The organism is Paenibacillus sp. JNU01 (genome assembly GCF_059130585.1).
Window position 1 is genome coordinate 57,672 of record NZ_CP169723.1, and the last position, 57,671, is coordinate 115,342.

Consider the following 57,671-nt stretch of genomic DNA (forward strand, 5'->3'; position numbering starts at 1 on the left):
TGTGCGTTGACATCGCCCAGAACCACGATGACCGCAGAAGCTGTTTTTACTTTATATTGCTGGGAAGCTTCATAGACTTTCTCTTTCTGTTCCTCGTCTTTGATCACAAGATAGTGGGTGTGTTGCAGGTTAAAGGCAGATGGTGCAAATTTGTTCAGGGCAAACATCTCTTGCAGTTCAGACTCCGAAATCTCAATTCCTTCTTCAAAAATAACAGCCGACCTGCGGTTTTTAACCAGATTCTCGAACTCACTCATGATGGTTTCCCTCGCTTATGTATGATTTATAAAATTACTATAACACACTTAGTTACTTTATGTAAGTATTATTTTTGAATAAGACAAGTATTGCCTGCCATACGCTAAAATAAAACACTAGAGGTGATTCATGAAAGCTCTCATCACAAGATTTAAGGGAGGGCATAACCCGCATGAATTTCGGGTATATGTGATCCAATCTTCGACGTTAAAACGTTTTGTCGTTATGGAGATTATTTTGGGTTCAATCGTGTACAATGTCGCACTGTATTTGTGTCATAATGCGCTACTTGCTGGCGCAGGCTCTTGGGCTGGAACTGAAAGTCTGAAGAGATTGCCACTGGTCTTTAGGAGAATCGTTGGGACGTGATGATGTGTTCAAAATGAAAAAGATTGAAGCAGAAGAGGGGCGTTTGCGGCCCCATCTTCAATTTCAGCCTTGATATCTATATTCATCCTTCTTTTATCTAATCAAATAGCTGACTAGAGATAAGGTAGATATCTACCTTATTTGGCTCGTTCCAAATATTGCTCCAGTGTAAGTTTCTGATTGGTAATTTCACCAGCAATATAGACTCCGACATAACGTACATGCCATGGCTCATAGGAATAACCCGTTAATTTCTCTTGATCTTTGCCATAACGAATGATGAATCCGTATTTGTGGGCATTGGCTTTTAGCCATTTGCCTTCTTTGGTGTTGCCGAAGCTTTGCTGAAGATCATAACCGGCGGATGCGCTGGAGATATCCATTGCAAGACCCGTTTGATGTTCGCTTTGTCCTGGACGAGCACTTGTTTTATTGGCAACAGCTTCACCTTTGATGCTGGCATTCCGGTCAAAGATTGATTTCTGAGTCGCATAAGAGCGATAACCAGACACGGCTTTGATATCAATGCCGTCTTTTTTGGCAGCAGCAAATAATTTTTCAATAGCGGTTGCAGCCACTTTACGCATCTGTTTCTTCGGACTTGAGCCTGAGAAGCTAAAAGGAATATTAGGTACAACCAAATCTTGTGGTGCGTAAGTCGAAGGCAGATTTCTCTTTTTATTGACAAGCACAACTGTACTGGACACATTGGTCACGGTTGCCACATTTTTGATGGTTTTGATCGTACGACCAGGTGCATTATCATGCAGAAATTGAGTGAAGCTGGAGCTAGCAGCAGACGCGACGGGATTCAGGTTTGAAGTGAGGGGAAACGTAGTAAAAGCAGAACCTGCGACAACAGAGCCTATGAGAATTGTAGATATGATGGATTTACGAGTAAAAGGTTTCATGATGTGTGTTCCTCCTCGGAATATATGAATCTATATACCGAGTATACTAGAGGATTATATCCATAGGTTCTCCAATTGTTTCCGAGTTGTAAACAAAGTTTGCTATAAAATCTAACTAGAGGGTATTTACCCTGCCACTTTGATGACAGAACAACCTTCCGATCGCTGTTATCCCCTGATTGTTTGACCAATTTATAATGGTGAAAATCCGGGGATAAAGGCGAGCGCTACGCTTCTTCAGGTTTTTTCTGTCCTCTCCGTTTCGTGTAAATGTTTAGTTTATCTATCTTTTATAGAGTCTTTTTTGCAACTCTGATAAGAGGTATATAAAGAAAAGAACATTAAAAGCCGTTGCATTAGTAGATGCAACGGCTTTTGTTGTGAAGAGATAATCTAGATTACTGCAATTATGCTGGCGAGTGGGTTACAACATGCAAGCGTCAGATCCACCGGAGCTTCCCACAGTTACGGCACGGGTATCGCGCACACGAACATTACCGCTGAGCACGCCGGAGTCACTGCTTAATTTGAAGGAAGGATAATTTTCTTCTGTATCCAGCTTCATGTGTTGTTCCAGGTTCAGTTGCTGTTTCGGATCAACATAGAACGGAACCAGATTGGTTTCAATCTGAGCATCAAGAGCCGCGAGTTCATCGACAATGATAATCGCGATAACTCCGTTACATCCGCAACCTTCCAGATCATAGATTACTTTGAAGTATCCAGGTTGATCATTCAAGCTTTCTGTCAATCGTTTTGCAGCCAGGTCTGTAATTTCAATATACATATGGGTACACTCCTTTATATGTGGTCGTGGTTATAAGTGGTAAAAGAGCTCATTCAGCTTCTATTCTCATTATACCACTTTGTGAAAAATCAAAGCATTTATTTTCTTGACTGATCAGTCTGGAAAAGGTATTCTTTATTTAATGAACAGGGAGGTGAGGTCTGAAATTGGGAAGAGCCAAGGAATTTGACACGGAAACTGTTCTAAGAAAAGCAACGTCCGTATTTGGAGCGTATGGTTATGAAGGTACATCTTTGAGCTTACTGCTGAGTGAACTTGGCATTGCGCGGCAAAGCCTGTATGACACATATGGAACGAAACATGATTTATTTGTCTCTGCGCTTAAATTCTATATTCAGCAGAAGACAGAAGCGGGCATCAGACTATTAAACGAGTGCACAAGTGTGAGGCAAGGCATGGCAGAGTTGTTCAACGAAGTGATTAACGTGCTCACAGACGATGAACGTCGTAATGAATGTTTTATCATTAATAGCGCGGTGGAACAGGCACCACAAAATCACGAAATCGCAGCCTTTATTCAAACCACTAATCAACAAATGGAAGATGTTTTTCATACTGCGCTGTTACGAGGCCAGAGGAATGGTGAATTTAAGCACGCAGAGGAAGAATTGCCTGGGCTTGCCCGTTATCTGAATTATTCCCGACTCTCATTGACCTTTACGGCGAAGAGCGGTGCAAGTGTAGAAGCGCTGCGAGATTTTGTACAAATGACTCTAAGGGCTATGGATTAACGATTCACATGATTTGAGCATGAACCTTCATAAATTTTTTTTTTGAAAATGAACGCGTAAGGCGTTTATTTTTTAACTTTTATAGACTGATTGGTCTGGAAAAAGTTCGCCAAACAAAACTGAAGGAGGAAGTAAGGATGACACAATTTCAGCAGTTGGAAGCAGATAGTATACCGCATCAGATCATGCACGGATTTACTCAATTGTTACTGGAAGGAAAACTGGAACAGTGGTTGAACCTATATACATCTGAGGCTATCTTCGAATTCCCATATGCACCAGCAGGATATCCTCAGAAACTGGAAGGCAAAGCCGAACTTGCGAATCATGTTCATAATCTGTTGGGGATGATCGAAATCCAGCAGTTTTCTGAACCGGTAATCTTGGCCGATTCCACGAAACAACAGTTTGTGGCTGAATTTACTTGTACAGGGCGCTCATTAGTTACAGGCAAGCCATACAACCAAACCTACATTTCTGTGGTGAGCCACAAGAATGGAAAAATTACACATTATAAAGACTATTGGAATCCGATGATCGTAATTGAATCGGACTTAGGAGGAAGTAAACATGAATAATGATAAACCGGTGACACTGATTACAGGGGCTAATGGAAAAACAGGAAGCCGTGTTGCGGCTATACTTCAAAAGCAACAATATCCGGTGCGCTTGGCAGGAAGAACTAAAGCATCTCTTTCTGGTTCTGGTGATAACTATGTCTATTTCGATTGGTACGATTCCGATACGTATGCTCAGGCATTGAAAAATGTGAACCAGGTGTACCTTGTCGTGCCAGTCATGGACATGAATCCAGAAGACGTCATGATTACGTTCATCAAGGAAGCATTGTGGAGCGGCGTTAAGCGATTTGTCTTGCTCGGCAGTGCTTCGATCGACGAGAATGGTCCCATATTTGGCAAAGTACATCAGTATTTAAAAGCGCATGCTCCCGAGTGGGCTGTTCTCCAACCATCTTATTTTATGGAGAATTTTACGGAGGGACCGCATCGGGAGACGATGAAGCAACTCGGTAAAATCTACAGTGCTACGGGTGACGGGAAAATCGGTTTTGTCAGCGCAGATGATATTGCAACTGTTGCCTTCCGAGCACTTACAGATGTTATTCCTCATAATACAGAGCATATGATTACAGGGCCGGAGACGTTGTTCTATGGGCAGGTTTCCAACATCATTAGTCGTTTACTGGGTCAGTCCATCCAGCATGAATCTTTGTCCGACGATGAACTGAGGAACAGCATGATTCAAGCCGGGATGCCTGAAGACTATGCAACAGCTCTGGCAGGGTTGGATATTGCCATCCGTGAAGAAGGCCGCGAAGATCAAGTAACGGATACCGTGCTGAGATTGACGGGGAATGGCCCAATCTCAATGGAGCAATTTGTTCAAAATCATATGGCAGTATGGAATTAATGGAAGAAACATATTGTAATTAAAGAGAAGACGGTGCCTAGTGCCCGTCTTTTTGCCTGTCTACCAGCATGTTGACATCGTTGATTGAAATATGGATCTATGCATAACCACAGGCACGACGGACAGCAGTGATTATACGAACACACTTTTGGGGAAATAGATGAGAATGAATGTTTGATAAAGGTTTGATAAAGGGGCGAAGAGAGCGGATGATTCAGTTCGAAAATGTATCAAAACAATATCCTGATGGAACTACGGCTTTGCGTCAGGTTAACCTCAACATTAACAAGGGAGAATTGTTTGTCATGATTGGTCCGAGTGGATGTGGCAAAACCACCATGCTCAAAATGATCAATCGCCTGATTGAGCGAACAGATGGAGCAGTGCTCATTAATGAACGCTCAATTGATGAATACAACATTCACGAATTGCGCTGGAATATCGGATATGTGCTGCAACAGATTGCACTATTCCCGCATATGACGATTGCCGAAAATATTGCGGTTGTTCCTGAGCTGCGAAAATGGAAGTCAGATCAGATCAAGCAGCGCGTACATACGCTACTGGACATGGTTGGATTGCATGGAGATACGTACAGTGAGCGCAAACCTGCCGAACTATCTGGTGGACAGCAGCAGCGAATTGGAGTGTTGCGTGCACTCGCTGCCGATCCCGAGATTGTATTGATGGATGAACCATTCAGTGCACTCGATCCGATGAGCCGTGAGAAATTGCAGGACGATATTCTGGATATCCAGCGCCAGATGAAAAAAACAATTGTGTTTGTCACCCATGATATTCAGGAAGCGATGAAGCTGGGTGATCGCATCTGCATTATGAAGGATGGACAGGTTCTGCAGGTAGGCACCCCGGAAGAACTGATCCGACAGCCAGCTAATGATTTCGTACGTGAATTTGTTGGAGGTCCTAACACCGATACGAGTTCACAATCTGTTTTTGATCTTGGATCCATCATGTCACCACTCTCACCGGGTCATGTGCCAAAGTCAGCTAAAACTGCCGTTCCCGTATCAACTACCTTACCGGAGTTGGTTGAGATTATGAGTTCTCACGACCATTTGTTAGTGGAACGCAACCGACAGATTATTGGTGAGATCAATCGGGCAGATCTGATGAAATACTGGTCTGAACAGTTACAGGAACGAGGTGAGGGACATGAGTAGATTCACGGAGGTGTTCAGCGAGCGTAAAGGCCAATTATTGTCTGCTCTCCTGGAACATATTCAGATCTCATTTATCGCATTGTTCTTCGCTGTCCTTATCGCTATTCCGCTTGGTATATACCTTACACGCAAACCAAGAGTCGCTGAACCCATTATTGGGGTTACGGCTGTGTTGCAGACTATACCATCCCTGGCGCTTCTCGGATTACTCATCCCATTGTTTGGTATAGGAACACTTCCTGCAATTATCGCATTGGTGGTGTATGCGCTGCTTCCTGTACTCCGCAATACGTACACAGGCATATCCGAAGTTGATCCTTCCATGGTCGAAGCGGCGAATGCAATGGGCATGAATAGTCGGCAACGTCTAATCAAAGTGGAACTGCCACTGGCGATGCCTGTCATTATGGCCGGAATTCGGACGGCTATGGTCCTGATTGTAGGAACGGCGACACTTGCAGCCTTGATCGGCGCAGGAGGCTTGGGTGCATTAATCTTGCTGGGTATTGATCGGAATGATACCGCACTGATCATCCTTGGAGCCATCCCGGCAGCCTTGTTGGCTATTTTGTTTGATGTACTATTGCGTCAGTTCCAGCGGTTATCCTTCAAGAAAACATTGGTTACCTTGGGTTCGCTAGCTCTGATCGCGATACTTGTGATTACCATTCCCTTCGTGGCACGTGGTGGACAGAAGGATCTCGTCATTTCCGGGAAATTGGGGGCGGAACCGGAGATTCTGATTAACATGTACAAATTGTTGATTGAAAAAGACACAGACCTGACCGTTGAACTAAAACCCGGATTAGGAAAAACGCCATTCCTTTTCAATGCACTCAAGTCGGGTGATATTGACATCTATCCCGAATTTACCGGGACAGCGATCTCCGAATTCATGAAGGAAACAGCAGTCAGCACCGATCGGACCGAGGTGTACGAACAGGCAAGAGATGGAATGCTGAGCCAGTTCAACATGGTGCTGCTGAACCCTATGGATTACAACAATACGTATACGTTGGCTGTTCCACAGAGCATTGCAGATCAATACAATCTCAAGACCATTTCGGATCTCAAACCGGTAGAACAGCAAATGAAGGCAGGTTTCACGCTGGAATTCTCGGATCGGGAAGACGGTTACCTTGGTATTCAGAAGAAATATGGAATTGAATTCCCGAACGTTGCAACCATGGAACCGAAGCTTCGCTATGGAGCTGTTCAACGAGGCGATATCAATCTCGTAGATGCTTACTCCACCGATAGTGAGTTGAGACAATATGAACTCGTCGTGCTGGAAGATGATCAGGAATTGTTCCCGCCGTATCAAGGTGCGCCGATGCTTCGTCAAGAAACGGCAGATCAATATCCACAACTGGTTGAGGTGCTGAATCAGCTTGCTGGCAAAATTACGGACGATGAGATGCGTCAGATGAACTATGACGTGAACGTAGAGGGAGCGAATCCTGAACAGGTTGCAGCAGAGTACCTTAAACAGGCTGGATTGCTGTAACTTCAGGCATCCCTGCAATAGATGTATCAAAAGCATGAGGAGGAACCATGATGACACAAGAAACTTATGACTTGATTGCAATTGGAACAGGAAGCGCGGCAAGTTCTGTTATTACCCGTTGCGCTGAAGCTGGCTGGAAAATCGCTGTAATTGATGAACGTGAGTTCGGCGGAACCTGTGCACTGCGCGGCTGTGATCCCAAGAAAGTGCTGGCCGGAGCCGCGGAGCTGATTGACTGGAATGAGCGGATGCAAGGGAAAGGAATTCAGGGACGGGCGACTATCAACTGGTCTGAGCTTATGGCCTTTAAACGTACCTTTACCGAGAGCATACCTAGAGCAAGTGAGGATAAATTCAAACAAGAAGGAATGGATACGTTCCATGGTAAAGCTTCATTCGTCGATGAAGACCATATTCAAGTTGGAGAAGAAGTGCTTCATGGCAAACACATTCTGATTGCTACTGGTGCACGGCCTGCGCCAATTCAAATGGAGGGTTCAGAGCATCTCGTATATAGTGATGACTTTCTGGATCTGGAACAGCTGCCTGATCGATTAGTGCTGATAGGCGGTGGATACATTGCATTTGAATTTGCGCATATTGCGGCCAGAGCCGGGACGGAAGTCCATATCCTGCATCGGAGTGAACAGCCGCTGAAATCATTTGATGCGGAACTGGTTGAATCTTTAATGCAAAAATCGAAAGAGATCGGCATTCATGTTCATTTGAACGCAGAGGTGAAGTATGTACGGCAAGAGGGGAACGCCTATATCGTTCATGGCACACGCAATGGTGCAGATCACCAGTGGCAGTGCGGACTTGTCGTTCATGGAGCCGGGCGTATTCCCAATGTGGATGGGCTGGAATTGGAGAAAGGCAACGTCAGCTACAGCAAAAAGGGTATTACGGTGAACGAGTATTTGCAAAGCGAAAGTAATCCGAGAGTGTATGCTGCTGGCGATGTAACCGATACAAAAGGGTTGCCTTTGACCCCGTTAGCAGGTCAGGAATCCCGGGCAGTATCGTTCAATTTGTTGGAGGGAAATCAACACAAACCCAATTATAAAGTGATGCCTTCCATTGTGTTTACTGTCCCAGCACTTGGTTCTGTAGGGATGAGCACGGAACAAGCCAAAAAAGAGGGCTATGAGGTGCAGGTAAATGATATGTCGAAATGGTATACTTACAAGAGAACTCATGAAAAATTTGCCATGGCCAAAGTGGTGATCGACAAATCAACCGGTCGCATTCTGGGTGCGCATGTGCTCGGGGGCAAGACAGAAGAATTGATCAACCTTTTTGCAATGGCTATTCAGTTCGATCTGACTATCGATCAGTTAAACACCATGAATTTTGCATATCCTACTGCTGCATCGGACCTGGGTTCTCTAGTGTAGAAATGATGATAAAAGCCCCTTGGGACGGAAGGATGAAAATAACGATGTCATCGGATTTTGTAGGACTTCTTGAAGGCAAGTGGACGAAGGAACCCGTTGCCGCAAGGATGGATGGGGATCGTTTCGTTGTGGAAGCTCGGGAAGGCAGTGACTTCTGGGAGGAAACATTCTATGGGTTCTGTCATCGGGATGGACACGCCATACTTGCTCCATGGGACGGAACGGAAGCGATTGAGGTATCTTTTGATCTAAGTTCATTCACCGAATTATATGATCAGGCGGGGTTGATGTTATGGCACGGAGAAGATCAATGGATCAAGGCCGGAGTTGAGGTTAATGACGGTGTTGCTCATGTTGGAGCTGTCGTGACGGATACATATTCGGATTGGTCCCTATCTCCTGTACCTGAGTGGGGTGGACGAATTGTGACGATCAGAGCCTCGTACAGTAATGAGGCTGTTGTCATTCGGGCTCGTACAGATGAGCATCCTTGGCGTACGATTCGCGTTGCACGGTTCGCCTATCCGACGAATAAACACGCAGGCCCATTTCTGTGTTCACCGAAGCGTGCAGGGTTCGAGGTAGCCTTTACCAAATGGAGATCCACGCCACCCGATGCTGATCTGCACACAGATCCTCCAATAACGGATTAAAACAAGTTAAGATGCACGCTAAACAATGATATTTGAGCAAGTATATCTCGCTTACCAAGAAATACAACACAAATAAGCAAGTCTTCCGTTCACGGAGAGCTTGCTTATTTTCGTGCTTAAACTTTGCACCCTGAAGAGTATTCCAGGTGTTCATTTTACAATTCACCGGGGGCGCAAGTTTTTTCGCATTTACAACGACAGAACTTTTGAGTTTAACGTTTATTTACTCGTATCCGTATCCTGGGATTGGGGGTTGGTCTCTTTTTCACCCTCATCATCATTGGACTTATTGAACTCCAGCATACGCTCCTCGTAATCGTCCAGGAACCATAACGGGTCCATACTGTCTTCCTCACCGTTGTAATTGATGACGATTTCTTCGCCAGCCTTGATGTCTGTATACGCGTAGAAGTCAAAGGTGTGGTTATCAAAATTGATATCATAGGTAGCGTTAGGTTCATAAGAGTGGTTGATCAGACTGCCGTAGCCGAGCAGAATGGCGGTATGATTCGCCCCATATTCGAATACGTAATCTTCCAAAATCGTTTTTTCGACATGCTCATGATCTTCATTCGGGTAAGGCACGACGGGTGCCTGATGGATCAGTGTTCCTTTCGCAATATCAACGGTAGCAAAGACCCCGCGGTTAAACTCACCACCATCACCCAACTTGGATTGTTTCACTTCAATCATATTTTTCACCTGATGCTCTTTGAAGAGCTCCGTTCTATATAGTAATAATTCGTTAAGGCAAAATTTTAACCCATACTTTCATATAAGGCAAATTTCAGACAAAAAGGTGCAATATTTTTGAATAGGGCGTTGAGTTGTGCAGGATATAACGCTTATAATATACAAAGAATTAAGTCTATATAGAAAAGGTGTCATGAATGAGCATATTAAATGTAGAAAAATTAAGTCACGGTTTTGGTGACCGTGCTATCTTTAACGACGTTTCATTCCGCCTGTTGAAGGGCGAACATATTGGTCTGATCGGGGCTAATGGTGAAGGTAAATCCACCTTCATGAACATTATTACAGGAAAACTTCAGCCGGATGAAGGCAAAGTGGAGTGGTCCAAACGGATGCGTGTTGGTTATTTGGACCAGCATGCTGTATTGAACAAAGGCCAATCCATCCGTGACGTGCTTCGCGGCGCGTTCCAGTATTTGTTCGACATGGAACAGGAAATGAATGATATGTATGGCAAAATGGGCGATGTAACTCCCGAGGAGCTTGAACAACTTCTTGAAGACGTGGGCACGATCCAGGATACACTGACTAACCAGGATTTCTACATGATCGATGCCAAGGTGGATGAAACCGCACGTGGTCTGGGTCTGACGGATATCGGTCTGGATAAAGACGTCAATGACCTTAGTGGTGGACAGCGTACCAAAGTACTGCTTGCCAAGCTGCTGCTGGAAAAACCGGATATTCTGCTCCTTGATGAGCCTACGAACTATCTGGATGAATTGCATATCGAATGGCTGAAACGCTATTTGCAGGAATATGAGAATGCTTTTATTCTGATCTCACACGATATTCCGTTCCTGAACAGTGTTATCAACTTGATCTACCACATGGAGAATCAGGATCTGACCCGTTATGTGGGCGATTATGATCACTTCCAGGAAGTGCATGAGATGAGAAAACAGCAGCTGGAGTCGGCTTACAAGCGCCAACAACAAGAAATTGCTGACCTCAAGGACTTTGTAGCCCGGAACAAAGCAAGTGTGGCAACCCGTAACATGGCAATGTCCAGACAGAAGAAACTCGACAAGATGGAAGTTATCGAGATTGCCAAGGAAAAACCGAAACCACAGTTCAACTTCCGTGATGCAAGAACGTCTGGCAAGCTCATTTTCGAAACCAAAGGTCTTGTGATTGGTTATAACGAACCGTTGTCCAGACCACTGGATCTGCGTATGGAACGGGGACAGAAGATCGCCCTCGTTGGTGCAAACGGAATCGGTAAAACAACCTTGATGCGCAGTATTCTGGGTGAAATTCAGGCGCTGGAAGGAACCGTTCAACGCGGTGAACATCTGGAGATTGGTTACTTCCAACAAGAGATGAAGGATGCCAACTACAATACGTGTATTGAAGAGATCTGGCAGGAGTTCCCTTCATATACCCAATTCGAAGTGCGTGCTGCACTTGCAAAATGTGGTTTGACAACAAAACACATTGAGAGCAAGGTAGCTGTACTCAGTGGTGGCGAGAAAGCCAAAGTGCGTCTCTGTAAGTTGATCAATAACGAAACCAACCTGCTTGTACTCGATGAGCCGACGAACCATCTGGACGTTGATGCCAAGGAAGAGTTGAAACGTGCGCTCAAGGCTTACAAAGGCAGTATTCTTCTGATTTCCCACGAACCGGAATTCTACCGTGATGTAGTTACAGAGACGTGGAACTGTGAGTCATGGACAACCAAAGTATTCTAAATAAAGGTTGTTCAAAAGTCACGCACTGATAATACGAGAGAGCTTGCGAACAAGCTCGAACGGTGAGAAAAGGCGCGAATTTTGCTTGCAAAACAGGCAGAACTCGCGCCCTTTTTGCTTGGTTTTAACGAAAAATGTTGGTGCCCAATTCACAGTTGACAGCTTGAATAAGGCAATAATATAATTCAAGAAAGCGATTACATTTATATGTTAGTAACCTGTTTCACTGCATAGGGGCGAAGAAGACACGGTATTCCGTATGGGTACCATTTTGCACTTAGAAGGGAAGACGGGTCTTTTTTTACTCTTCAATGAAACCGGTTTCATTAAAATAAGGAGGTGGACCCTGCTTTTGTACTGACCGCCGGTTCCAGAGGATAGGCTGAGCAACAACATCGCGTCTTTAAGAACCATGCTTTCATCTTTCACGCCAAAGGAGAGAATGAACATTGGATAAACTCAGGAAACCCATGATATTCATGTTATCTGCAACACTTGCGCTGTCTTCCGGACCGTTGATGCTACCAAGTAAAGCGTATGCCGATCTGGGGAGTATACCCGCCACGTTGCTGCAGGACGATTTTTCGGATGGGGATTACACGGAATCACCTGCTTGGAACGTAAGTTCAGGCAACTGGGAAGTGATCACGGACCCGACAGATGCGTCGAACTTCACACTTTTCCAGAGCGATACCAATGAAGGCATCATCTCTACTGGAGAATCCATGTCGGACATGACCGTGTCCATGCGCTTTTACACGGGGAACGGTCAAGGATATCCGGGAATATTGCCGCGGTTTCAGGATAAGAGCAACTTTTACTATTTTCAAATGCAGGTTCCCAATAATAAGCTCGTTTTCTCAAAAAGGGTGAATGGATCAGATACCACTTTGAAAACGGTGGACTATGCATTTGCCAAGAATACATGGTATACCCTCAAAGTTGTGTTATCAGGTACAACCATTCGAGGGTATATCGCCGAAAACGGCTCCGATCGGTTGATATTCGATCTGGTCGATCCTACATACGGTTCAGGTACCGTGGGCATTCGGAATAAGTGGCAATCGGTACATGCAGATGACGTGATCATTGCCGATCGACCGCCGGAGAACGATATTCAGCTCTCTATTGCCGAGCAGACGGCGTCTTCGGTTTCCCTGCAATGGTCTGAACTCGTGGGTGCATCAGGCTATCGCCTGTATCGTTCCAACACGCCTGAAGGGGGCTATTCCCTGGTAACCAACACCGGAACTTTGGGACACACAGATGAAGGATTAAGCGGGGATACGGTCTACTATTACAAACTCGCCTATGAATACGGAGGTCTGACTGAGTCCTTGTGGTCCTCGCCGTTGGAAGTACGAACTTCAGCGACCGCCCCTCAGGCTCCGAGCGAATTGAAGGCTGAAGCACTCAACGCAACGAGCGTGAGGTTATCATGGTCGGCCGTGGACAAGTCAACGGGTTACCGCGTGGTTCGGGCCGAAGCTGGCAGTGAGCAATACGAGCAGATCTATGAAGGGAAGGGGCTCACTTATACAGATCAGGAACTCGAGCCTGGCACCAGCTACAACTATCGTGTAACAGCCTTCAATGCAGCTGGGGAGTCAGCATTCACTGTTGCAGAAGCCATGACGTACTCCATTGCCTCTCCTACAGATTTTGCTGCAACAGCTGTTACGGATACATCCATCTCTCTGGGGTGGAATGCTCTTACTGGATCTGATGTAACGTATACGCTCTCCAGGTCTACCAGTGCTGCGGGTACGTATCAGCAGGTCTATAGTGGGAATGAAAGTACGTTTAACGATAGTGGTCTGACGATGGGCACAGGATATTTTTACATCATCCAGGCGACCGTGGACGGCGTAACTTCTCCAGCATCCGCACCGTTGGGTGTTGCCACAGTTCGCACAAGCATTACACCAGGGCAATTGTGGCCAGGTCTGGACGGTCAACCGATTGATGCGCATGGGGCTGGCTTTTTCTACGATGAACAGACGGAGACCTATTACTGGTATGGTGAATATCATAAGGGCGGCTGGCCAGCTGTTGGGGTGCGTGTGTATTCCTCCAAGGATCTGATGAACTGGACAGATGAGGGCATGGCTCTATCGACACTTCAATCCATGGATGATTTTGACCATGACCCGTTAATTTCCAAATTGTATGCGGGACGTGAGGACCGCGTGGATATCTGGGCAGATATTCGCAAAGGACGGATCATTGAACGACCGAAGGTCATCTACAACGACAAAACAAAGAAATACGTGATGTGGGCTCACATGGACGGTGACAAGGACCCGTATAACGATAATGCGAACTACGGTAAGGCGCGGGCCGGTTATGCGATCAGTGACTCTCCAACAGGGCCTTTTGTGTATCAGAAGAGTTACCGGATGGACAGAGCTCCGGAAGGGGAGAAAGATTACTTCCCAAGCGATAAGGGCATGGCACGTGACATGACGTTGTTCAAGGATGATGATGGTACCGGTTATCTGATCTACTCGAGCGAAGAAAACCTGACACTCTATATCTCCAAACTGAATGAAGACTACAGTGACGTAACTGGGTGGCATAAGGAAGGACGAACGGATGACAAAGGTAATCCGGTTCGTGACTCGACCTATCAGGCTGAATATGGCGTAGATTACGTGCGTGTATTCCCTGGAGGGCAACGCGAAGCACCAGCGATGTTTAAGTATCAGGGGAAATATTATATTTTGACTTCCGGAGCTTCCGGATGGGCCCCTAACGAAAACAAAGTGACGGTGGCGGATAACATTTTTGGCCCGTGGTCAACGCAGACCAATCCGTTCGTGCGCACGTTGCCGAGTGATCCTGATCCAGGTAAGGCTTTCGGCACACAGACCACATCCGTCATTCCGGTAGATCCGGAAAAAGGCAAATTCATTTACGTTGGGGATACGTGGAACGGTGGCAATTTCTCGAATGATGCTGCAAAATACGTGTTCTTGCCCATTGAGTTTGGAATAGGCTCCGACATTGCGATCAAGTGGTATAACAGTTGGACACCGGATCTGCTGAATTCGATGGGCAAGGTGGATATCGCTGATCCGTTGCCGGAAGCCGTGGCGCTTGGCAAAGTACCATCTCTTCCAACGACATTGAACGTTCGCGACGGTGGTGAACTGGTGTCAACGCCAGCAGTGTGGACGATTGATAACCGGGCCATGACGGCAGAAGATTTTGCTAAGCCAGGACCACTCACATTACAGGTAACGACACCAGAATATAACAACAAAAAGCAGGCGGTTCGTGTAAACGTCATTCCAGAGAATGCCCTATATTTTGTGAACAGCGGAGGGTACGAAACGACTGATTACAATCTTATGGGTGCGTATATGAAAGGAACACTGGCCAACCCGGGAACGGCAGACCAGATGTACGCTCCGGCAGAGGGTCGCAATTGGGGATACACCAGCGCAGACGCACTGTCATCCGGCTCGAATGGCGGAGATATTTTCTCGACCGTACGTTATCTAAACGGGGGCAATGTCAGCAATTCTCCAAAAGGCACAGACTTAACCTACAGATTTGATGTACCGAATGGAACATATGATGTGTACGCGGGATTCAACGATCCGTGGACGAATGCATCGCGCAGAGCCAATTTCATCATCAATGGCACGAATACCGGGGCTGTTGCGTTTACGCCTGCCAGTGTTAGAGCACACAAAGGCATCATTGTGTCGGACAACAAACTGGAGTTAACCGTGCGCAATACGGCATCACAGGACCCGATGATTAGTTGGATAATGATCGTTCAGCCAGATGCTATGCCACCTGTTAATGACAGTGCTGGTCTCAATGCGGATGCGGTGAATTCAACGAGTGCAACGCTTCATTGGGATGCTCATCTTGGAGCAGCAAGCTACAAGCTCTACCGCTCAGATCGTGAGCAAGGTGAGTACAAGGTGGTCTATAGCGGCAATGGACGGGAGTACACGGACAGTGAACTGAACCCTGGCACGGAATATTATTACAAAGTGGAAGCTTTGGATGCGACAGGGCAATCGGTGAGAGGTGTATCTTCCGCATACCAGGTGCATACGGCTCAGCAGACTGCTGCCGATGTAGCTACAGGCATTACAGCACTGGAACAACCTTCAGTAGGTGCGAAAAAAATGAAGTTGCCATCCGTGCCGCAAGGTTTCACAGTGAAGATCGCTTCAAGTTCGTTACCGTCCGTCATTCAGACGGATGGAACGATTGTCCCACCTTCTAAGGAAACAACAGTAATACTGGAGTTGGAAATCACTCGAATTTCTGACGACACAAGAGCCCTGACTGTACCTTTGACGGTGAAGGTGCCTGCATCTGTTTCTTCCCCAGGAGGATCGGACCCTGGTTCGGGTAGCAACCCGGGCGGCAATTCCGGTGGAAATTCAGGAAGTAGTTCAGGTTCAAGCAACAATGGCGGACAATCAGAAGGTGTTAGCCCAGGTGCAGGAAATGCTGCACCACAACCTAAACCGGAGAAAGACCGTTCTGTTCTGGAGTTGCAGGCACAGCCTGACCAGAAAGGTGTAGTGCAGTCCAACGTGGATGCTTCAACGATCAAAGATGCTTTCGAAGTTGCCCCTGTAACAGATGTGGGTAAGCGCTTGGTCGAACTTCGGTTGAAGCCGGTTTCGGGAGCAACAGCATATGAAGTATCTCTGCCTGCCTCTGCGTTGATAGATCAGGGTGAGTCCCACGTGTTCAACATGGTTACAGAGCTGGGCATGTTGGAACTTCCCGCGTCACTGTTAACGAAGGACATCGTTGGTGATGGAATGGCATCCATCCGATTGGTCAGAACAGAGTTACCAAAAACAGTGGCAGATCAGCTTGGCACGCAATATGGAGTCCAGCTTGAGCTTCAACTGGATGGTCAACCATGGCCATTGCAAAGCGGATTCAAACTTCATCTGCCTTTCCCATCTTCTCAAAATGTTCAGCAGGATCGGATTGTTGCATTTGTCATTGGCGAGAACGGTGTGGCAAGTCCATTGCCGCAAAGTTACTACGATCCAAACAGCGGGCAGCTTGTATTTTCCGTAACGTCACTCACAGGAAATTATGCTGTTGTGTCTGTGGAGCAGGCATTCGCAGATCTTGCAGAAGTGCAGTGGTCCAAGAAAGCGATGGAGGCATTGGCAGTCCGAGGTGTGATTGATGCCGAAGCAAGTGGGGATTCCACCCGGTTGCATCCAAAACAGGAGATGACTCGCGGTCAATACATGCAATGGTTGATGACTGCGCTCGGCTTGAATGCTTCTTCCGGGAATGCGTTTACGGATGTAAACGAAAAGGCTCCATACTACGAAGCAGTTACAGCTGCGCGTTCACTAGGTATCACCAGTGGTACTGGTGACGGGCGCTTCCTGCCAGAGTCCACGATCACTCGTCAGGAGATGATGACGTTGACAGTTAGAGCACTTGCAGCCGCTGGTCTGGTTGACGCCGAGACAGCTGCAACGGATAAACTGACTCGTTTCCGCGATGCTTCCGAGATTCGCTCTTATGCCCAGGATAGTGTGGCCTTACTTGTGGATCTGGGCATCGCTCATGGGTACAACGGTGAGGTGAAACCACTTGATGAAGCGACACGAGCTGAATCGGCTGCGCTGCTATATGCGATGATGAGCAAATTGGTATGGAATAAGTAAGGTTACACCAGAATCGTAGTGTATGAAAAAGAAGGCTTACTTTGACCTGGGACCAGGTTGGAGTAAGCCTTCTTGATTATGCGCCTGCCATGGGGAGAGTTGGTTACTCAACGAACGAGTTACTTCCTATCCTTTTGCAGTTGTTAGTTGTACTATCAGTGAAGAACTATTAATTGTAGTGTTTACCAATTTGATAGGCTTGTTCCAGCAAACCTTCGATATGTTCTTTGGATTCTGAAATCGTTTCATAGAGAAATTCGACTCGGGATTCCTGCATTCTTGCATAACCCGCGATCCCGTTATTCAGATAATTGGAAATCATGTTGTAATAGTCGTATTTATGGAATGAAGCCTCCGTTCCCCCGGCTAGTGCAATCCACAGCGCTTTTTTGGAGTTTGCCTTGTTGAACAGCCCCATATTCCATACCTTGTCCAGATAAGCTTTGAGCATGGAGGGAACGTTATACCACCAGATCGGGAAAACAAATACAATGGCATCAGCCGCAAGCACACGATCCAGCTCTTTGCGAATTACAGGGGCATGCTGTTTATCGGGATTTTGCCAGTCTCGCTCATCTTCTACACCATATAATGGATCGAATCCGTCATGATAGAGATCGAGGATATCAATTTCATGGGAATTCTCCTGCATACCTTCTATAAAACGATTCATTACGGCAAATGTTAGGGAATCCTGTCTTGGGTGAGTAACGACCAGTTTAACTTTCATGTAGGAGTAACCATCCTTTTTTCTTTTTTTTGGTTAAACATTCTGACCAATGTTATTATAAGTTTCATGACATCTTATTGAGAAGTACGCACCTTCGAGTGCTGTAGAAACCTTGAGGTTCTTCGGTTACTTTTAATAATGGATATACATATATGTGAATTATGGGGGAGTACAAGTGGAACAAGAAATGAAAAAATATGAGAGTGGTGTGCAGGCGATGCTGGAACTGGTCGGTGGAAAATGGAGGATTCTTATCCTGCATCAACTGATATCAGGTAAAAAACGAACCAGTGAACTTCGCAGGGCCATTCCTGGCATTACCCAGAAGGTCCTTACCCAGCAGCTTCGTGATTTGGAAAAGAATGAAATCATCCATCGAATTATTCATCCTGAGATTCCGCCCAAGGTAGAGTATGAGCTGACCGAATATGGCCTGACACTACAGGACATCATTGATCGCATATGTATGTGGGGAGAAAATCATTTGGACAGAGTATACGGAGATAAAAGCAGCGTGCTGGGAGATCATTTTAGGGACTATATTCCACTTTCAACTTCAACTTGAGCTGACCGTCCAATGAAAAATAAATCAAAACCTTCCTTGATCTCAAAAGGAGGGTATTTGTTGTTTTTTGTCCTTTATCAGTGAAACTGATAAATGCTATAAAATCATTGAAATTGACCCTCAACACCCGGTGTGTTAGGTTTTAAAGAGAAGAAATTAAATTAATATGATAATTTTAGTCGGAATTAAAATCGAAGCAATGCGCGAGGTGGCAAACAGTGGAACTTCAAGTGACAAATAGCCCTTTTAATCAAGAACAAGTTGAACTGCTTAATCGTCTTATTCCTACATTGACCGATGGACAACGGACTTGGTTGAGCGGATATATTGCAGCAATTCAGGCAAGCGCAACAATAGCGGTTCCAGCGAACCTGGTACAGGCTGCACCAACTACAGGTGTCGCACCTGAAAGTGCTACGCCAGTATCCCGCGAAGTTACCGTGCTCTTCGGTTCACAAACCGGGAATTCCAGCGGCCTATCGAAGAAGCTGGCCAAGAAACTTGAAGAGCAAGGTCTTCAGGTAACGTTGTCATCGATGGGAGATTTCAAACCGAACGGACTCAAGAAAATTGAAAATCTCCTCATCATCGTCAGTACGCATGGCGAGGGAGAACCGCCGGATAATGCGATTCCCCTGCATGAATTCCTGAACAGCAAACGGGCTCCGAAGCTCGAAGGGCTTCGCTACTCGGTGTTGGCTCTTGGAGATACCTCTTATGAGTTCTTTTGTCAGACAGGTAAGGACTTCGATACACGATTGCAGGAGTTGGGTGGTACAGCACTTGTACCGCGTGTAGACTGTGATGTTGATTTTGATGAACCGGCTGCGGAGTGGATGAATGAAGTGCTGGCTTCCTTAAGTAGCACATCTGCTGCTGCGAGCACGGTAACTACTGAGGCTGTTACAGCTGCGTTGAGCGGCGGGCAATCCGAATATGATCGCACGAATCCGTTCAAGGCTGAAGTATTGGAGAATCTCAATCTGAATGGCAGAGGATCGGACCGTGAAACACGCCATATTGAATTGTCCTTGGAAGGCTCCAGCCTAGATTACGAGCCTGGTGACAGCCTTGGGGTATTCCCTGAGAATCACCCGCGTCTTGTCGATGAATTGATTGCAGCCATGGGATGGAATGCAGATGAGCGCGTGACCGTGAATAAAAACGGGGATCAGGCATCTGTGTACGAAGCGTTGCTGCGTTATTTTGAGATTACAGCGGTAACGAAACCGGTCGTGGAACAACTTGCGAAACTGAATCCGGGGAGTGGCTTGACTGCGTTACTCGCAGATGATTCCGAATTCCGCACAGTCATGAATAGCTGTGATCTGCTGGATCTGGTTCATGATTATGATCTGAAAGGTATTCCTGCTGCAGAATTTGTAGCTGTACTTCGCAAAATTCCGGCACGTCTGTATTCGATAGCGAGTAGTTCGAAATCTTTCCCGGATGAAGTTCATCTTACCGTTCGTACGGTACGTTATGAAGCGCGTGGCAGAGAACGTTACGGTGTATGCTCGGTACATCTGGCTGAACGAATCGAAGCTGGCGACACCCTGCCTGTATATATACAGCATAACCCGAATTTCAAGCTTCCTGAGAACCCGGATACGCCGATCATTATGGTTGGCCCAGGTACAGGCGTAGCACCGTTCAGATCCTTCCTTGGTGAGCGTGAAGAAACAGGCGCAGAAGGCAAGACATGGCTGTTCTACGGAGATCAACATTTCTCCACCGACTTCTTGTACCAGACGGAATGGCAGCGTTGGCTCAAAGATGGTGTGCTCACGAAGATGGATGTAGCCTTCTCACGTGATACGGAACAGAAGGTGTATGTACAACATCGTATGTTGGAACACAGCAAAGAATTGTACCAGTGGCTTCAGGAAGGTGCGAGTGTATATATCTGTGGTGATGAGAAAAAAATGGCACATGATGTGCATGCTGCGCTCACCACGATTCTTGAACAAGAAGGTGGATTATCACCTGAGCAGGCATCGGAATATCTGACACGGTTGCAGCAGGAGAAACGTTATCAGCGGGACGTCTATTAATTATTACCGGCTTAGCCGGATTGCACCATCCCGCAGAGACGAGAGGAGAAAGCAGCATGGTTTATAATAACTTACTTAACCCACAGCGCACGAATAGCGATGTGGAAGATATAAAGATCAAAAGTGATTACTTGCGTGGAAGCCTGACCGAAACGTTGGCTGATCGCATCACGGGTGCAATTCCAGAGGACGACAATCGTCTGATGAAACACCACGGCAGTTATATGCAGGATGATCGTGACCTGCGTAATGAGCGTCACAAATCCAAGCTGGAGCCAGCATATCAATTTATGCTGCGTGTACGTGCTTCCGGTGGAATTGTAACCCCGGAGCAGTGGTTGATGATGGACAGAGTGGCACATAAATATGCGAATCAGACCATTCGTCTGACCACACGTCAGTCTTTCCAACTGCATGGTGTACTGAAGTGGGATCTTAAGAACACCATTCGTGAAGTGAACGATTCGTTGCTAAGCACACTGGCTGCGTGCGGTGACGTAAACCGTAACGTGATGTGTAACCCGAATCCGAATCAATCCGATGTGCATGCTGAAGTGTATGAGTGGGCATGTCAAGTAAGTAATCATTTGGACCCTCGCACGCGGGCTTATCATGAGCTGTGGCTGGACGGCGAGAAAGTGATTGATTCGCAGGACTCTGACGAAGAAGTTGAACCAATCTATGGCAAAGTGTATTTGCCTCGTAAGTTCAAGATCGGTATTGCTGTACCACCATCCAATGATGTGGATGTTTATTCACAGGATCTTGGCTTTATTGCTATTGTGGAGAACGGGAAGCTGCAAGGATTCAACGTTTCCGTTGGCGGCGGGATGGGCATGTCTCATGGTGATGCCAAAACCTATCCTCAGGTGTCCAAAGTCATTGGTTTCTGTACTCCGGAGCAAATGATTGATGTTGCAGAGAAAACAGTTATGATTCAGCGTGATTATGGAGATCGTGCAGTTCGTAAACATGCTCGTTTCAAATATACGCTGGATGATCGCGGTGTGGAATGGTTTGTCGAAGAGCTGACCAGCCGTCTGGGATGGAAACTGGATGCGGCACGTCCATATCATTTTGAGTCAAACGGAGATCGATATGGTTGGGTAAAAGGCAATAATGGTAGATGGCACTACACGCTGTTCATTCAGAATGGTCGTGTCAAGGATGTGGATGGATATCCTCTCATGACGGGTTTACGTGAGATTGCCAAAGTGCATACGGGTGATTTCCGTCTGACTGCCAATCAAAATCTGATCATCGGTAACATTAGCAGCCAGAAGAAGAAAAAGATTGAAGCGCTGATTCAGCAATACAATCTGACGGATGGGGCACATTACTCTGCGCTGCGCAGAAGTTCGATGGCTTGTGTTGCGCTTCCAACCTGCGGCCTTGCGATGGCTGAGTCAGAACGTTATTTGCCGTCTCTGATCGACAAACTGGAGCCAGTACTGGACGAAGCCGGGCTGAGAGACGAAGAGATTGTCATTCGCATGACGGGCTGCCCGAACGGATGTGCAAGACCGATGCTGGCGGAGATTTCATTTATCGGTAAAGCACCTGGGAAATACAACATGTATCTCGGTGGCAGCTTCACTGGACATCGCCTGAATAAACTTTACAAAGAAAACATTGGCGAAACCGAGATTCTGGACACGTTGGCACCAATGGTGAACCAATATGCCAGAGAGCGCAATGAAGGTGAACATTTCGGTGACTTTGTCATTCGTGCAGGCTATGTTCCTGAAGTCTTGGATGGTCGACAATTTCACGCTTAATGGACCGGGTAAGATGAACTGAAATTAGGACTGACTTAGGGCGGAAGCATTCCTTTATGGGGTGCTTCTTGTCTGTTATATATGGAGATAATAGAGGTAACGTTAGTTACTGCTGAGAGATTTATGAGAGAAAAAACTGTGGCCAAACTTCAAGCGGAGATGGATAATCACCGCAGTTATTCCCATTATTTCGTGTGTATTAACTTGTTGAAGTACGCTCAACAAGATATAATGGCATAGTAGAAAGCAGATTACATGTTGAAAGTGAGCGGAAACGATATGGGTCGTAAGTGGAATAATATCAAGGAAAAAAAAGCTTCAAAAGATGCAAATACGAGCCGGGTCTACGCTAAATTCGGCGTTGAGATCTATGTAGCTGCTAAGAAGGGCGAACCGGACCCGGAAGCGAACCGTGCACTGAAAGTCGTGCTGGAACGTGCCAAAACGTATAATGTACCCAAAGCCATTATTGATCGTGCGATGGAAAAAGCAAAAGGCAGCGGGGATGAGAACTATGAAGAGTTGCGTTATGAAGGCTTCGGACCGAATGGTGCGATGGTCATCGTGGATGCACTTACCAACAACGTAAATCGTACAGCGCCGGAAGTACGCTCTGCGTTTAACAAAAACGCCGGAAACATGGGTGTCAGCGGTTCTGTTGCTTACATGTTTGATCCTACAGCGGTTATCGGTATAGAAGGCAAAAACTCCGAGGAAGTACTTGAACTTCTGCTTGAAGCAGACGTAGATGTACGTGATATCGTGGACGAAGATGATGCTGTCATCGTATATGCAGAACCGGATCAATTCCACGCTGTACAAGAAGCGTTCAAAGCAGCCGGTATTACGGAGTTCACCGTAGCCGAGCTGACGATGCTTGCACAGAACCATATTGAACTTCCAGAGGATGCACAAGCTCAGTTCGAGAAACTGATCGATGCGCTCGAAGACCTTGAAGATGTTCAACAGGTGTACCACAACGTAGAGTTCGCAGAGTAAGCAAGCTGCACGATACGTGGTTTGATTGCATAAAAAGAGTGTCTGACCAATCTCCGGATTGGACGGACACTCTTTTTAGTTATTTTAAGAGTTGGATTGCAGGGAGCCGGGCGACTTGTCAGATGTATCTGACGGATCTGATTTTTCCGAGTTCCCCCCACCGAATTTAAATAACACAATTCCGCCGACAATGACAAGCACACCGAGCAGTTGATTCCATGAGAAAGGAATTTGCTCCAGACCGAGCCACCCCATGGAGTCAAACAAAAGGGCGAAGCTAAGTTGGGACGTCAGCACGATCGAGATGGCATACGTGGGGCCAAGCAGCTTCATACCTTGTACGAGACAGAAGACGACACCAACGCCGATGGCTCCACTGAGCCAATACCACGGTTGCATATTCTGAAAGCTGAATGTATTCTTGCCCTCCACGAGCAGAGAGATGAGGAACGAGGCAATGAATCCGGTGAAAAGCACCAACGTTGTTGTGGACCATGAACCGGTGCGTTCATTGACTTTGCTATTAAATATGGTTTGCAGACTGACAAGTGCTCCTGCCAAGAGCGCAAGCGAAATCCCTGTAATTAACATGGTTGTCGAACTCCTTACTCATAAATATTGTGACCTGCTATTTCGCGCAGACCCGCACGGTTTTTAATCATAATCAATCCCTGATGTCGTTCAATCAATCCGTCTGCACAGAGCTTTTGGATGACCCTGTTCAGGTGTCGGTAACTGGTGCCGATCAGATTCGCAATGTCGGTCAGATTGAACGCGTCCAGATCTTCATGAACGACGCTACCAGCTTCTTCCGTCGAGATGGAGAGAAGGTAGCTGGCTAGCCGAACCTCAACGGGATACATCAGGTTGAAGTTGGAGAAGTTCGAATCAATATAGAACTTGTGTGAGATGATTTTGAGCAAAAATTTAAGTAAAGGTGCATAATCGCCGGCAAGCTCAGCGAGCCATTGATAATGAATCCGAAGCATCACCACAGGTGACACGGCCTGAACTGTGTTGACAATATCACTTTCACGGACATATTCAATGTCACCGACGACTTCAAGCGGTGTCTTGAAGCAAAGCACGAGTGTTTTGTCCTGAGCGGAGGTGGTGAAGATCTTGATTTTACCCTCGACCAACACGTATAAATATTCGGAGGCTTCCCCTTCACGACAGATCAATTCACACTTCTCGAAGTGACATAATGTCATATGGGGACGCAGGGGCTCGTGAAATACCTTTTCGAGTTGATATTGCTTCAGATAATGTATTAATTGTTGCTCATCATGAATCTCTTCCACGCTCTTGTTCACCCCTGACTATATTCTAGAAAAACTACAGTTTCATAATGATGACACCTGTGATCATCAAGGCAATGCCAAGAAATTGCGGCAGTTTCATCTTTTGTTTCACTACACCAAACCATCCGTTACTATCCACGAGAAAAGTCAGGAACAGCTGAGCAATGAGCAGGGCCGAGATCGTGAATGTCACCCCAATTTGCTGAATGGCCGTTACTTCGCTGAAAATAATGACAGCGCCAAACGCTCCCCCCGCCAGGTACATGGGTTTAACTTGTTTGAGTCCTTGAAGGTTAATGTCTCTAACGAACATTAGGATCAGCGCCGCTAAGATGAATCCTGTCAGTTGTGTAATCGTAGCGGCCTGCCATGTGCCCATGTCGGTACTAATCCGAGCATTGGCAACACCTTGGAGCGTGATACACGCGCCACCCAGTAATGCAAAAATAATTCCTTTCATATGTACGCTCCTTATTCAATTACTTCGACTTCTATTTAATGACAAACTCACCCCAAACGCCAAGGACAAATGTCCTGAGCTTTGAAGTCACAGCATCTAGAGTACAATAAAGAACCAGGGAAATCCAGTTGGAGCATGAAGAGATGCGCGGTATATGTGCGGGAATACTCATTTTTAATGAGCATGATCTCTAACGAACCAGCGACACCTTATTGTATTGATTCGATTGAATTAAGAAATCTAAGGAACCTCAGCCATCTTAATCGGGCTAAGGCAGGTAGGAAAGGATGGATAATGAGTTGAAACGGAGGAATAACGTGTCTACAATTCGTTAGTTTTGAAAATCGGCAAATATTCACTAAATAGAGTGTGTCAGGTTCGTTACTAACTATCTAAGAATTTGTCCTAAGAGCCAGCCAAGATGAAAGAGAGTTTGCCGACTCGACCCTAGAACACACAACAGATGTACAGCTCCAGGCTAGCGGGCAATGAGATTTGAACAATTCAGCTAAACACCTCTCCAAAAAAATCCATACCAAACTAATCCAATCAATCGCATGATCAGATCACAGTGTACACAGGCCGTTCACCTACATAATGAACGGACAGTTCTGTGAATTGTTCTGCCAACCTGTCTGCCAATAGATTCATTCCCGGAGCCTCGCTCTCGGCATGCCCCAACATGATGAGTGCTTTGGACTTGCCTTGTTGCACAGCATCACGGATATATTCCGGTGTCTCCCATTCGAATCCTTCTCCAGCGATGATCAGATCCAATTGTTTGTTCTGAATCAAGGGAATCGTCACAGGGCCGTTGCCACGAAAACCAACCAATACCGCTGCGTGTCTACAGACTATGTCGGGATTGCCTGCAACGCGGACATAATCGATCCCAAGGCAACGTTTCACATGGTGAGCAATAGCTTGGGCAGTGCTTGCTTCCGGAAAAGTAAGGATGTCTGCTTCCGGTACTCGTTGCTCCACATAAGAGGACCATCCCAAGGCCTGAATCAGTCCTTCGGTAATGCCATCCGGTTGGAAGCGGTGGATGATATCATGACATCGATAGATGGAGATGCCTGCTTCGTCAATTAACTTTCTTTTGTCCGTATACACCGAATCAGTTGCAAGCCAATCCGTCTGACTGTGATGGTTATAGAACGGAGATTCATGCGCAATGATTAAGTTAGCGCCTTGCTGTATGGCTTGTTCAATCACATATTGTGTGGGCATAAAAGCGATGACAATACCTGTGACCTTACAGTCAAGTGAACCGGTAATAAGCTGATCCACCGTGTTTTCCGGCAGTTCAATGTTATCTAAAAGATGAAGGACAACGTCTTGAACAGTGAGATCCATAGATTGCATTCCTCCAATGACAGGATATAAAAATAGTGTAACATGTTTACATTTGAAATCTACTGCTTTCCAGATTGTGGGGGTCAATTTTATTATTTTCGGTTAATACTAAATCATGCAGATTACAGTGGGTTAAGATAACAACGAAGAAGAGTGTTCACTGTGTACGGATGTTGGATTCGTGTAGTTTTCTCAAACAAGAATAAGTATACTTACATAGAGTCTTTATTGCATTAAATGAGCTGTTTGCAACAGCAGAGCAGATTGTGAAAGGGGATAACTACGATGACAGCAACAACTATTATGGAACGTCTGAAGAGCGAGACAGCTCATTACCACAGACAAGTAGAACAGAACCCTTATGCAAAAGCCATTATGAATCAAACTGTGACTATAGAAGAATATAGAACATATCTAGAAAAGTTTTATGGATTCCTCAAACCGCTGGAAGATCAAGCTGTACAGCAGCCTTTCTGGGGAAGTACGGGATTGGATATCGAGATTAGAGGCAAGGCTGGACTACTGGAGAAAGATCTGCACAATCTTGGTGCAAGTGAAGAGGAAATTAGCCAACTTCCGCTCTGCAAAGAACTTCCGGATATTTCGACACCAGCCCGTTTGTTTGGATACATGTATGTCATTGAGGGGTCCACGAACGGTGGACAGATCATGACCAAACGTTTGTCGCAGTTCCTGCCCATTGAAGCTGATCGTGGATTGGAATATTTCAACGCCTATGGCTCAGAGACAAGAACAAGATGGAGCGAGTTTATGATTTTGCTGCAGCAGTCCATCACCAGTCCAGAAGATCATGACAACATGGTGCACAGTGCATCAGAGACATTCCGACTGCTGGATCAATGGATTAATACGTAGGGCAGACTTTATTTCATATTTTAAAGGTATCTATATAAGTTGAATTAATCATTTACACCTAACGAAGAGGACAGAAAAAACCTGGAAAAGCGAAGCATTCGCTAAAAGCTTTCTGAAAGAAAGCTACATCGTAAGCATACGCTTATAACCGGATTTTTCCCTTAGAAAAGGGAATCGATAAAATCTGGGGATAACAGCGATTAGAAGGTTATTCTGTCATCGTAGTGCAATGTAAATAATCATTATTTCAACTTATATAACATCATGAGAGGGGATTTTCCTGGCCATGGCCGAACCGAAGTCCAAGAAAGAACAAAATTTGTTGAACCGCACATTGCTTCATCAGGGAACATACACAACTGATCCGATAGATCTGAATAACTGTGATAAAGAACCAATTCATATCCCCGGCTTTATTCAACCTCATGGTGTTCTTTTGGCCATCAATACCAGTCTTACGCCAACTATTGTTCAGTGTAGCCAAAATACGGAGGAACATCTGGGTATTGCCTATGAGGCTGTTCTGGGCATGCCTTTGGAGAACCTGATTGGCGAGCAAGAAGTAAGCAAATTGTTGGGCAGCAGCTTCAATGCGAATGTTACCTCTGACCTGCATTACATGGATCTTACCATTAAGGTATCCGGTGAGGAACGGGTCTTCTCTTCTGTGCTTCATGAAAGTGAAGGTTTGCTCATTCTGGAGATCGAGCCTTATGACGAAAAAGAGGACGTGGGGACTACTGACTTCGAGTGGATATCCCGATTCTTCGGTCGGATGAAAAGCACAGATAGCCGCGTGGAGGCAAGTCAGATTGCAGCTGAACAGGTCAAGGAAATGCTCGGTTACGATCGGGTGATGATCTATGAATTTGACGAGCAATGGAATGGTAAAGTTATTGCTGAAGCGCGTGAACAAGAACTCGAACCATTCCTGGGACATCACTATCCAGCATCGGATATACCAAAACAAGCTCGGGAGTTGTATCTTCGCAATTGGCTGCGGACTATCGTGAATGTAAATTATAAACCGGTCGAAATTGTACCTATGCTACAACCACTGACTGGCAAACCACTGAATTTGAGTCTTTCGGTCCTGCGTAGCGTATCGCCACTTCACATCGAATATCTGCATAATATGGGTGTAGGTGCGACCGTAACGATCTCGCTCATTCATAACAATGAGCTATGGGGACTCATCACATGCCATCATTATTCGGCCAGATATGTCCCCCATCGTGTGCGGAATCTGTGCAATTTCCTGGGGGCGTTCTTCTCCAATGAATTGTTCCAGCGTCAGCAGTTAGATGATTACCAATCCGAGATTCAATCTCGTGAAGCTGCTTCACGAATTGCCAACATTTTTATTGGAAACACAAGTCCTGCCCGAGTACTTGAGGAATTACAGGGAGAAGAAGAGACGGTATTGAACCTGATGGATGCTGCCGGAGCAGCGATCTGTTACCAGGACAAGTTATTGTTATATGGTAAAACGCCTAACAGCGGCCAGATTCGTGAACTGGCAGGTTGGCTTGCAGGAAAGTCTGAGGATTACAGTTACTACACTTCGAAACTGAGTTCAGAGTATGAAACAGCCAAAGCTTATCCGGATAAGGCTTCCGGGGTTATTTATGTTGCCATTTCGCCTGGACAGCATAACTACATGATCTGGTTCCGACCTGAGGTTGAGCAGGTTGTCGAGTGGGCGGGTGACCCGGCCAAAGCGGTACTCAAGACGGATGACGGCATGCGATTGTCACCTCGTAAATCATTCGAGAAATGGCGTGAGGTTGTAAAGTCAACTTCGTATCCGTGGACTACGAAAGAACTAAGTGTGTTACCTTTACTCAAATCCATTGTACGTCGGCAGACGGAGAATCAGTTGGTTCAGGCTGAGGAACAGGCACTTCAGAACGCTCGTATTTTGCGACAAAATGAACAGCGTTATTTGCAGTTAATGGATTATTCGCCCGTGGCATTCTTTACTCTGACGGACGGTAAGATTATCTATTGTAATACAAAGGCAGCTGAACTGCTCGGGTTCGAGAGTTCCCAAAACCTGATGGGTAAGGATTTTAGAGAATTTGTACCTGACAATACGAGAGTTACCTTGCAACAGAATTTTGAGGAATTAAAGCACAAAAACACAAGTTTGATTACAAGTCAGTCCTATTTCACTACAGCAGTTGGTACCTCACTGTTGCTTGAAGTTACACTCGCTGCTGTTACGCATGCAGGAAAACCTTCTGTGATGGTGCTTCTGCACAGCGGGGCGTCTCACCATGAACATGACCATTACACCGAAACGACAAGCCAGTTGCAAAATTATCTGAACACAGATCCGTTAACAGATATGCCAATTCAAACGGTGTTCAAGTCTCAGCTTCAGGATGACTGGGATGATTGTTTGGAGGAGAAATGTAGTCTGGGGTTGCTCATTATAGATATCGATGATTTCCGTTCATATAACGCGGCATACGGACTTCAGGGAGGCGATCTGTGTCTGCAATGGATCGGTGAGGTACTCACCGTGGTCAGTGAGCAGCACAACGCACTAATATCCCGTCTTCGCGGAGGTACCTTCATGTTGAAAATGAAGAGCACAACTTCTGAACATTCAGCACAGCTTGCGGAAGAGATTAGACAACATGTTCTGGCTCTGCAGATCCAGCGAGAATTATCGGGTCCGAGTGGGATCGTCACGGTTAGTGTCGGGGGTGCAGTGCTGGTACCTGATGAGCAGTCAAGTGCATCCGATCTGATTGAAAAAGCTACTCAAGCGCTGGCCCAAGCGAAGAGTGAAGGGAAGAATCGAGCAATTGTAGTCTGATTTAGGGCATGTAACCTTACTTTTTAACGAATACACCTGGATCAATATCATATCCATATGAACTAAATGAGAGAGCAGAAATGCTCTCTTTTTTTGGTTTTAATAATGTGTTAATTTCATCACCGCAGACACAGCACTAGTGTTATAATGATCCCTATGGATACACTTGTTCGTATTCTGTCTCGGAGGAGGGTGAGCTAACGTTCTATGAAAGACAACTCTAGACAATTGGAATTTATGGAGATAGATCTGAGCGAAGAACCCGTAACAGCAGCGGTTCCGGTTCCTGATCGTTCAACCATTGTGCAGCAACCTGCACATCATGCGATGCAGCATCGTGGAGGCATATTGTCTTCGGAGAAACGTTTTGTAGAGGAAGCAAAGCAGTGGTCAGAGATGGAGGGAGATGTGTCCCCCTGGGTTCCCTTTATGAGCTACTGGCCCACATATGGCGTAATGAACGAAGCCCAACGCAAGTGGTATTTGTATTGGAGGAAGGAAGTTCGTCAGGGGAGATATCCAGATACCGATCTGTCCTATCTATTTGTTCATATATATGAGTTGATTAACGGCATTGGCTGGCAGAATGCTCAGGATGGTTATGATCAATTAAAGCAGCTATGGTTGAACTACCGTGAAAGGCTCCCTCAATTAAATATATATATGCAAGAGTGGGTGGTCGATTACGTACTGGTCCATCAGATGGAGACGTCTTTATCCGAAGTCATGGACCTTTCGGGCGGGTATCTGCCAGCAGAGATGCTGGACAAGGAACTGCAACGTGTTTTACAGAACAAGATGTCGGATATTTCGCTGAGTATGCTGCAAAGGTACTACGATTACGATATTACGCTCAGTAAGTTCTATAGAGATGGCGGCAAAGAAGTGATGGAGCAGTACATCCCACGGGTCATGGCATTGGTTCATTCATATCTGGAGCGTACGCGAGAAGTCGGACTGTTACCGGTGTTTCAACCCAACGAAGAACGCATGGTGGAGCGCATACTGTTTCGCAAAGCGGTCTATGACGACTCGATCTATGGAAGATCGGTATCATTCAGATATATGCCCATTGGTGAACAGGCTGAATTTGTACAGATGGTTACGCGGATCTATCGATGTACTGAAAATAAACTTCGTGAACTGCTCGGATTCAGAGGCCGATTGCGTGGACAAACATTAGAGCCCGAACTTGCGAATCTGATTGAACGTTACCTGGACAAAGCATATGCGATTGATCAGGCCGAGACGGTGGAACAACCGGTGATTCGTATTGATACGGAAAAATTGGCATCGTTACAGCAAGAAAGTGAATACGTACGAATGGCACTTACAATTGAGGATGATCACCCTTCTGAAGTGAAGGATGATGAGGTTCATAACGCAAATGTTACAAGTAATCCAGTCGATGCACTGGAAGCAAGGCATGAGATCACACCAACAGAAGATTCCATGCAGCAGGACCCATCGGTAAGAGAGACTGCAATAGAAGGGTCAACAGCATCAATTGGGTTGCAATGGGACGTGAGTGCAGAGGTTGATTTGGATGAACAATGGCTGCTATTTGCCAAGGGACTATCCCCTCAGCAGGTGCAAGTGATTCATGCTCTTCTTGGCGCTAACCCTGATAAGGAGCTGATACGTCTGGCTGAGCAATATGGAACGATGCCTACGCTTCTGTTGGATGAAATTAATGATGTGGCTATGGATACGATCGGTGATCTTCTGATTGATGGTGACCGGATTGTTCCGGATTATATAGATGTGTTCGAACATGTGAAGAGGTGATACGTAAGTGACAGAACTTAAAATACCAAAGCGGCTGACCACCGCACTTGTCAATTCGTTAACGGCGGGTGTTGTCCCGCGCATAGGACTGGAGCAGATTGCTGTTGGCCGAAAACCGGAAGTGGAAGCCATCTTGAGAGATATGGACAATATCGCCGAGGGTGGCGCCGCGTTCAAACTCATTACCGGGCGTTATGGTAGTGGTAAAAGCTTTCTTTTGCAAATGATTCGTAATTATGCCATGGATCGCGACTTTGTTGTAGCAGATGCCGATCTGTCACCAGAGCGACGATTGGTGGGCACCAAAGGGCAGGGACTTGCGACATATCGCGAACTAATGACTCGTCTGTCTACACGTACACGTCCGGATGGGGGAGCGTTGGAGCCGATTTTGCAAAAATGGATCGCAGGCCTGCAACAATCCACGATGCAAAGTCAGAACCTGCGCCCGGATGATCCCGCTCTGCCGCTGGAAGTAGAGAAGCAGATCTATGCGGTGACAGGGGAGATGCAGAATCTGGTTCACGGCTTTGATTTTGCCAAGGTACTGGCTTCCTACTGGAATGGGTACAAGCTCGCTGATGATGATCGCAAACAGGCGGCACTGCGCTGGCTTCGAGGAGAATTTGCAACCAAAACGGAGGCAAAAAAAGAACTCTCTGTCGGTGTTATCATTGACGATGACAACTGGTATGACTACTTCAAATTGTGGTCTGAATTCACAGCGCGCATTGGTTACAAAGGATTGCTGTTGTTCATTGATGAAGCGGTGAATCTGTACAAAATTACAAACAGCGTCTCTCGTCAAAGCAATTATGAGAAATTGCTGACCATGTTCAATGATACAATGCAGGGCAAGGCGGAGCACCTGGGCATATTTGTAGGCGGTACGCCGCAATTTGTGGAGGATGAACGGCGCGGACTATATAGCTATGAAGCGCTTCGCTCCAGGCTTATTGATGGTCGTTATGCAGCCAAAGCGTATGCAAATTATACAGGCCCGATTCTGAAGCTTGCAATGTTATCACATGAAGAGATTCTGATTTTGCTCCAGAAGCTGCGGCAGATTCATGCGTTGCATTTTGGATACAGTGCAAGTCTGACGGATGAACAATTGGTTGATTTTATGCAAACGGCGGTGAATCGACTGGGGGCGGATGAATTGCTGACCACGCGTGAAGTGGTACGGGACTTTATGGATGTACTGCATACGCTCCATCAGAATCCCGAAGTGACTTATACGCAATTACTTGGTGAACGGGCTGCCAAACCCCAGGAACCGGGTAAAGGAGCGGATGCTTCCGCAAATTCGGATGATCTGGACGACTTTCTGGCGGAGTTTGAATTATGAGTGATAATCCATTCTATCGGCTGGCGCCATTCGTGCAGGAATTTATATATAAAAAAAGATGGGAATCGCTTCGGCCTGCTCAGATAGAGGCTTGCAATATCTGTTTTCATACCCCGCATCATATGCTGATTGCGGCAGGCACGGCCTCCGGCAAAACGGAGGCGGCTTTTTTTCCTGCATTGACCGAGCTGCATGAACGGCCTTCCAAATCAGTGGGCATTCTGTACATTGGACCTCTGAAAGCCCTGATTAACGACCAATTCGAACGTCTTAAGGATCTGTTAACCGAAGGAAATATTCCGGTTTGGCATTGGCATGGGGATGTGCCTCAGGCGGAGAAAACAAAACTGATGAAAAATCCGTCCGGTGTGCTTCAGATTACACCAGAATCGCTGGAAGGTCTGCTCATGAATCGACCGAATGCGATCCCGGCGCTGTTTCATGATCTGCGCTATGTCATCATTGATGAGGTACATGCTTTCATGGGAGCGGATCGGGGGATTCAAGTACTCAGCGAGCTTGCCAGAATCGAGCGTATGGCTGGCTGTGCACCTCGAAGAGTTGGCTTATCCGCTACACTGAGTGACTATGATGCAGCTACATCCTGGCTTGCTGCCGGAACACAGCAGGGAGTGGATGTGGTCTCTTCTCCGGGTGGTCGCAAGCTGCGACTGCGGGTGGAACATTTCTCTTTTCCAGATGCGCAGGATGAGGAGCAGGCGGAGCAGCTTCATAACGCACGCAAAGCGTACTACGACTTCATTTATGAGAGCACACATCGTAAAAAAGCGTTAATCTTCACCAACAGCCGTACCGACGCCGAGGTTACTATACTTGAGATGCGGCGGGTCGCGGCTCGCAGGCAAGAGCGTGATGTGTTCCATGTGCATCATGGAAGTATCTCCGCCATGCTGAGGGAGGAAACGGAAGCTGCCCTGCGCACCGGATCAGGTCCCGCGGTTGCTGCGGCAACGGTCACGCTCGAACTGGGTATCGATCTGGGCGAACTGGAACGTGTGGTTCAGCTTGGTGCACCGTATAGTGCGTCCAGCTTTGTACAGCGTCTGGGACGTTCGGGGAGACGAGAGGACATGGCATCAGAGATGCTTTTTGTATGTCCGGAGGAAGAGGATGAGGAAGCGCAATTGCCAGCACGTATGCCGTGGACGTTAATGCGTGCAATTGCTGTTATCGAACTATATGTAAAAACAAAGTGGGTCGAGCCGCTTGAAGCCCGCAAAATGCCCATAGGGGTGCTCTACCATCAGACGATGAGCATGCTGAAAAGTATGGGGGAGGCGGAGCCGAGAGATCTTGCAGAAGCCATCCTTTCGCTGGCCCCCTTTGCGTTGATTAGACCCGATCAATATCAGGCTTTCCTGAATTACCTCATTGAGACGGATCATCTGCAATGGACCGAGGACCGGACATTGATTATCGGACTGACAGGTGAGAAAATCGTAAATAATTATCGCTTCTATGCGGTGTTTAAGGACGATGAGGAACATAAAGTACTGAACGGCTCGGAAGAGATTGGTTCCATTACAACCGTGCCCCCGCCAGGCTATTGCTTCTCGCTCGCAGGCAAACTGTGGAAAGTGGAAGAAGTTGATCACAAGCACAAGGCTGTGTATGTGAAGTCTGCCAAAGGTAAAGTGGATACGTTATGGCTTGGAGCGGGCGGAGACATCCACACAACGGTGGTACAGAAAATGCGTGAAGTGTTGTCCGACTCAGTGATCTATCCCTACCTGTCACCGCAAGCCGTCAATCGACTTGAACGGGCACGCCGTCTAGCTCGTGAAAGCGGACTGTTGAAGCAGGTTGTTATTCCGGCTGGGGGAGATTCGATGTATGTACTTCCTTGGGTAGGGAGTAAATCGTTCCGTACATTGGAGCGCCTGATGAAGCATAATCTGTCGGGCAAACTGGCTTTGCGTTCGGTAGTGCCCATGGAACCATATTATTTTGTAGTATCCGGCAAGGTCGATGAACGGACATTGTTAGCCGAGATTATGAGCGAATGTCGGATGGCTGAAGATGCATCTGCGCTACTGGCTGAAGATGAAGCACCCTATCTGGGCAAGTATGATGAATTTGTCGCGCCACCTTTGATCCGTGAGGCTTTTGCTGTGGATGGGCTGGATCTGGATGGGTTGAAGGCAGGTTTACAGCAAACATTGGAGTGGGATTCCTCAGCCTCTAATCGAACCTGACGTTTTTTTATACGGAATAGGGTTGACACCACCTCACCTCCCATGTAATATATGAAAAGTCGTCACACACGAATTACATCAAATTGCATATATAATTTCGTATAACCTCGCAGGCCGAAAGTGTACACAGGGCGAGGGTCTCTACGGGAAGCCTATACTTCCTAACTACGATGCCAAGGAATCAATATATTCCTTGCTCGTAGTTAGGATTTTTTGCATTTGTATGTGTCTGTGACCTTGGCATGAACCAATCATGCAGGCGTATTTTCTTATCATCAGGAGGTTTATTCACAAATGAAATATTATCTGTCCGTTCTCGCGGGAGCGATGAGCTATGGCATATTATCCACGATTGTGGTTCTGGCGTATGGCGAAGGATATAAACTTGGTGAAGTTGTGGGAACACAGCTGATTACGGGTTTTCTTCTTTCATGGATGCTGGCGCTATACACAAAATTTAGAACAAAACGCAAATCACAGGCAGATGGCCAATCATCAGGAGCTGTGGCACAGGTATTCAAGCGGTTGACGTGGAAACAACGTCTGCTATTGATGGCTGCCGGAACACCAACGGTAATTACGGGTCTTGTGTATTATCAGTCTTTGCGTTACATCCCGGCTTCACTTGCCATTATCCTGCTGTTCCAGTTCACCTGGATTAGTGTATTGATTCAGGCGATAAGCAAACGTCAACGTCCAGACAAAGTCACATTCCTGACGTTGATCGTGCTGTTTGGCGGAACTTTGCTGGCAGCGGGTTTCCTGGAACAGGGACTGGGTGAGTTCAACGGTCTGGGTATTGCTCTTGGACTAATGGCAGCGGTAAGTTACTCCTTGTTCGTATTGTTCAGCGGCAAAGCGGTTCCTTCAGCGCATCCTGCCTTTCGTAGTGCGTGGATGGTAACAGGCGGATTGATCCTGCTGTGCATTTTGTTCCCGCCGACATTCCTCTTCAATGGATTGATCTGGAGCCAGTTGCTGGTGTTTGGACTGCTGCTCGGATTCTTCGGAGCATTTATTCCACCGGTATTATTCGCTATCGGCGTTCCGCATATTGGAGGCGACATGGCCGGAATTCTGGGTGCGGTGGAGCTTCCAATTGCAGTACTGTTATCCTCTATCGTGCTCCATGAGCATGTCAGCGGATTGCAATGGTTCGGGGTTATCATTGTACTCATTGGAGTTGCCCTGCCAGAGTTGTATAAATTACGCATGAGAAGAAGTCGTAGTCGTAGTAAACCAATCTACTCCTGATCCAGACGAAAAGGGATATTGCGGAGCATGAACGGGAATAACCGTAGATAAGCCTGAGAAATCAGGCTTTTTTATTTAAATATTCTATATAAATTGAACTAAACATTTACACGAAACTGAGAGGACAGAAAGGACCTGAAGAAGCAGAGCGTTCGCCTAAAAGCTTTCTGAAAGAAAGATGCATCGGAAGCATAAGCTATCCCCGGACTTCCCCTTTATAAAAGGAATCAAAAAATCTGGGAATAACAGCGATCGGAAGGTTGTGCTGTCATCGGAGTGTGCAGTGTAAATATTCTTTAGTTCAATTTATATGGCTCAACCACAATAGCCCAGAGGGGTCATTTTCAATGTCATGCGAATCAGGTATGCTTATAAAATACATCCGTCTGTGGATTGATTATTGATGGAACCATCGAATGAGGAGTGTTTATATGAAAAGCTGGTTTGGAAAAACCTGGCCTTGGATCACGCTGGGTCTGACTGTTGTTGTACTGCTTGGATCATTTTTGGTTTATTTTATGGGCAAAGACGTATCCCCGGGATCAGGAAGTGCTGTCACTGCACAAGCCGAGACACCGGAGGATTTGAAGGGATATGAAGTCATTGATGTGGACGTGAGCAACGATGGTTTTGGACCAGACGTTATTGAGGTGAAAGCTGGTGTACCGACCAAAATAAACTTTATTCTGACTCGGTCGGTGACACATGTGAAATCAGTCGGATCACAACAGCTTGGCATGGATCTGTATATGCAAAAGGGGCCCAATTATTATACGGTCGACAAAGATCTGCCAAAGGGCGAATACGAAATTCACTGTGGTATGTACATGATATACGCAACGATTAAGGTCGTCTAAGCAGAAGGAGCATGGTTTCGGGTCACCGAGCTTTGCTCCTTTTTTTGGTGCGTGATATCATGGGAAAGTGGGTAAAATTGATCAGGAGGTGCGAGAATGAAAGCGCTATTTATTGGAGGGACAGGCACCATCAGCACGGCCATTACGGAGATGCTTGCACAGCAAGGCTGTGAACTGTATTTGATTAATCGAGGCAATCATAACCATGACTTACCTAAGGAAATCAACGTACTTCAAGCGGACATTAATGACGAGACACGTGTAGCAGAACTGATCGCTGAACTGGAATTTGATGTTGTGGCAGACTTTATTGCCTTTGTACCATCTCAATTGGAGAGAGATTACCGTTTATTTAAGGATAAAACAAAGCAGTTTATTTTTATAAGCTCAGCATCTGCGTATCAGACGCCTTTGGCTGATTACCGGATCACGGAAGGGACACCTTTATCGAATCCGTACTGGGAGTATTCTCGCAACAAGATTGCCTGTGAAGACTATCTGATGAAACAATACCGCGAGCATGGATTCCCTGTGACTATTGTGCGTCCAAGCCATACGTATGGCGACAAATCTGTACCTCTTGGTGTTCATGGTGCTCAAGGCAGCTGGCAGGTTCTCAAGCGCATACGTGAAGGCAAACCTGTTATCATCCATGGAGATGGTACCTCACTATGGACCATTACGCACAACACCGATTTTGCCAAAGGTTTTATCGGGCTTATGGGAAATATCCATGCAATTGGTGAATCGGTACATATCACCTCGGACGAATCCGTCACCTGGAATCAGATTCATGAGATTATTGCCAGCGTCTTGGGAGTTAAGCTCCACGCGGTACATGTACCATCCGAATTCTTGGCAGCATGCAGTGACCAGGATCTTCGCGGCGGTTTGCTGGGAGACAAATCCAATACCGTTGTGTTTGACAACAGTAAGCTGAAACGGCTTGTTCCTGAATTTGTAGCAACGACAAGAGCGGACCAAGGCATACGAAGTACGATTGAATACATTCTGGCCCATCCTGAATTACAGACCGAAGATCCGGAATTTGATGGCTGGTGTGACAAGGTCGTTGCTGCGTTGGATGAAGCGTTATTGAAAATCAGAGATGAGAAATGAGAAATAAGGTGTTCATGATCAACTGTTTACATTCATGAGCTGAATCGTTATAATCAAGAAAAAATGACACTTGTTAGGGGAGGCACCCCAACTTAGGACATCGTTCCTTTGTTGGGGTGCCTCCCTTTTTTTGTGTGCCAAAAAGGAGAGTAGACGTTGAAGAAATCAGGAAAACGTGTGAAGAAACAAGCGGAACAGCTAACCAAGGTGGTGCTGGCATTTGCTTTATTATCACCTCAAGCCCTGTTGCTTGAATGGGGAGCAGCCACGGTAATGGCTGAAACGGTTGAAACGATCGGGATTGTATCCGATACGTCCAGCATGAAGGCGGTTCAGTCCTCCAAGGTGAAAGTGGAGATGAACAGTGACGGAAAATACAGAATTGTATTACTGCCAAACACAAATGTATTTTACGGTGGTGATACCGGGAATGTGTCCACCATTATCGACCACAACGGATCTCCCGTGAACTTCAAATCATTGCCGCTGAATTATTACCGCATTAACAATAATGTGATTGAAATGTCGCGGCAAAAGGACAATGTGGAATACATTTTGCGTGTATCTATCGTTAATGCCACCTCACAAGGTGGATACATGAAGGTTGAACTTGAAGCTATTAATCGAAGTGGAACGGCACTGAATTTGGGTGGAACATTTTATTGGGATACGATGGTGAATGGCAATGATGCTTCTCCATTTGAAGTTATTGAGAATGGATGGCGTAATTACAGCGGGGGTGTTCAGGTCACGGCTTTTTATGCCAATACGTACAATGTTGTAAATGCAGATCGCATATATATGGGCCAGTACAGCAGCCCAGATAGCGCACAGCTCACGGGAGGGTCTTCACCTTCAGCGTTCACTCCAGGCCAGACCGTAACGGCGAGTGATACAGCCGCACAATTTTGGTGGGACGCCAAGGCTACAGCGAATCAGGCTTCACGCAAATTTTCAACCATTGTGGGGATCGGCCCCAAAAATGCCCCACCTTCGTTTACCTTAACAGCACCTTCTTCAGGTCAAACCTATTACAAAGGCGAGCAACTTCAGATCTCCGGTACAACGAGAGATACGGATATAGGTGACCTGTTGACTGTGAAATGGTCCATTGATGGCGGGGCCGAGAATATGCTGACCCAGATGACCGCAACGGGTTCTAATCAGTCTTTTAACACCAATTACACATTGCCTGATACCCTGCCAGATGGCACACACACATTACAAGTATGGGTTATGGATGACAAGGGTGGGGTGTCCTCAGCAGGGACCGTTAACTTTACGGTAAGAAGTTTTGTAGTGCCAGGAACGCCGACATATACATTGGTTAATTCCAATAACTTGACGGTGAACTGGGATAAGAAGGCGAATGATGCATCCGTTACGTATGAACTGAAAAATATGACGACGAATCAGATTGTGGATACAGGTACAACAAACAGTCGGCAGGTGACAGGGCTCACTCCGAATACCAGTTATTCTTTTGCCGTCCGAGCCAAAAATTCAAGCGGTTCCTATACGGGTTACTCCAGTCCATCTTCCAAGTATACACTGGCCAATCCACCCGTTGCTGCGGCTGTGACACAATCAGGTAACTCTGTTACAGCGAGCTGGAGTAATAATAGCAACCCTGACGGCACTCAGTACAAAACTGAAATACGCAGTCCAGGTGGGCAAGTTCTCGCAACGGGAACAACAACTTCCACTCGTACAGCGTTTGCCCTGACTGGACTCGCGGATGGAAAATACGAAGTATTTGTTGCGGCAATGAATGGAGAAGGGATACAGACCCCATTTATATCCGCTGGAGAGATGATGAAAGATACGATGGGCCCAACTGCTCCTTCTGTTACACTCACGCCATCCTTATGGACCAAGGAAGATGTTCTCGTCACAGTTGAAGAGGGAAAAGATGCCTTGAGCGGAACCCAAAAGACTGAAGTTAAAGTCGGTCTGGCAGGAGAATGGCGTGAATACAGTGCTCCCTTTGCCATAAGCAGTGAAGGCAGCACAACAGTTATGGCGCGCAGTATGGATGCATTTGGTAATACAGGACAGGAAACGACTGTGACTGCCAAGGTAGATCGGACGGCACCAACGCCACCTGTCATCTCGTTGAATCCACCCGAATGGACAAAAGCGTCCGTAATTGTGACATTAACGGAGGGTACGGACGCAGCAAGCGGTATTGGTCTGACACAGTATAAGCTGGGAAGCGAGGGGGAATGGATCGACTACAGGACCCCTTTTACACTCAGTGAAGAAGGGATAACCGAGATTTATGCACGAAGTGTCGATCGGGCTGCCAATGTCAGTGCTTCCACTTCGGCAACAGCCAGAATCGACAAGACTGGGCCTGAGCAACCGACGATAACGTTAAGTGAAGAGGATTGGACGAATCAGGATGTAACTTTTGCAATAACCAGTGGTGAAGATTCAGGCAGTGGGCTTGCCAAAAGCCAATATCGACTGAGCGAAGAAAGTCCCTGGATCGATTACACGGGCGAAGTGACGGTTACCGATGAGGAAGAAACGATCGTATATGCACGCTCACTTGATCATGTAGGCAATATAAGCACGTATGCTCAGGCAACGGTTCGAATCGACACGACAGCTCCAACCGAGCCGGTAATTCGTTTAAGTTCTGCTGGATGGAGTAAAGAACATGTGCAATTCTCGATCGATAGTAGTGTGGATGAACGAGCGATATCCTATGAGTACAGCATGAATGATGGTCCGTATATGGCAGGAAATACGGGTACAGTAAGTATGAACGGGATTACCACCATTCGCGCCAGAGCAAGGGATGCCGTTGGCAATGTGAGCAAGGAAGTCAGTCGAATCGCCTATGTGGATCAGATGGCTCCAACGATTACATTTGCACCGAACGGACATGTCTGGACGGACTTGGACATATCCACTACCATTCAGTATGCAGATGCCCACTCAGGTATTCAGGAACTGGAACGATTCTATCAAATTACAAACAGTGCAGAATTACCGGATCATTGGCTTGAAGCTCGCTCTGACGAGCATAAAATATCCATCGAATCGGAAGGCATATGGTACATCCATGCCAAAACCATGGACTCAGCAGGCAATACATATGAGACAACATCATCACCTTACCATGTTCAACGCAAGCCCGAGCAGCCGAAACATGTGAGAATGACACAGATCGCGGAGACATCAGCAGAACTTACAGTGGATTTGCCAACGGGGGAAAGTTACACCGATGGATATCAGTATGAGATAACAAATAAAACAACAGGACAGTCGTGGACACTGGATTATCCCAACCACAGTATAATCGATCAGTCCCTAAGCGGTGGTCAGGTCTATGAATACGAAGTTAGAGTAAGAAACCATACCGGAGTAAGTGATGCAGTAAGCGCTCAAGTATTAACGATCCCGGCAGCTCCCGGAACGTTGCACGTTCGAAAAGTAGATTCCCAGCCCAATTTGGCCGAAATTCAATTTGATTCAGTAAAGGGAGCAGATGCTTACCGCATCATTGCTGCTACTTCGGACGGGTCCACCGTGTATGATCAGACGGTATCTGATCCTTCCAACCTACCCTATATCAGTAACCTCGTCCCAGGGACCATGCATAACATTTCGGTCACGGCAATGAATGAGAGTGGAGCAGGCGGTAGCAGTAGGACCGGATTTCTCACACTGCCGACAGTGCCCGGTGAATTCATGGCTGTTCAAATTCGGGAGCATGATATTTCATTAACATGGGAGACGGTGACCTCTGCAACGTATTATGGTCTTTCACGTGATGGAGCAGCCATATACGAAGGGGAGCAGACAGCGTATTTGGATTCAGGTCTGGATAGCGGAACCAATTACAGCTATGCGTTAATTGCTGGCAACGAGACAGGGCCCGGGCCTTTGGCGGAATTACCTTTGCTCAAGACGTTACCAGGGCAGGTGTCCGGTTTACAGGTATCAGATGCTTCCACAGCGAGCCTTCGTCTGAATTGGGAGGCAATACGAGGAGCCGATCACTATGAGTTATGGTTGAATGGAGAGAAGTCGGGAACGGTTGCTGCCGGAAACGAGGAATGGGTATTTGCGGGATTGAGTTCGGGAACATCTTATCAACTGGATGTACAAGCAGTGAATGAAAGTGGACAAGGTATGCGAAGTTCGGTGTCAGGAACAACGTTACCCGAGAGCCCGTCGGGACTTCATGTTGTTCAAGTAACTGAACAGGGAGCGATCTTGAGCTGGGAGCCTGTAGTTGGGGCAACGAAATATCGGGTGGTCATCAATGGACAGAGCCATGAGATATCAGATACACAACTGTCAGTTCACCATCTGTCAAGCAGTCGTGAGTATACCTATGAAGTACAGGCGGGCAATGTTGCCGGGTACGGTGCATCCACCCGTAGTACGATTCTTACGCTACCTAGCAGGCCGGAAGGACTGAATGTCACATGGACTGGTGAAACAAATATGGGACTTGCATGGCAAGCTGTAGATACGGCGAATCTCTATATTGTGAAAATCAATGGCATAGAAGTGGGCAGAACAACAGAACTGACCTACACGGCTGATGAATTGTTGCCAGGTACAGAATACACGTTGGAAGTTCAGGCTGTGAATACTTCGGGTTCGGGTGAGACAACGCAGCTCATCCGATTGTCCAAACCTGTGTCGCCTGACGAGATAATTGCAGACCCAGCAGTACATCGGGCAAAAGTTTCCTGGTCGGTCGTGGAAGGTGCCGCTGAATATGTGATTGAGCAGGATGGCAAAGAGATCTATAGGGGAATTGAGAATGAAGCCACGATTACAGGGCTCCAGGATGGAACGTGGCATCACTATCAACTATGGGCGGTCAACAGACAGGGGACTCGTTCTGAAGCGACAGATGTATCGCTGCTGACTTTGCCTGAGAAACCCGCTAAGGTTGCCGTATATGATGTGGCCAAAAATAGCCTTGGTCTGGATTTCAGCAACACAGGTGTCCAAGGGGCAGATCAATACATCATTGAACGGGATGGGAGAAAGATTGCTCAAATGGATTCAACTGAAACCCAATTCGTGGACAAGGATCTGTCGCCAGGAACGAAATACACTTACGTGATTCGGGCAGTCAATGCGAGTGGAACCAGTGCGCCACTTACTTTCAGTATAATGACTCAAACTTTGCCATTGGTTGCAGAAGGGATCACAGTGAACGCTGGAACACATTCGGTGGATATGGCTTGGGAAGTTGTTAAGGGAGCGGCTGCATATGAGATTCGCAATCGGGTAACGGGAGATGTGCAGAGCGTGTCTGAACCGTCTGTACACCTCAGTAGTATGCTGGATGGTACAGCGTATGAATTCGAACTCATCGCGATTAATGAAGAGGGTCATCGGTCAGAGTCTATTCAGATTCAGGTTTTAACGAAACCTATATCCCCTCAGACGGCAGGCATAACACACATCACAGATCAGACTGCGGTGCTGGATCTGACTGGAAGCTCTACACGGGGAGCAGAGCAATTCATCATTATGCGGGATGGCGTTGAAGTCGCTAAGGTTCCAGCAGAACAAAATTCATTTGAAGATCATGGTCTGACACCAGGAGAGCGTTACCTGTACACCATCAAAACATCGAATGCAACGGGTGAGAGTGATTCTGGTTTCGAAGTTCACGTGCGAACGTTGCCTGCGACCATTACTGAACCTCTACATGCAAGTATGATTGGGGAAAAAGAGGGATTAATTTCTTGGCCAAAGGTACAAGGTGCAGAGGGATATACCATACGGATCGGAGATCAGATGTTCACCACGATTGACGATGGTAATATCACCGAGGTGATATTAACTCATCTGGAGAGTGCAACCCGATATGATCAGGTACAGATTATTCCTTATAATACGGCTGGTTCAGGAAGCCCAGTGACCGTGACTCCTTTTTACACCTTGCCTCATGTTGATTCACTTGAAATGCAGATATACCCGGAGACAGACCATGCCAAATTGGAATGGGACTTCCCTTATGGGAACGAAACATTCGTTGTATTGCTGGATGGTACAGAACTATACCGTGGCGAGCAAAAAGAGTTTATCGTTGATCAACTGGATGCAGGTAAACAGTACCTGATCGAAATCTACACAGAGAATGAGCAGGGAGATACATCGGGGATGAAGGCGTATTCTGTCCTGACCAAGCCAGCAGCGCCTGCCAAATTAGAGTATCATTCGGCGAAGGACCACATTCGTCTTCTATTGGAACAGAGCCGGGTTGAAGGTGCCGAGCAGTTCATCATTGAGCGTGACGGTGTGGAGGTTGCTCGTGTTCCTGCTGACGAAATGTTCTATGACGACAAGGAACTTGAACCGGGCGTGAACTACAGCTATACAGTCAAGACCATGAATGCTTCGGGCAGTAGTGATGGTGGTTATTACCTTCATGCCATGACTTTGCCTGGTAGTGCTGCTTCACCTCCTATAGTAGAGGGGCGTGCAATGCATGGTGCAGACATTGTGTGGGAACTGATTCCTGGTGCTGCGGGTTATCGAGTCTATCGAAATGAAGAGCATGTAGGGACGACCGCGGAGACATCGATACATGTGTCTGAATTAAACAGTGCAGAGCGTTATACTGACTTTGCCATCATTCCATATAATGAAGCAGGGGAGGGAGAGGCGCTCCAAGTTCCGGAATTCGAGACGTTGCCTTCCGAAGATCTGACAGTAGCAGCCGTAGCGCAAGGCACAAGTACGATTAAGCTAACTTGGGAACTGGATTCAATGAATGAAGTAATTGTGATCACCCATAAAGATCGTGAGATATATCGTGGAACACAGCGCAGTTATGTATGGACAGGACTAAATGCTGAGCAGCATTATGAGGTGGTCGCATGGACAGAGAATTCAGCAGGTGAACAAAGTGAGAGCAAACGGGCAGCAGCTATAACTTTTCCATATCCACCATCCGCCTGGAGTGGTGGCGGTGCAACCCCAAGTTCAAATGGTACATCGGAACAAGCCGATGAGTTGAGTTCACAATCTGAACCCGCTAAACAACCTGATTTGCCTGCGAAAAAGAATATCAAATTTATTGATATTAACCAAACCTTTAATAAGGACCAGATTACCTGGCTGGCGGAACAAAATATTATTCAAGGTGTCAGTGAAACTCGCTTCGAACCGCGCCGTCCGATTACGCGTGCAGAGTTTACCGCATTAATCGTGCGACTGATGGGTGTGGACACAACGGTAAATAAACAGCATGGATTTCAAGATGTGAATGATGAGGAGTGGTTCGCTCCTGAGATTGGGGCAGCCGTTCACCATGAGATGGTTCAAGGTATGGGGAACGGCAAGTTCGCTCCGTATGCGCTGGTAACACGTGAACAGGCATCCAAGATCATAGCCAATGTGGTTCGTAAGATCAGACCGGAACCGCTGACTTCCCCAAGAGCATTTACCGATCAGATTGATGTATCCGATTGGGCCAAAGAAGAAGTGCAGGAGCTTGCAGGTTTGTACATGATTAACGGATATGAAGACGGCAGCTTCCGTCCCATGCAGCACTTAAGCAGATCCGAAGCTGCAGCACTGATCTTCCGCCTAAACAAGCTGATTCAAGTCATGAATGAGAAGCATACAGATCAAGTGGAGAAAGCGTCAGCGTTGGATCGTCATATCTAGGTGGAATTGAATTTTGGATGTGATACTGCAATCATCGCCAGTAATGACATTACCGCTTGATTGGTTTTTAATGCTATAATAGGTTGCCAATATGATAAAAAAGGGTAATGAACAATGGTGATGAATAATGAATAATAAATTTATCCGAATATATGAGGATATTGCAGATCGTATTCGGACCGGAGAGATTGAGGCAGGCACACTGCTTCAATCGGAACTGGATCTATCGGAAAGTTATCGAACATCTCGAGAGACCATTCGCAAAGCGCTGAAAATGTTGTACGAAGAAGGTTATATTCAGAAGATTCAAGGCAAGGGCTCGATTGTACTGGACATACGCAAGATCGATTTTCCCATCTCTGGTCTGGTTAGCTTCAAGGAACTGGCCAAAAAAATGGGGCATCGCGCTCAAACATATGTGAAGGTTTTTGAAGAGCAGCAGGTCGATCAGGCGTTGCACAAGAAAATTAACTTTGGTCTGAATGAACAGGTCTGGGAGATCAGACGTGTGCGCAAAGTGGATGGAGAGCATGTCATACTGGACAAAGATTACATCAGCCAGCGGCTTGTTCCTGGGCTCAGCAAAGAGATCTGTAATGATTCCATCTATGAGTACATTGAGCAAGAACTGGGGCTTTCCATTTCGTTTGCCAAAAAAGAGATTTTGGTGGAAGAACCCACCGCAGAAGACAGGGAATTACTTGACCTTGAAGGTTTCCACAATGTGGTTGTGGTGAGGAGCCAGGTGTACCTGGAGGATGCCAGTCAATTTCAGTATACGGAGTCGAGGCATCGACCGGACAAGTTCAGATTTGTGGATTTTGCACGCCGCAGATAAGTGAATCAAGATCAATCAGAGAGTACCTTTCACTGCTTAATTGGGTGGATAGGTACTCTCTTTGATTATGAGGGAATCCGAAGATCGTCCATCAAGAACCGCTTAATGTTAATGTTCTTCCTGCATGTCGGAGCGTATGATCATAATATATACGAGGCCGAGGAGTGAGGGAATTGAATCACGTGACAGCGACATCAACTGTTCGCATATGGGAAGAAACCAGAGATATCCTAACCTATGGTACAGGTAAACCGGACAAAAATCCGATGTTTCTTGAGAAGAGAATCTACCAGGGAAGTTCGGGTAAGGTGTACCCGCATCCTGTGATCGACAGCATTGAAGATGAGGCCAAAATGAAGTCGTATCGCTTAATTATTCTCGAAAATGAATATGTACGTATCGAGATGATGCCCGAACTGGGTGGACGAATCTATCGTGCGTTGGATCGGACCAATGACTACGATTTTGTATATTATAACCGGGTCATTAAACCTGCACTTGTGGGTCTGGCAGGGCCATGGATTTCCGGGGGGATCGAATTCAACTGGCCACAGCATCATCGGCCCAACACATTTGGTCCAGTCGATTATACATTTGGGAGTAATGAAGATGGAAGCGCTACCGTATGGGTGGGTGAGATTGACCGCATGTATGGTACCAAAATGACCGCTGGCTTCACATTACATCCCGGCAAAGCCTATCTTGAAATCCATGCCGAGGTATACAATCGCACCTGCGCTCCTCAAACTTTTCTATGGTGGGCCAACCCGGCTGTAGCCGTCAACGATGATACGCAATCCGTGTTTCCACCGGATGTAACGGCTGTGCTGGACCATGGAAAACGGGACGTATCCCGCTTTCCCATCGCAACGGGCACCTATTACAAGATGGACTATTCCGAAGGTGTGGATATCTCGCGATACAAAAACATACCGGTTCCAACATCCTATATGGCGTATAAGTCGGATTATAATTTTGTAGGGGGTTATGACCACGGGGTACAGGCAGGCTTGCTGCATGTAGCCAATCATCATATTTCTCCGGGCAAGAAGCAATGGACATGGGGGAATGGGGAGTTCGGGCAAGCCTGGGATCGCCAGTTAACGGACGAAGATGGACCTTATATTGAATTAATGACCGGGATCTATACTGATAATCAGCCTGATTTTACGTGGTTGCAGCCCTGTGAAGCCAAATCATTTTCGCAGTATTTTATGCCTTATAAAGGAATCGGCATGGTCAAAAATGCAACCATTGATGCCGCAGTTAATCTGGAAATGGACGAAACGAACGGAGCGGTAACCGTGATGGTATATGCGACGTCGGTTTTTGAACAAGTGACCATTGAAGTGATTGGACTAACTACGGTATATCTCCATGAGAGATGCAATATCTCACCTACGCAACTATATCAGTCTTCATTCCCGTGGAGCGGGCAAGATGAATGGCATCAACTGAAGTTAAGTGTTCGAACTGCGGAAGGAAAAGTACTTGTGGCCTATCAGCCTGAACGTTCTGAGATTCAGGAAGTCCCAGACCCGGCCACACCACTCCCGCTACCATCCGAGATTCGTACGAATGAACAACTATATCTGGCTGGTCTTCATTTGGAGCAATATCGGCATGCCACGTATGAACCAGAACCTTATTATTTGGAAGGCTTGAAGCGTGATGCAACGGATATTCGTCTAAACATTGCGTATGGCACATTGCTGCTGCGGAGAGGTCTGTTACAAGATGCAGAGAAGCATTTCAGACAGGCTGTACAATCGTTGACGTGGAAAAATACGAATCCATATGATAGTGAAGCTTTTTACCAACTCGGTCTGAGTTTGAAACTACAGGGGAAACAGGAAGAAGCCTACACAGCACTGTATAAAGCCGTATGGTCCGCACAGTTCCAGGATACGGGTTATTACATGCTTGCTCAGATCGATATGGCGCAACATCGGGATGTCGAAGCACTGGATCACATCGAACGTTCACTGATCCGTAACACTAGAAACTACAAGGCTCGGCATCTGAAGTTGGCTCTGCTGCGCAGATTGGGTCAGGATAAACGGGCCGTCCAATATGCGTATGAAACGTTGGAGCTGGACCCGGTTGAGTTTGGAGCCGCACATGAATTAGCCCTGATCTACAGCGGAGCGACTGCACCTTCAGAGAGAGAGCAAGCGGAGCAAGCACGTGAACATTTTCATCGTTTGATGCGGGGAGACGTTCATAATTATCTAAACCTAGCCGCAGATTACGTGGATTGTGGGTTGTGGGAAGAAGCACGGACGGTACTATCGTATGTTGAATCCGAAAATTTACAGCCGTATCCTATGGTTGGTTATGCTCAAGCCTACGTGCATCGTCAACTGGGGGATCTGGAACAGGCCCGGGAATGTCAAAAACAGGGGAAAGCTGCTCCAACGGATTATTGCTTTCCTAACACGTTATTTGAATTTATGGTGCTTCAGGATGTGGTGGCCATTGATCCGAATGATTCGCATGCTCACTATTACCTGGGAAATTGGTTATATGATCATAAACGCTATGAGGAAGCAATTACCCATTGGGAAGCTTCACGCGAGGAGAATGCTGCATTTTCGACTGTACATCGGAATCTGGGACTGGCTTATTATAACAAGCTGAATCGCTCCGATCTTGCACTGGCTTCATTAGAGGAAGCATTCCGATTGGATTCACGGGATACCCGAATCTTCTACGAGTTGGATCAATTGCACAAGAAGATAGGGTATTCTTGCGGGCGTCGAATCAAATTGCTTGAACAGCATATGGAGTTGGTTCGCCACCGTGATGATCTGTATATTGAGTGGGTAACTTTATTGAACATGCAGGGTAGCCATCAGGAAGCATGGGATGCTCTTCAGGCACGGCGGTTTCATCCCTGGGAGGGTGGAGAAGGCAAGGTTACTGGACAGTATGTTACGGCACTGACGGAACTGGCGAAGCAAAATCTGGAGAAACAACAACCGGAACTGGCATTGGAGCTGCTGCAAAAGGCTTTGGTTTACCCAGAGAACTTAGGTGAAGGTAAGCTAGCGGGAGCCGCAGATAATTCCGTTTACTTTTATCTTGGCTGTGCCTACCAGCTACTGAAGAATAATCAGGCTGCAGAAGAGAGTTTCAATAGAGCATCCATCGGTCTTAATGAACCTTCAAGCGCGATGTTTTATAATGATCAACCGCCGGAATCCATCTATTATCAGGGTCTGGCCTGGCAGAAGCTTGGCAATGTGAAGGAAGCCAACAGGCGGTTTAACAAATTAATTGACTATGCCGAAAGACATATGCATGATCACATCCGAATGGATTATTTTGCGGTATCTCTGCCCGATTTCCTGGTATTTGACGACGATCTCAATCAGCGTAATGAAGAACATTGCCAATACATGCGGGCATTAGGGCTTCTTGGCCTTGGTCGGACAAGTGAAGCCGAACTTGAATTGGATCGGGTTCTGGAGAAGAACCCCAATCATCAAGGGGCAATCATTCATCGATAATTGATAATCGTTTTAACCATATCCCATCTATACCGAAGGAGTTATATAATCCATGAAAGATAGCATAGCAGGAAGCCAGATCCGTTTCATACTGGAGGCAGAAGATAAAGAGATTCGTGAGGGTCGCATGACAGGCAATGGAGGCAAAAATCCACGAGGGGAGTCTTATGACTTTACCAACTATTATATGATCCGTAATGGTAAAGCTCATATTCCCGTGGTAGGTGAATTTCATTTCTCCCGATTCGCTTACTTGCAGTGGGAAGAAGAATTGCTGAAGATGAAGGCAGGCGGGGTGAACATCGTTGCTTCTTATGTGTTCTGGAATTTTCACGAGGAGCAGGAAGGCGAGTTTAATTGGTCAGGAAACCTGAACTTGCGGCACTTCGTGGATCTGTGTGGCAAACATCAGCTGCCACTGATCGTGCGGATTGGTCCATTCTGTCATGGGGAAGTTCGTAATGGAGGCATGCCAGATTGGTTATTCAGTTATCCATTTGAAGTGAGATCGAATGATGAAGGGTATCTGTATTATGCCAAGCGATTATATCGTGAGATTGCCCGTCAACTCAACGGATGTTTTTATCAGGAGGGTGGCCCTGTAATAGCCGTACAGTTGGAAAATGAGTATATGCACGCTGGGGCACCCATGGATGCCTGGGGTTACACACGTGACAAATACATTTCCTCTGGCCGGGACGGTCGTGAACATCTGAAGGTGCTTCGCGGTATTGCCGAAGAAGTCGGTATGCATCCCATGTTCTATACTGCCACGGCCTGGGGTAATGCTGCGGTGCCTGAAGAAGGAACGTTACCCATGCTCGCGGGATATGCGTACACACCATGGATTCCCAATCAACCTCCAAGCCGAGAGTATTTATTCCGGGATCTGCATATGAATCCTGTTGAAGAAGTGGACTATGACAGTCTGGAGTATCCTGCGGCGTATTGTGAACTTGCTGGTGGCATGCAGGTCAGTTATCACGCTCGGCCGGTTGTAGATGCGGACAGTGTTGAGGCAATGACCATTGTGAAGCTGGCAAATGGCAGTAATCTGGTTGGATATTATATGTATCACGGTGGAACCAATCCGGTAGGGCAAAAATCATATATGAACGAACAGGCATTGCCGAAAATGACTTATGATTACCAAGCCCCGCTCGGGGAATTCGGACGTATCGGTGAGTCGTATGACCGCATTCGAACCTTGTCCATGTTCCTGGAAGCTTACGGTGAGCTGCTTGCACCTATGGGTAGTGTTATACCGGAAGATCAACATGCGATAACACCGGAGAACACAATAAATCTGCGCTGGTCTGTTCGTCAACAAGAAGGTTCAGGATTTCTGTTCATGAACAATTATCAGGATCATATGGTTTTGCCTGATCGAGATATACAATTGCAGTTGCATACTGGCAAAGGGGCTGCGTTTTATCCAAGAGAAGGCACGATGGAGCTGAAATCGGGCATGGCAGCCATTCTGCCTTTCCATATGAATCTGGATGGAATGAAGATCATTAGTGCTACCGTTCAGCCACTGACCCGATTTACGGTCAATAATGAACTTACGGCTGTTTTTTATGCTCATGAAGGCATGAAGCCGGAGTATGTGATGGATATATCGTCTGTTACGAACGTGGATATGCCTGAAGGTACCATATCTGAGCAGGGGAATGAAGTTGTTATTCACCCGAAGGCTGGTAAGGATCATCATCTGCAAATCACAACATCGGACGGTATGGTCATACGTATCATTACATTGACCCGTGAAGAGGCATTGCATACCTACCGTTTCCATGTGGGCGGAGAAGAGAGACTTGTAATTAGCAGCAGTCATCTGTATGTGCAGAATGAGATGCTCATATGCAACTCCCTGGAGCATCCAGAGTTTGAGGTATCCTTCTATCCTGCTCCAGAGCATGTTTTACCTTCTAAATATGCTGTGTCATCCCAGTCAAAGCGGGGAATATTCAGTACGTACACATTCCAGGTTTCGCCTTACGAGCCTGCTGTAGAGGTTGATTACCCGAAGGAGTATGCTGCAACATTGAGATTGGATACAGCGTGGCCGGAACAAGTAGATGACGTATGGGTTGAGATTGATTATGAAGGAGACGTTGCAGCAGCACATATTCATCATCAGATGTTAACAGATCATATTCACTATGGGCATAGCTGGATGCTTGGTTTGAAGCAATCCCGTCATTTGCTGGCCGATCATGCGCTTCGTCTGTCCATAACTCCAATTCGAAGAGGAACGACTGAGAGTTATGTGAATCAGGCTTATGTAGAGCGGTTTGAGGGTGTGGAGATCGGGAAGTTTAATGAGATTCGGGTAAGACCACATTACCGGGTTGGGTTGATTATAGCAGGTAGGGAAGACACTTTTTCAAAATCAAAGAGTACAATAGTTAACTGACATTTATAATACAGAGGGTTCTTTCTCCGAACGGGTGTGAGGGGAAAGAGCCTTTTTGATGTGGTGTTTAAAAGAAAAGATTGCTATTCAATGGTAAAAAACACTTGCTTAGTAAGCGTTTTCATTTTATTATGAATTCATAACCTTATCGATAAGGTTTATTTTAGGAAAATAACTTAACCTTAATAAGGTTAGTCTTTATTTGTTTGTTACCCGTTAAAACGTCTATTACTAGAGATTTTAGTTAACTTATTGCCTAGAGCAGGGTTAATTGAAATAAAAAATCCAATTCAGGAGGTTGCAAACAAATGGTTAATCTGAAAAAGTGTACAATCTTCACGGTTATTGCTGCGCTCATGTTCATGGCATTGGGGAGTGCAGCCCCCAAAGCATCTGCTGCCACAGGATTTTATGTAAGTGGTAACAAGTTGTATGATTCCACAGGTAAACCTTTTGTCATGAGAGGTGTTAATCACGGACATTCCTGGTTCAAGAATGATTTGAATACCGCTATCCCTGCAATCGCCAAAACAGGTGCCAATACAGTACGTATTGTTCTATCGAATGGCAGCCTGTACACCAAAGATGATCTGAACGCTGTTAAAAATATTATTAATGTGGTTAACCAAAATAAAATGATTGCTGTACTCGAAGTGCATGACGCCACAGGAAAGGATGATTATAATTCTTTGGATGCGGCGGTGAACTACTGGATTAGCATTAAGGAAGCTTTGATTGGCAAAGAAGATCGGGTAATCGTTAATATCGCTAATGAATGGTATGGAACGTGGAATGGAAGTGCGTGGGCGGATGGTTACAAACAAGCCATTCCCAAACTAAGAAATGCCGGAATCAAAAATACGCTAATTGTGGATGCAGCCGGTTGGGGACAGTACCCTCAATCCATCGTGGATTATGGACAAAGTGTATTTGCAGCCGACTCTCAGAAAAATACGGTCTTCTCCATTCATATGTATGAGTATGCTGGCAAAGATGCTGCAACGGTCAAAGCCAATATGGAGAATGTGCTGAACAAAGGATTGGCACTGATCATTGGTGAATTCGGAGGCTATCACACTAACGGCGATGTGGATGAATATGCCATCATGAGATATGGTCAGGAAAAAGGGGTAGGCTGGCTTGCTTGGTCTTGGTACGGAAACAGTTCAGGTCTGAACTATCTCGACATGGCCACAGGTCCGAATGGAAGCTTAACGAGCTTTGGCAACACTGTAGTTAATGATACCTACGGTATTAAAAACACCTCCCAAAAAGCGGGGATTTTCTAATCGGCCGATGAAACAGAACACTCTGACGTTCACGTCAGGGTGTTTTTTTAATAAAATGGCTCAATCATTGATGGTTTTTGAATATTTCCGTTTTGTTTAAAATTATTTTGTTTTCAAAATAAAACAAAGATGTTAAACTCGTATCAGGAATAAAACAAACATTATCGGAGGTAAACAAATGGTACAGAGTTTATGGAATGCGTCGCAGGCATCTGAGAAAATAACAGGACTTGAACAGCTGGTTTATAGATCCAATCTCATTGGTTCTGATCGCAGTGTATGTAACATATACGGTGGTAATACGTCTACCAAAACGACAGTGAAGGATTTTCGTGGTCGTGATGTAGAAGTAATGTATGTGAAAGGCAGCGGCTCAGATCTGGGTTCGATGGAAGCGAAGCATTTTACCGGACTTGGGCTTGAAGATATCAGACCATTAATTGAACGTGAATCCATGTCGGATGAAGAGATGGTTGAATATCTGGGACATTGCATGATTGATGCCAAGCACCCGCGCGCCTCCATCGAGACTCTTCTGCATGCGTTCCTTCCATATAAACATGTGGATCATACTCATCCGGATGCGATTATCAGCCTGTGTTGTGCGCATAACGGCAAGGAATTGGCGAAAGAGATCTACGGTGATCGTTTTGTGTGGGTGCCTTACGTACGTCCAGGGTTTACGTTATCTAAAATGATTGCTGAAAGCGTATTCTCGAATCCCCATGCCGAACTCGTACTGATGGAAAAACACGGACTTGTGACTTGGGGAGAAACATCCGAGGAATGTTACGCTCAAACGATCAAGATTATCAATGAAGCAGAAGCTTTCATCGAAGCACGGGTGAACGAAGAAAGTCTGTTTGGTGGTGTAAAGCACCCGGCACTTGCCGCTGATGTTCGCCGTCAGATCGTATCACGTGTGATGCCAACCATTCGTGGGGCGGTATCGGATAGCAAAAAAATGATTCTGTCCTTTGATGATCAAGAGGACGTACTTGCTTTTGTAGGCGGAGCAGATTCCCCGGAATTGTCTCAGGTAGGTGCAGCTTGCCCGGATCATCTGGTACATACCAAAGTGGTACCTCTGTTCATCGATTGGACACCGGATGCGGAAGATATCGAAGGTTTAAAAGCCAAGCTGGTAGAAGGTGTAGCTGCCTACAAAGAGCAATATCAGCAGTATTTTGAGAGCAACAAAAACGAAGGTGATGTCATGTTCGAGGCGGCACCACGCGTTATCCTCATTCCTGGTGTGGGCATGATCAACACAGGCAAGAGTTGGGCGCTTTCCCAAGTAAGCGGAGCGTTGTACCACAGAGCGATTGCCGTTATGCGTGGAGCGACTAGCTTGGGTCAATTCGTATCGCTCAGTGCAAACGAGTCTTACAATGTGGAGTACTGGCCGCTGGAACTGTACAAATTGTCTCTGGCTCCGGCAGAAACCGAATTCTCCCGCAAAGTGGCGTTTATTACAGGCGGTGCAGGTGGTATCGGAAGTGAAACAGCGCGCAGATTGGTATCCGAAGGCGCTCATGTGGTGCTCGCTGATCTTAATCTGGAAGGTGCACAGAAGGTAGCACAGGAAATTAATGATCAGTACGGAGCGAATCGTGCTTATGCGCTGAAAATGGACGTGACGGATGAGGAAGCCGTTCAATCGGCTTATGCGGATGTTGCGGTGCAATATGGCGGAGTGGATATTATCGTGAACAATGCAGGATTGGCCACATCCAGCCCGTTTGACGAAACATCCTTGAAAGAATGGAACTTGAACATGAATGTACTGGGCACAGGGTATTTCCTCGTTGCTCGTGAAGCGTTCAAGCTGATGAAACAACAGGGTATTGGAGGAAGCATGGTATTTATCGGGTCCAAGAATTCGGTGTATGCAGGTAAAAGTGCCTCTGCTTACAGTTCAGCGAAAGCACTGGAAGCGCATCTGGCACGCTGCATTGCAGCAGAAGGTGGAGAGTATGGCATTCGTGTCAACACGATTCTCCCGGATGCCATTCTACAGGGTTCAGCCATCTGGAACGGTTCCTGGAGAAACGAACGGGCAGCGGCATACGGAATCGAACCGGATCAATTGGAGGAGTATTACCGCAAACGGACGACATTGCTCGTGAATATCTATCCTAGAGATATTGCAGAAGGAATTGCATTCTTTGCCTCTTCAAAATCCGAAAAAACAACCGGTTGCATGATGACCATTGATGGCGGTGTACCAGCAGCATTTACACGTTAAAATAGGAGGGTTCTTGCGGATGGATAACCAAGTCAAGCAAGCGTATGAAGCAGCCAAGGCATTGTATGCTCAGCACGGAATTGATACAGAAGAGGTGCTGAACAGACTCGCGGAGATCAAAGTATCCGTACACTGTTGGCAAGGCGATGATGTTAAAGGTTTTCTGAATAAAGATGGCGAGTTAACAGGGGGTATTTCCGTTACAGGTCAATACCCGGGGGCTGCGACCACACCAGCAGAACTTCGTAACGATCTGGAGCAAGCTTTTGCTCTGATTCCTGGTAAACATAAGGTCAATCTGCACGCGATCTACACGGACACAGACGAGCAGGTTGAACTGGATCAGATTGAGCCAAAGCATTATGAGAACTGGGTGAAATGGGCCAAAGAACAAGGACTCGGCCTGGACTTCAACCCAACATGTTTTTCTCATGAAAAATCAAGTGACGGGTTTACGCTCAGTCATCCAGACCCTGAGATTCGCAAGTTCTGGATTGATCACTGCAAGGCATCCCGCCGGATTGGTGCTTACTTCGGGGAACAGCTCGGTCAGACATGTGTAACCAATGTGTGGGTACCGGACGGGTTCAAGGATAATCCGGTTGACCGGTTGACTCCACGCAAACGTCTCAAAGAATCACTGGATGAAGTATTCGGCGAGCGCCTTAACCCAGAGCACAACCTGGATGCGGTAGAGAGTAAGCTGTTTGGTCTGGGTTCGGAAGCCTATGTGGTGGGTTCTCATGAATTTTATATGGGTTACGGTTTGCAAAATGATACGTTAATCTGCCTGGATGC

38 protein-coding genes and 1 riboswitch (2 of these 39 cut by a window edge) are annotated in these 57,671 nt (G+C 46.4%); of the genes, 29 read left to right on the forward strand and 9 right to left on the reverse strand.

The annotated features are described in order from the left end of the window. Nucleotides 1-257 carry the 5' portion of a nitroreductase family protein gene (locus NLBNIHML_RS00245; protein WP_339242177.1) on the reverse strand. The gene continues 376 nt to the left of window position 1, outside the view, so only the first 257 of its 633 coding nucleotides appear in the window; it begins with the start codon at nucleotides 255-257; its stop codon lies beyond the left edge, outside the window. 130 nt (nucleotides 258-387) lie between these two features. Here NLBNIHML_RS00245 and NLBNIHML_RS00250 point away from each other — a divergent pair, with 130 nt between their 5' ends. Then, nucleotides 388-627: a hypothetical protein gene (locus tag NLBNIHML_RS00250; RefSeq protein ID WP_342572797.1), complete on the forward strand. Its 240-nt coding sequence runs from the start codon at nucleotides 388-390 to the stop codon at nucleotides 625-627. Between the two features lie 137 nt (nucleotides 628-764). Here NLBNIHML_RS00250 and NLBNIHML_RS00255 read toward each other — a convergent pair whose 3' ends face one another. Together NLBNIHML_RS00255 and NLBNIHML_RS00260 are read right to left on the reverse strand one after the other, a co-directional pair. Then, complete coding sequence (locus NLBNIHML_RS00255) at nucleotides 765-1,538, reverse strand: M15 family metallopeptidase (protein WP_494353473.1); 774 nt, start codon at nucleotides 1,536-1,538, stop codon at nucleotides 765-767. A gap of 424 nt (nucleotides 1,539-1,962) precedes the next feature. After that, a complete protein-coding gene (locus NLBNIHML_RS00260) occupies nucleotides 1,963-2,325 on the reverse strand; it encodes an iron-sulfur cluster biosynthesis family protein (RefSeq protein ID WP_339242182.1) in 363 nt (120 codons plus the stop codon). Between the two features lie 167 nt (nucleotides 2,326-2,492). Here NLBNIHML_RS00260 and NLBNIHML_RS00265 point away from each other — a divergent pair, with 167 nt between their 5' ends. The 7 genes from NLBNIHML_RS00265 to NLBNIHML_RS00295 all read left to right on the forward strand — a co-directional run bounded on the left by NLBNIHML_RS00265 (nucleotide 2,493) and on the right by NLBNIHML_RS00295 (nucleotide 9,249). Further along, a complete protein-coding gene (locus tag NLBNIHML_RS00265; protein ID WP_339260816.1) occupies nucleotides 2,493-3,077 on the forward strand; it encodes a TetR/AcrR family transcriptional regulator in 585 nt (194 codons plus the stop codon). A 137-nt stretch (nucleotides 3,078-3,214) separates the two neighbouring features. Then, nucleotides 3,215-3,655: a nuclear transport factor 2 family protein gene (locus NLBNIHML_RS00270; protein ID WP_339260817.1), complete on the forward strand. Its 441-nt coding sequence runs from the start codon at nucleotides 3,215-3,217 to the stop codon at nucleotides 3,653-3,655. Continuing rightward, nucleotides 3,648-4,508 (forward strand): ergot alkaloid biosynthesis protein, encoded by an 861-nt coding sequence (locus NLBNIHML_RS00275; RefSeq protein WP_472478520.1) that lies wholly within the window; start codon nucleotides 3,648-3,650, stop codon nucleotides 4,506-4,508. Before NLBNIHML_RS00270 ends, NLBNIHML_RS00275 begins: the two co-directional genes overlap by 8 nt. 209 nt (nucleotides 4,509-4,717) lie before the next feature. After that, nucleotides 4,718-5,692 (forward strand): ABC transporter ATP-binding protein, encoded by a 975-nt coding sequence (locus NLBNIHML_RS00280; protein ID WP_339260819.1) that lies wholly within the window; start codon nucleotides 4,718-4,720, stop codon nucleotides 5,690-5,692. Further along, on the forward strand, nucleotides 5,685-7,199 hold the full coding sequence (gene opuFB, locus NLBNIHML_RS00285) for an osmoprotectant update ABC transporter permease/substrate-binding subunit OpuFB (protein WP_472478518.1): 1,515 nt from the start codon (nucleotides 5,685-5,687) through the stop codon (nucleotides 7,197-7,199). Before NLBNIHML_RS00280 ends, opuFB begins: the two co-directional genes overlap by 8 nt. A 50-nt stretch (nucleotides 7,200-7,249) precedes the next feature. Next, complete coding sequence (locus tag NLBNIHML_RS00290; RefSeq protein WP_472479263.1) at nucleotides 7,250-8,596, forward strand: dihydrolipoyl dehydrogenase family protein; 1,347 nt, start codon at nucleotides 7,250-7,252, stop codon at nucleotides 8,594-8,596. A gap of 44 nt (nucleotides 8,597-8,640) precedes the next feature. Beyond that, a complete protein-coding gene (locus tag NLBNIHML_RS00295) occupies nucleotides 8,641-9,249 on the forward strand; it encodes a DUF1349 domain-containing protein (protein ID WP_342572803.1) in 609 nt (202 codons plus the stop codon). A gap of 219 nt (nucleotides 9,250-9,468) precedes the next feature. Here the strand turns inward: NLBNIHML_RS00295 and NLBNIHML_RS00300 are convergent, their stop codons facing one another. Continuing rightward, entirely contained in the window at nucleotides 9,469-9,942 is a 474-nt protein-coding gene (locus tag NLBNIHML_RS00300; RefSeq protein WP_339242197.1) for an SET domain-containing protein, read from the reverse strand. Between the two features lie 197 nt (nucleotides 9,943-10,139). Here NLBNIHML_RS00300 and NLBNIHML_RS00305 point away from each other — a divergent pair, with 197 nt between their 5' ends. Together NLBNIHML_RS00305 and NLBNIHML_RS00310 are read left to right on the forward strand one after the other, a co-directional pair. Further along, nucleotides 10,140-11,696, forward strand: a complete 1,557-nt coding sequence (locus NLBNIHML_RS00305; protein ID WP_253434780.1) for an ABC-F family ATP-binding cassette domain-containing protein — start codon at nucleotides 10,140-10,142, stop codon at nucleotides 11,694-11,696. Nucleotides 11,697-12,145: 449 nt separating this feature from the next. Further along, complete coding sequence (locus NLBNIHML_RS00310) at nucleotides 12,146-17,371, forward strand: fibronectin type III domain-containing protein (protein WP_494353474.1); 5,226 nt, start codon at nucleotides 12,146-12,148, stop codon at nucleotides 17,369-17,371. Nucleotides 17,372-17,540: 169 nt separating this feature from the next. On the opposite strand, the gene NLBNIHML_RS00315 is transcribed toward NLBNIHML_RS00310, so the two are convergent. Further along, nucleotides 17,541-18,101, reverse strand: a complete 561-nt coding sequence (locus tag NLBNIHML_RS00315) for an NAD(P)H oxidoreductase (protein WP_472478514.1) — start codon at nucleotides 18,099-18,101, stop codon at nucleotides 17,541-17,543. Nucleotides 18,102-18,276: 175 nt separating this feature from the next. On the opposite strand from NLBNIHML_RS00315, the gene NLBNIHML_RS00320 reads away from it, so the two are divergent. The 4 genes from NLBNIHML_RS00320 to NLBNIHML_RS00335 all read left to right on the forward strand — a co-directional run bounded on the left by NLBNIHML_RS00320 (nucleotide 18,277) and on the right by NLBNIHML_RS00335 (nucleotide 23,497). Then, complete coding sequence (locus NLBNIHML_RS00320) at nucleotides 18,277-18,666, forward strand: winged helix-turn-helix transcriptional regulator (protein ID WP_339242202.1); 390 nt, start codon at nucleotides 18,277-18,279, stop codon at nucleotides 18,664-18,666. 218 nt (nucleotides 18,667-18,884) lie between these two features. After that, on the forward strand, nucleotides 18,885-20,720 hold the full coding sequence (locus NLBNIHML_RS00325) for an assimilatory sulfite reductase (NADPH) flavoprotein subunit (RefSeq protein ID WP_339260824.1): 1,836 nt from the start codon (nucleotides 18,885-18,887) through the stop codon (nucleotides 20,718-20,720). Nucleotides 20,721-20,776: 56 nt separating this feature from the next. Next, complete coding sequence (gene cysI / locus NLBNIHML_RS00330; RefSeq protein ID WP_339260826.1) at nucleotides 20,777-22,498, forward strand: assimilatory sulfite reductase (NADPH) hemoprotein subunit; 1,722 nt, start codon at nucleotides 20,777-20,779, stop codon at nucleotides 22,496-22,498. A 279-nt stretch (nucleotides 22,499-22,777) separates the two neighbouring features. Further along, nucleotides 22,778-23,497: a YebC/PmpR family DNA-binding transcriptional regulator gene (locus NLBNIHML_RS00335; RefSeq protein WP_249911804.1), complete on the forward strand. Its 720-nt coding sequence runs from the start codon at nucleotides 22,778-22,780 to the stop codon at nucleotides 23,495-23,497. 84 nt (nucleotides 23,498-23,581) lie between these two features. Here the strand turns inward: NLBNIHML_RS00335 and NLBNIHML_RS00340 are convergent, their stop codons facing one another. From NLBNIHML_RS00340 to NLBNIHML_RS00355, 4 genes are all read right to left on the reverse strand, one after another. After that, the gene (locus tag NLBNIHML_RS00340) at nucleotides 23,582-24,088 is read right to left on the reverse strand and encodes a DMT family transporter (protein WP_494353475.1); all 507 of its coding nucleotides are present in this window, start codon (nucleotides 24,086-24,088) and stop codon (nucleotides 23,582-23,584) included. Between the two features lie 14 nt (nucleotides 24,089-24,102). Then, complete coding sequence (locus NLBNIHML_RS00345; protein ID WP_339242209.1) at nucleotides 24,103-24,801, reverse strand: Crp/Fnr family transcriptional regulator; 699 nt, start codon at nucleotides 24,799-24,801, stop codon at nucleotides 24,103-24,105. Between the two features lie 34 nt (nucleotides 24,802-24,835). Then, nucleotides 24,836-25,261, reverse strand: coding sequence for a DMT family transporter (locus NLBNIHML_RS00350; protein WP_342572814.1), 426 nt, complete (start codon nucleotides 25,259-25,261; stop codon nucleotides 24,836-24,838). 561 nt (nucleotides 25,262-25,822) lie between these two features. After that, nucleotides 25,823-26,620 carry a Nif3-like dinuclear metal center hexameric protein gene (locus NLBNIHML_RS00355; protein ID WP_342572815.1) on the reverse strand — a complete coding sequence of 266 codons (798 nt, stop codon included), beginning with the start codon at nucleotides 26,618-26,620 and terminating at the stop codon, nucleotides 25,823-25,825. A gap of 285 nt (nucleotides 26,621-26,905) precedes the next feature. On the opposite strand from NLBNIHML_RS00355, the gene NLBNIHML_RS00360 reads away from it, so the two are divergent. The 15 genes from NLBNIHML_RS00360 to rhaA all read left to right on the forward strand — a co-directional run. After that, the gene (locus NLBNIHML_RS00360; RefSeq protein ID WP_339260832.1) at nucleotides 26,906-27,496 is read left to right on the forward strand and encodes a biliverdin-producing heme oxygenase; all 591 of its coding nucleotides are present in this window, start codon (nucleotides 26,906-26,908) and stop codon (nucleotides 27,494-27,496) included. A 286-nt stretch (nucleotides 27,497-27,782) separates the two neighbouring features. Next, on the forward strand, nucleotides 27,783-30,323 hold the full coding sequence (locus tag NLBNIHML_RS00365) for a diguanylate cyclase domain-containing protein (RefSeq protein ID WP_342572816.1): 2,541 nt from the start codon (nucleotides 27,783-27,785) through the stop codon (nucleotides 30,321-30,323). 207 nt (nucleotides 30,324-30,530) lie between these two features. Continuing rightward, nucleotides 30,531-32,111 carry a TerB N-terminal domain-containing protein gene (locus NLBNIHML_RS00370; RefSeq protein WP_494353476.1) on the forward strand — a complete coding sequence of 527 codons (1,581 nt, stop codon included), beginning with the start codon at nucleotides 30,531-30,533 and terminating at the stop codon, nucleotides 32,109-32,111. 7 nt (nucleotides 32,112-32,118) lie between these two features. Continuing rightward, nucleotides 32,119-33,462, forward strand: coding sequence for an ATP-binding protein (locus NLBNIHML_RS00375; protein ID WP_339260836.1), 1,344 nt, complete (start codon nucleotides 32,119-32,121; stop codon nucleotides 33,460-33,462). After that, on the forward strand, nucleotides 33,459-35,678 hold the full coding sequence (locus NLBNIHML_RS00380) for a DEAD/DEAH box helicase (protein WP_339260837.1): 2,220 nt from the start codon (nucleotides 33,459-33,461) through the stop codon (nucleotides 35,676-35,678). The genes NLBNIHML_RS00375 and NLBNIHML_RS00380 overlap by 4 nt, the downstream gene beginning before the upstream one ends. A gap of 77 nt (nucleotides 35,679-35,755) precedes the next feature. Beyond that, nucleotides 35,756-35,866: riboswitch (purine riboswitch) on the forward strand. Nucleotides 35,867-35,972: 106 nt separating this feature from the next. Continuing rightward, nucleotides 35,973-36,932, forward strand: a complete 960-nt coding sequence (locus NLBNIHML_RS00385; protein WP_339260838.1) for an EamA family transporter — start codon at nucleotides 35,973-35,975, stop codon at nucleotides 36,930-36,932. Between the two features lie 431 nt (nucleotides 36,933-37,363). Continuing rightward, nucleotides 37,364-37,789, forward strand: coding sequence for a cupredoxin domain-containing protein (locus NLBNIHML_RS00390; protein ID WP_339260839.1), 426 nt, complete (start codon nucleotides 37,364-37,366; stop codon nucleotides 37,787-37,789). Nucleotides 37,790-37,885: 96 nt separating this feature from the next. Next, entirely contained in the window at nucleotides 37,886-38,908 is a 1,023-nt protein-coding gene (locus NLBNIHML_RS00395) for an SDR family oxidoreductase (protein ID WP_494353477.1), read from the forward strand. Between the two features lie 156 nt (nucleotides 38,909-39,064). Then, on the forward strand, nucleotides 39,065-46,567 hold the full coding sequence (locus NLBNIHML_RS00400) for a fibronectin type III domain-containing protein (protein WP_494353478.1): 7,503 nt from the start codon (nucleotides 39,065-39,067) through the stop codon (nucleotides 46,565-46,567). A 127-nt stretch (nucleotides 46,568-46,694) separates the two neighbouring features. Continuing rightward, nucleotides 46,695-47,405, forward strand: a complete 711-nt coding sequence (gene treR, locus NLBNIHML_RS00405; protein ID WP_339260842.1) for a trehalose operon repressor — start codon at nucleotides 46,695-46,697, stop codon at nucleotides 47,403-47,405. A gap of 173 nt (nucleotides 47,406-47,578) precedes the next feature. Beyond that, entirely contained in the window at nucleotides 47,579-50,917 is a 3,339-nt protein-coding gene (locus NLBNIHML_RS00410) for a DUF5107 domain-containing protein (protein WP_494353479.1), read from the forward strand. Between the two features lie 52 nt (nucleotides 50,918-50,969). Then, nucleotides 50,970-53,336, forward strand: a complete 2,367-nt coding sequence (locus tag NLBNIHML_RS00415) for a beta-galactosidase (protein WP_494353480.1) — start codon at nucleotides 50,970-50,972, stop codon at nucleotides 53,334-53,336. 356 nt (nucleotides 53,337-53,692) lie between these two features. Then, on the forward strand, nucleotides 53,693-54,625 hold the full coding sequence (locus NLBNIHML_RS00420; protein ID WP_445252972.1) for a glycoside hydrolase family 5 protein: 933 nt from the start codon (nucleotides 53,693-53,695) through the stop codon (nucleotides 54,623-54,625). Between the two features lie 178 nt (nucleotides 54,626-54,803). Then, nucleotides 54,804-56,873, forward strand: coding sequence for a bifunctional aldolase/short-chain dehydrogenase (locus NLBNIHML_RS00425; protein WP_494353481.1), 2,070 nt, complete (start codon nucleotides 54,804-54,806; stop codon nucleotides 56,871-56,873). A 19-nt stretch (nucleotides 56,874-56,892) separates the two neighbouring features. Continuing rightward, on the forward strand, nucleotides 56,893-57,671 hold the 5' portion of the coding sequence (gene rhaA, locus NLBNIHML_RS00430; protein WP_494353482.1) for an L-rhamnose isomerase. Its footprint extends 493 nt past the window's final position; 779 of the gene's 1,272 nt are visible here — the first part of the coding sequence; its start codon is at nucleotides 56,893-56,895; its stop codon lies off the right edge, out of view.

What these genes read in the sequence shown, in the direction of transcription:
- NLBNIHML_RS00250 (WP_342572797.1), top strand. Translation starts at nt 388, where the DNA reads ATGAAAGCTCTCATCACAAGATTTAAGGGAGGGCATAACCCGCATGAA.
- NLBNIHML_RS00255 (WP_494353473.1), bottom strand. Translation starts at nt 1,538, where the DNA reads ATGAAACCTTTTACTCGTAAATCCATCATATCTACAATTCTCATAGGC.
- NLBNIHML_RS00260 (WP_339242182.1), bottom strand. Translation starts at nt 2,325, where the DNA reads ATGTATATTGAAATTACAGACCTGGCTGCAAAACGATTGACAGAAAGC.
- NLBNIHML_RS00270 (WP_339260817.1), top strand. Translation starts at nt 3,215, where the DNA reads ATGACACAATTTCAGCAGTTGGAAGCAGATAGTATACCGCATCAGATC.
- NLBNIHML_RS00275 (WP_472478520.1), top strand. Translation starts at nt 3,648, where the DNA reads ATGAATAATGATAAACCGGTGACACTGATTACAGGGGCTAATGGAAAA.
- NLBNIHML_RS00280 (WP_339260819.1), top strand. Translation starts at nt 4,718, where the DNA reads ATGATTCAGTTCGAAAATGTATCAAAACAATATCCTGATGGAACTACG.
- opuFB (WP_472478518.1), top strand. Translation starts at nt 5,685, where the DNA reads ATGAGTAGATTCACGGAGGTGTTCAGCGAGCGTAAAGGCCAATTATTG.
- NLBNIHML_RS00290 (WP_472479263.1), top strand. Translation starts at nt 7,250, where the DNA reads ATGACACAAGAAACTTATGACTTGATTGCAATTGGAACAGGAAGCGCG.
- NLBNIHML_RS00295 (WP_342572803.1), top strand. Translation starts at nt 8,641, where the DNA reads ATGTCATCGGATTTTGTAGGACTTCTTGAAGGCAAGTGGACGAAGGAA.
- NLBNIHML_RS00300 (WP_339242197.1), bottom strand. Translation starts at nt 9,942, where the DNA reads ATGATTGAAGTGAAACAATCCAAGTTGGGTGATGGTGGTGAGTTTAAC.
- NLBNIHML_RS00305 (WP_253434780.1), top strand. Translation starts at nt 10,140, where the DNA reads ATGAGCATATTAAATGTAGAAAAATTAAGTCACGGTTTTGGTGACCGT.
- NLBNIHML_RS00315 (WP_472478514.1), bottom strand. Translation starts at nt 18,101, where the DNA reads ATGAAAGTTAAACTGGTCGTTACTCACCCAAGACAGGATTCCCTAACA.
- cysI (WP_339260826.1), top strand. Translation starts at nt 20,777, where the DNA reads ATGGTTTATAATAACTTACTTAACCCACAGCGCACGAATAGCGATGTG.
- NLBNIHML_RS00335 (WP_249911804.1), top strand. Translation starts at nt 22,778, where the DNA reads ATGGGTCGTAAGTGGAATAATATCAAGGAAAAAAAAGCTTCAAAAGAT.
- NLBNIHML_RS00340 (WP_494353475.1), bottom strand. Translation starts at nt 24,088, where the DNA reads ATGTTAATTACAGGGATTTCGCTTGCGCTCTTGGCAGGAGCACTTGTC.
- NLBNIHML_RS00350 (WP_342572814.1), bottom strand. Translation starts at nt 25,261, where the DNA reads ATGAAAGGAATTATTTTTGCATTACTGGGTGGCGCGTGTATCACGCTC.
- NLBNIHML_RS00355 (WP_342572815.1), bottom strand. Translation starts at nt 26,620, where the DNA reads ATGGATCTCACTGTTCAAGACGTTGTCCTTCATCTTTTAGATAACATT.
- NLBNIHML_RS00360 (WP_339260832.1), top strand. Translation starts at nt 26,906, where the DNA reads ATGACAGCAACAACTATTATGGAACGTCTGAAGAGCGAGACAGCTCAT.
- NLBNIHML_RS00365 (WP_342572816.1), top strand. Translation starts at nt 27,783, where the DNA reads ATGGCCGAACCGAAGTCCAAGAAAGAACAAAATTTGTTGAACCGCACA.
- NLBNIHML_RS00370 (WP_494353476.1), top strand. Translation starts at nt 30,531, where the DNA reads ATGAAAGACAACTCTAGACAATTGGAATTTATGGAGATAGATCTGAGC.
- NLBNIHML_RS00380 (WP_339260837.1), top strand. Translation starts at nt 33,459, where the DNA reads ATGAGTGATAATCCATTCTATCGGCTGGCGCCATTCGTGCAGGAATTT.
- NLBNIHML_RS00385 (WP_339260838.1), top strand. Translation starts at nt 35,973, where the DNA reads ATGAAATATTATCTGTCCGTTCTCGCGGGAGCGATGAGCTATGGCATA.
- NLBNIHML_RS00390 (WP_339260839.1), top strand. Translation starts at nt 37,364, where the DNA reads ATGAAAAGCTGGTTTGGAAAAACCTGGCCTTGGATCACGCTGGGTCTG.
- NLBNIHML_RS00395 (WP_494353477.1), top strand. Translation starts at nt 37,886, where the DNA reads ATGAAAGCGCTATTTATTGGAGGGACAGGCACCATCAGCACGGCCATT.
- treR (WP_339260842.1), top strand. Translation starts at nt 46,695, where the DNA reads ATGAATAATAAATTTATCCGAATATATGAGGATATTGCAGATCGTATT.
- NLBNIHML_RS00415 (WP_494353480.1), top strand. Translation starts at nt 50,970, where the DNA reads ATGAAAGATAGCATAGCAGGAAGCCAGATCCGTTTCATACTGGAGGCA.
- NLBNIHML_RS00420 (WP_445252972.1), top strand. Translation starts at nt 53,693, where the DNA reads ATGTTCATGGCATTGGGGAGTGCAGCCCCCAAAGCATCTGCTGCCACA.
- NLBNIHML_RS00425 (WP_494353481.1), top strand. Translation starts at nt 54,804, where the DNA reads ATGGTACAGAGTTTATGGAATGCGTCGCAGGCATCTGAGAAAATAACA.